General features: G+C 48.0%; 49 protein-coding genes (1 of these 49 running past the window's edge). 15 read left to right on the top strand and 34 right to left on the bottom strand.

Annotated elements, in window-relative coordinates:
* The 10 genes in view from V4534_04545 to hemC are tightly spaced (at most 59 nt apart) and all read right to left on the bottom strand, a layout consistent with a single transcriptional unit that may run on beyond the window.
* Positions 1-1,645, bottom strand: the 5' portion of a protein-coding gene (locus V4534_04545) for an alpha-amylase family glycosyl hydrolase (GenBank protein MES2504130.1). It extends 23 nt beyond the left edge of the window; only the first 1,645 of its 1,668 coding nucleotides appear in the window; it begins with the start codon at positions 1,643-1,645; the stop codon falls past the left edge of the window.
* Entirely contained in the window at positions 1,618-2,232 is a 615-nt protein-coding gene (locus V4534_04540; GenBank protein MES2504129.1) for a lipocalin family protein, read from the bottom strand. The genes V4534_04545 and V4534_04540 overlap by 28 nt, the downstream gene beginning before the upstream one ends.
* 11 nt (positions 2,233-2,243) lie before the next feature.
* Positions 2,244-3,572 (bottom strand): amino acid permease, encoded by a 1,329-nt coding sequence (locus V4534_04535; GenBank protein MES2504128.1) that lies wholly within the window; start codon positions 3,570-3,572, stop codon positions 2,244-2,246.
* Positions 3,569-5,743, bottom strand: a complete 2,175-nt coding sequence (locus V4534_04530) for an Orn/Lys/Arg decarboxylase N-terminal domain-containing protein (protein MES2504127.1) — start codon at positions 5,741-5,743, stop codon at positions 3,569-3,571. Before V4534_04530 ends, V4534_04535 begins: the two co-directional genes overlap by 4 nt.
* Entirely contained in the window at positions 5,740-7,032 is a 1,293-nt protein-coding gene (adiC, locus tag V4534_04525; GenBank protein ID MES2504126.1) for an arginine/agmatine antiporter, read from the bottom strand. The genes V4534_04530 and adiC overlap by 4 nt, the downstream gene beginning before the upstream one ends.
* A 59-nt stretch (positions 7,033-7,091) precedes the next feature.
* Positions 7,092-8,150, bottom strand: coding sequence for a hypothetical protein (locus V4534_04520; GenBank protein MES2504125.1), 1,059 nt, complete (start codon positions 8,148-8,150; stop codon positions 7,092-7,094).
* A 48-nt stretch (positions 8,151-8,198) separates the two neighbouring features.
* A complete protein-coding gene (gene hemE / locus V4534_04515; GenBank protein ID MES2504124.1) occupies positions 8,199-9,200 on the bottom strand; it encodes a uroporphyrinogen decarboxylase in 1,002 nt (333 codons plus the stop codon).
* Complete coding sequence (hemB, locus tag V4534_04510) at positions 9,188-10,174, bottom strand: porphobilinogen synthase (protein ID MES2504123.1); 987 nt, start codon at positions 10,172-10,174, stop codon at positions 9,188-9,190. Before hemB ends, hemE begins: the two co-directional genes overlap by 13 nt.
* Positions 10,171-10,815: a uroporphyrinogen-III synthase gene (locus V4534_04505; GenBank protein ID MES2504122.1), complete on the bottom strand. Its 645-nt coding sequence runs from the start codon at positions 10,813-10,815 to the stop codon at positions 10,171-10,173. Before V4534_04505 ends, hemB begins: the two co-directional genes overlap by 4 nt.
* Positions 10,796-11,689, bottom strand: coding sequence for a hydroxymethylbilane synthase (gene hemC, locus V4534_04500; protein MES2504121.1), 894 nt, complete (start codon positions 11,687-11,689; stop codon positions 10,796-10,798). The genes V4534_04505 and hemC overlap by 20 nt, the downstream gene beginning before the upstream one ends.
* A gap of 37 nt (positions 11,690-11,726) precedes the next feature.
* Between hemC and trxA the strand changes: the two genes are divergently transcribed.
* On the top strand, positions 11,727-12,056 hold the full coding sequence (trxA, locus tag V4534_04495) for a thioredoxin (protein ID MES2504120.1): 330 nt from the start codon (positions 11,727-11,729) through the stop codon (positions 12,054-12,056).
* Here trxA and mutT read toward each other — a convergent pair.
* Genes mutT through V4534_04480 form a run of 3 tightly spaced genes read right to left on the bottom strand, consistent with a single transcriptional unit; the run spans position 12,019 to position 14,131 of the window.
* Positions 12,019-12,516, bottom strand: a complete 498-nt coding sequence (mutT, locus tag V4534_04490; GenBank protein MES2504119.1) for an 8-oxo-dGTP diphosphatase MutT — start codon at positions 12,514-12,516, stop codon at positions 12,019-12,021. The genes trxA and mutT overlap by 38 nt on opposite strands.
* Positions 12,497-13,594, bottom strand: coding sequence for a PQQ-binding-like beta-propeller repeat protein (locus V4534_04485; protein MES2504118.1), 1,098 nt, complete (start codon positions 13,592-13,594; stop codon positions 12,497-12,499). The genes mutT and V4534_04485 overlap by 20 nt, the downstream gene beginning before the upstream one ends.
* A 6-nt stretch (positions 13,595-13,600) precedes the next feature.
* Positions 13,601-14,131, bottom strand: coding sequence for a tetratricopeptide repeat protein (locus tag V4534_04480; protein MES2504117.1), 531 nt, complete (start codon positions 14,129-14,131; stop codon positions 13,601-13,603).
* Positions 14,132-14,134: 3 nt separating this feature from the next.
* Here V4534_04480 and V4534_04475 point away from each other — a divergent pair, with 3 nt between their 5' ends.
* Complete coding sequence (locus V4534_04475; protein ID MES2504116.1) at positions 14,135-16,486, top strand: 1-acyl-sn-glycerol-3-phosphate acyltransferase; 2,352 nt, start codon at positions 14,135-14,137, stop codon at positions 16,484-16,486.
* Between the two features lie 45 nt (positions 16,487-16,531).
* A complete protein-coding gene (locus V4534_04470; GenBank protein MES2504115.1) occupies positions 16,532-17,197 on the top strand; it encodes a hypothetical protein in 666 nt (221 codons plus the stop codon).
* Here V4534_04470 and V4534_04465 read toward each other — a convergent pair.
* Positions 17,194-17,589 carry a hypothetical protein gene (locus V4534_04465; GenBank protein ID MES2504114.1) on the bottom strand — a complete coding sequence of 132 codons (396 nt, stop codon included), beginning with the start codon at positions 17,587-17,589 and terminating at the stop codon, positions 17,194-17,196. The two genes, V4534_04470 and V4534_04465, sit on opposite strands and share 4 nt — an antisense overlap.
* A gap of 88 nt (positions 17,590-17,677) precedes the next feature.
* On the opposite strand from V4534_04465, the gene V4534_04460 reads away from it, so the two are divergent.
* From V4534_04460 to uvrA, 4 genes are read left to right on the top strand one after another with little or no spacing between them, the layout of a single operon-like run.
* A complete protein-coding gene (locus V4534_04460) occupies positions 17,678-19,564 on the top strand; it encodes a response regulator (GenBank protein ID MES2504113.1) in 1,887 nt (628 codons plus the stop codon).
* On the top strand, positions 19,548-20,684 hold the full coding sequence (locus tag V4534_04455; protein MES2504112.1) for an FIST N-terminal domain-containing protein: 1,137 nt from the start codon (positions 19,548-19,550) through the stop codon (positions 20,682-20,684). The genes V4534_04460 and V4534_04455 overlap by 17 nt, the downstream gene beginning before the upstream one ends.
* Position 20,685: 1 nt before the next feature.
* A complete protein-coding gene (locus V4534_04450; GenBank protein ID MES2504111.1) occupies positions 20,686-22,056 on the top strand; it encodes an ATP-binding protein in 1,371 nt (456 codons plus the stop codon).
* Positions 22,057-22,070: 14 nt separating this feature from the next.
* Positions 22,071-24,686 carry an excinuclease ABC subunit UvrA gene (gene uvrA, locus V4534_04445; GenBank protein MES2504110.1) on the top strand — a complete coding sequence of 872 codons (2,616 nt, stop codon included), beginning with the start codon at positions 22,071-22,073 and terminating at the stop codon, positions 24,684-24,686.
* 6 nt (positions 24,687-24,692) lie between these two features.
* On the opposite strand, the gene V4534_04440 is transcribed toward uvrA, so the two are convergent.
* Genes V4534_04440 through V4534_04405 form a run of 8 tightly spaced genes read right to left on the bottom strand, consistent with a single transcriptional unit; the run spans position 24,693 to position 34,133 of the window.
* On the bottom strand, positions 24,693-25,784 hold the full coding sequence (locus V4534_04440; protein MES2504109.1) for a PAS domain S-box protein: 1,092 nt from the start codon (positions 25,782-25,784) through the stop codon (positions 24,693-24,695).
* 12 nt (positions 25,785-25,796) lie between these two features.
* Positions 25,797-26,420 carry a DUF4360 domain-containing protein gene (locus tag V4534_04435; protein ID MES2504108.1) on the bottom strand — a complete coding sequence of 208 codons (624 nt, stop codon included), beginning with the start codon at positions 26,418-26,420 and terminating at the stop codon, positions 25,797-25,799.
* A 9-nt stretch (positions 26,421-26,429) separates the two neighbouring features.
* Positions 26,430-26,954, bottom strand: coding sequence for a hypothetical protein (locus tag V4534_04430; GenBank protein MES2504107.1), 525 nt, complete (start codon positions 26,952-26,954; stop codon positions 26,430-26,432).
* Positions 26,955-26,973: 19 nt separating this feature from the next.
* Complete coding sequence (locus V4534_04425; GenBank protein MES2504106.1) at positions 26,974-30,015, bottom strand: efflux RND transporter permease subunit; 3,042 nt, start codon at positions 30,013-30,015, stop codon at positions 26,974-26,976.
* Positions 30,012-30,866, bottom strand: coding sequence for an efflux RND transporter periplasmic adaptor subunit (locus V4534_04420; GenBank protein MES2504105.1), 855 nt, complete (start codon positions 30,864-30,866; stop codon positions 30,012-30,014). The genes V4534_04425 and V4534_04420 overlap by 4 nt, the downstream gene beginning before the upstream one ends.
* Positions 30,863-32,188, bottom strand: a complete 1,326-nt coding sequence (locus V4534_04415) for a TolC family protein (GenBank protein MES2504104.1) — start codon at positions 32,186-32,188, stop codon at positions 30,863-30,865. The genes V4534_04420 and V4534_04415 overlap by 4 nt, the downstream gene beginning before the upstream one ends.
* Positions 32,189-32,247: 59 nt before the next feature.
* Positions 32,248-33,225 (bottom strand): deoxyhypusine synthase family protein, encoded by a 978-nt coding sequence (locus V4534_04410; GenBank protein ID MES2504103.1) that lies wholly within the window; start codon positions 33,223-33,225, stop codon positions 32,248-32,250.
* A complete protein-coding gene (locus V4534_04405) occupies positions 33,120-34,133 on the bottom strand; it encodes an alpha/beta hydrolase (GenBank protein ID MES2504102.1) in 1,014 nt (337 codons plus the stop codon). The genes V4534_04410 and V4534_04405 overlap by 106 nt, the downstream gene beginning before the upstream one ends.
* Before the next feature lie 97 nt (positions 34,134-34,230).
* Between V4534_04405 and V4534_04400 the strand changes: the two genes are divergently transcribed.
* Positions 34,231-34,806 carry a hypothetical protein gene (locus V4534_04400; protein ID MES2504101.1) on the top strand — a complete coding sequence of 192 codons (576 nt, stop codon included), beginning with the start codon at positions 34,231-34,233 and terminating at the stop codon, positions 34,804-34,806.
* Entirely contained in the window at positions 34,800-35,390 is a 591-nt protein-coding gene (locus tag V4534_04395; protein MES2504100.1) for a polyphenol oxidase family protein, read from the top strand. Before V4534_04400 ends, V4534_04395 begins: the two co-directional genes overlap by 7 nt.
* On the opposite strand, the gene V4534_04390 is transcribed toward V4534_04395, so the two are convergent.
* A complete protein-coding gene (locus V4534_04390) occupies positions 35,358-35,786 on the bottom strand; it encodes a hypothetical protein (protein MES2504099.1) in 429 nt (142 codons plus the stop codon). The two genes, V4534_04395 and V4534_04390, sit on opposite strands and share 33 nt — an antisense overlap.
* 26 nt (positions 35,787-35,812) lie before the next feature.
* Here V4534_04390 and dnaE point away from each other — a divergent pair, with 26 nt between their 5' ends.
* Both dnaE and V4534_04380 read left to right on the top strand, forming a co-directional pair.
* Complete coding sequence (gene dnaE / locus V4534_04385; GenBank protein ID MES2504098.1) at positions 35,813-39,328, top strand: DNA polymerase III subunit alpha; 3,516 nt, start codon at positions 35,813-35,815, stop codon at positions 39,326-39,328.
* An 87-nt stretch (positions 39,329-39,415) separates the two neighbouring features.
* Positions 39,416-39,802, top strand: a complete 387-nt coding sequence (locus V4534_04380; GenBank protein MES2504097.1) for a hypothetical protein — start codon at positions 39,416-39,418, stop codon at positions 39,800-39,802.
* 863 nt (positions 39,803-40,665) lie between these two features.
* Here V4534_04380 and V4534_04375 read toward each other — a convergent pair.
* On the bottom strand, positions 40,666-41,097 hold the full coding sequence (locus V4534_04375) for a hypothetical protein (protein MES2504096.1): 432 nt from the start codon (positions 41,095-41,097) through the stop codon (positions 40,666-40,668).
* A gap of 424 nt (positions 41,098-41,521) precedes the next feature.
* On the opposite strand from V4534_04375, the gene V4534_04370 reads away from it, so the two are divergent.
* Positions 41,522-41,806 carry a hypothetical protein gene (locus V4534_04370; GenBank protein ID MES2504095.1) on the top strand — a complete coding sequence of 95 codons (285 nt, stop codon included), beginning with the start codon at positions 41,522-41,524 and terminating at the stop codon, positions 41,804-41,806.
* Positions 41,807-42,388: 582 nt separating this feature from the next.
* Here the strand turns inward: V4534_04370 and V4534_04365 are convergent.
* Positions 42,389-42,556, bottom strand: a complete 168-nt coding sequence (locus V4534_04365; GenBank protein ID MES2504094.1) for a hypothetical protein — start codon at positions 42,554-42,556, stop codon at positions 42,389-42,391.
* A gap of 83 nt (positions 42,557-42,639) precedes the next feature.
* On the opposite strand from V4534_04365, the gene V4534_04360 reads away from it, so the two are divergent.
* The gene (locus V4534_04360; protein MES2504093.1) at positions 42,640-46,446 is read left to right on the top strand and encodes an ankyrin repeat domain-containing protein; all 3,807 of its coding nucleotides are present in this window, start codon (positions 42,640-42,642) and stop codon (positions 46,444-46,446) included.
* Positions 46,447-46,673: 227 nt separating this feature from the next.
* On the opposite strand, the gene V4534_04355 is transcribed toward V4534_04360, so the two are convergent.
* From V4534_04355 to folK, 3 genes are read right to left on the bottom strand one after another with little or no spacing between them, the layout of a single operon-like run.
* Positions 46,674-47,441: an exodeoxyribonuclease III gene (locus tag V4534_04355; GenBank protein ID MES2504092.1), complete on the bottom strand. Its 768-nt coding sequence runs from the start codon at positions 47,439-47,441 to the stop codon at positions 46,674-46,676.
* Between the two features lie 3 nt (positions 47,442-47,444).
* Positions 47,445-48,521 carry a recombinase RecA gene (gene recA, locus V4534_04350; GenBank protein ID MES2504091.1) on the bottom strand — a complete coding sequence of 359 codons (1,077 nt, stop codon included), beginning with the start codon at positions 48,519-48,521 and terminating at the stop codon, positions 47,445-47,447.
* Entirely contained in the window at positions 48,518-48,922 is a 405-nt protein-coding gene (gene folK, locus V4534_04345) for a 2-amino-4-hydroxy-6-hydroxymethyldihydropteridine diphosphokinase (GenBank protein MES2504090.1), read from the bottom strand. The genes recA and folK overlap by 4 nt, the downstream gene beginning before the upstream one ends.
* 27 nt (positions 48,923-48,949) lie before the next feature.
* Here folK and V4534_04340 point away from each other — a divergent pair, with 27 nt between their 5' ends.
* Positions 48,950-50,092, top strand: a complete 1,143-nt coding sequence (locus V4534_04340) for a phospholipase (protein ID MES2504089.1) — start codon at positions 48,950-48,952, stop codon at positions 50,090-50,092.
* On the opposite strand, the gene rnhA is transcribed toward V4534_04340, so the two are convergent.
* From rnhA to V4534_04315, 5 genes are read right to left on the bottom strand one after another with little or no spacing between them, the layout of a single operon-like run.
* The gene (gene rnhA, locus V4534_04335; protein MES2504088.1) at positions 50,076-50,531 is read right to left on the bottom strand and encodes a ribonuclease HI; all 456 of its coding nucleotides are present in this window, start codon (positions 50,529-50,531) and stop codon (positions 50,076-50,078) included. The two genes, V4534_04340 and rnhA, sit on opposite strands and share 17 nt — an antisense overlap.
* Complete coding sequence (locus tag V4534_04330; GenBank protein MES2504087.1) at positions 50,515-51,399, bottom strand: metal ABC transporter substrate-binding protein; 885 nt, start codon at positions 51,397-51,399, stop codon at positions 50,515-50,517. Before V4534_04330 ends, rnhA begins: the two co-directional genes overlap by 17 nt.
* Positions 51,396-52,499, bottom strand: a complete 1,104-nt coding sequence (locus V4534_04325) for a hypothetical protein (GenBank protein MES2504086.1) — start codon at positions 52,497-52,499, stop codon at positions 51,396-51,398. Before V4534_04325 ends, V4534_04330 begins: the two co-directional genes overlap by 4 nt.
* A gap of 53 nt (positions 52,500-52,552) precedes the next feature.
* The gene (locus V4534_04320) at positions 52,553-53,422 is read right to left on the bottom strand and encodes an NYN domain-containing protein (protein ID MES2504085.1); all 870 of its coding nucleotides are present in this window, start codon (positions 53,420-53,422) and stop codon (positions 52,553-52,555) included.
* Between the two features lie 6 nt (positions 53,423-53,428).
* Positions 53,429-54,148 carry a SurA N-terminal domain-containing protein gene (locus V4534_04315; protein MES2504084.1) on the bottom strand — a complete coding sequence of 240 codons (720 nt, stop codon included), beginning with the start codon at positions 54,146-54,148 and terminating at the stop codon, positions 53,429-53,431.
* 42 nt (positions 54,149-54,190) lie between these two features.
* Between V4534_04315 and V4534_04310 the strand changes: the two genes are divergently transcribed.
* On the top strand, positions 54,191-56,623 hold the full coding sequence (locus tag V4534_04310) for a DUF3516 domain-containing protein (protein ID MES2504083.1): 2,433 nt from the start codon (positions 54,191-54,193) through the stop codon (positions 56,621-56,623).
* On the opposite strand, the gene V4534_04305 is transcribed toward V4534_04310, so the two are convergent.
* Complete coding sequence (locus V4534_04305) at positions 56,620-57,339, bottom strand: hypothetical protein (GenBank protein ID MES2504082.1); 720 nt, start codon at positions 57,337-57,339, stop codon at positions 56,620-56,622. The two genes, V4534_04310 and V4534_04305, sit on opposite strands and share 4 nt — an antisense overlap.
* Positions 57,340-57,671: the final 332 nt, after the last annotated feature.

The following is a 57,671-nucleotide window of genomic DNA, read 5'->3' as shown; positions in this document are numbered from 1 at the left end:
TTGTGGTGATTACTGCTTGCATCGGACCTAGTTCGGTTAGGTTGGTGGTCTGGGGGTGGGTGCTTGCTAGGATATTTTCGGGAGTGATTTGGGTGTTTAGCGAGATCCAATTGGCAGGGCTAAAGTTCATCGCTACCCAAATTGTTTGATCTTTATACTCTCTTTTGAATATCAGCAGATTTTTGATGCCGGTTTTATAGAGTGTTTGTTTGCCTTTTGCCAACGCCACATGTTGCTTGCGTAGAGAGATCAACTTTTTGTAAAAATTCAGCAAGGATTTTGCATCTTGTTCTTGTTCTTCCACACTCACGGCGCCTTCTTTGTCGAAGGTGATCCACGGTTCTACCTTGGAGAACCCTGCATACGCAGTATTGTCCCAATGCATCGGGGTGCGACAGCCGTCTCTGCCAATCTGGGCGAAATAGGCTGGCTTCCACATGATTCTGGGCAATGGGTCTTTGCCTAAAGCTTGTGGAACGTAGGCGTCTTTAAGGCCGATTTCTTCGCCATAGTATAAGACCGGGAAGCCTTTGCTGGTTAAGGTAAAGAGGGCGGCTAAACGCGTTTCGGCGGCTGTGTGAGTGGTCGAGAATCTTTGATGATCGTGGTTATTGAAGGTCACCACCATCGGAATATCTCTAGGCATGAGTGCTTCGTGCTCTGTGATAATATTCTCCAGCCCTTCGGCTGAAAATTTGTTCGATATAAAGTCGCGGTGCAATGATAGATGAAGCCCGGTGCCCTTGGTTTGATTGGATACGGAGCGAGCCGCGTAGATCGCCTGCTCGCCGTCGTCCACATCAACTTCGCCGAGAAGTAGAGCGTTATGATTGTCGGCGATGGTTCGCAGTTTTCGATAAAAATTGGCTAAGTCTGGGTGATTTTTGTCGTACAGATGCTCTTGGCCCATGTATGCATAGACGCTACTTTGAAACCATTTCGACCAGGAGTTGGTGGCGGGGTTATCCCTGAGGCCAGCATCTTTCATGTAGTAGTTGGCGAGATCTAGTCTGAAGCCGCTGACGCCTCTTTCCAGCCAGAAGTGCATAATTTTTTCGATTTCTTTTTGGACTTCTGGGTTGCGCAGGTTCAGATCGGGCTGCTCTTTAAAGAAAGAATGCTGGTAATATTGATTGCTCGATTCGTCATACACCCAAGAGGATTCGTCTAAACGAGAGCGCCAATTGTTTGGGGGTTGATTTCCTTTGCCATCTGACCAGATGTACCAGTTTCGTTTGGGATTTGATTTCGAAGATTTGGAAGCCAGAAACCAAGGATGCTGGTCCGAAGTATGATTAATGACCAAATCCATCATGATTTTGATGCCGCGCTTATTGGCTTGTAAGGTTAGCTGCTGGAAATCCTGATGTGTCCCAAGGGCTGGGTGGATGCTGAAATACCCTTTGACGTCGTAGCCAAAGTCGTAATCTGGCGATTTATGAATTGGGGATAGCCATAAAGCATCAACGCCCAGGCTTTGCAGATAGTCTAATCTAGAGATAAGGCCAGGGATGTCGCCAATGCCATCGTTGTTGGAATCTTGAAAACTTCGCAGGTAAACTTGGTAGACCACTTTGCCTTCCCACCAAGCATTTGCATATAAGCTGACACTAAAGATTAAGAACAGAAAGGATTTGATATACATAGCTCTGCACTATGTAAGCCGCTCTTTTCACTTTGGCAAGTTTCGCCCTGCGCCACCGCGGGCTGCGTATTTTGGAGAACAATTAGGTGCGAAAGATCGAAATGCCGCGCTTTTAGTTCAGCAATAATCTTGTCGTATACTGGCTTTTCTAAGGTGGGGGTTCGGCTTAAGATTTTCAGTTGGCGCTTTCCAGGTTCGCTGACCACAGCAAATTGGTAGTTGGGGTCTAGATCTATGATCCAGTGTTCGTTGGCATCCAGACCTACCCAGTTCAGCCATTTAGGCCCGAGTTGAATTTTAAGCTTTGAGTTATTGGGCGGGTTTTCGATGGCTATTTTGGAAACCGACTGCTTGCGAGAGCCGTTGGCTTTGCGACAAAAGTGCCGCACTTGCATGGCACCATTTTTCCATAGGTACTCGGCTTTGCTTTCAACGCAGTTGGTTTCAGCCGAATCCGGAAGTCTGGCGATTTCATGCCAGGTACCTGCATACCTTTGTAGGTCCACAAAAGGCACTGGCGTGAGTTCGTGGCTATTGCTGTAGGCGACGTGCGCACTTAACAGAAGAAAAATAATTCTCGCTTTCATCTCAAATATTCTTATCTTCTCATGACGGGTTTGGCCCCCCGCTTACGTCCTAGGCTAAAGAGAGGATATAGGGGGATGCTGACAAATAGGATTATCATCGCGGTTCGAACCAATGCGGCATCTGAACCAGCGACAACCGACAGGCAGTACAGACTGGCGATTGCTAGCGTAATGGACAACCCGACTCGTTGCCAACGCGTGCTATCAACATTCCAGGTATAGCTTAAAAAGGCAACCCCGGAGTAAAGATAGGGCAAAACCGTCAAAATGACAGCGATATTAATGATCTTATCGAACTCTCTGGTCAAGCTGGATGAGTGAATGCCCAACACGATCAAAGTCATTAAGATCCCAGAAAGCACAAAGTTCCAAACCGGGATGCCCCGACCATCCTTCTTGCTATAGATCTTTAGAAATAGTCCGTCTTTGGAGGCTGCATAAGCGGATTGATTGACGATTAAAGTCCAACCGACCAACGACGAAAATGCTTTAAAAATAGCGCATACGGCCATGATCATCGCGCCTGCGGGACCAATCATTTTAAAAGCGGCATCCGAAAATGGCGCCGACGAATTAGAAAGATCTTCAGCCGTCATGAGCCCCATCAACAGGCTGGAAGTTCCAATATATAATACCGCTGACATACAAAAGCCGATCAACGTAGCCAAAGGGATATTGCGTTTGGGGTTATCAATCACATCGGATGCCACAGACGCGCTTTCAATGCCCATAAAGGCCCACAGCGCAAATGTGCCGCTCTTGGTGAGCGCGTGGGTAAAAGAAAGCTGATGCGGATTCCAGTTAGCGCTAAATAGAGATGGGTCAAACCATATCCATCCAAAAATTAAAAGCAGCAAAATGGGAACCAACGCCAGCAAAGTTCCTGAACTGGTGAATAAGCCCACCCACCTGGGTCCTCCCAAGTTTATTATGACAGCGAGCCAGACTAGACCAGTCGTAAAATATAAATCCAACTGCATGCTCTTTAAAGCTGGGATGAACTCCGTAAAATATCCAGTCACCGTTGTGGCAATGGCAATATTGCCAACGACATTGGCGGTCCAATAGACATAGTTGGTCTGAAAACCCGAGTAATCGCCTAATGAGTCTCTTGCGTATCCATACGGCCCACCCGCAACAGGCTGAATCGATCCCAAAAGAGCGAACATCAGCCCAATGGCACCAGCGCCTACCGTTGCCATCAACCAGCCCCAGATGGAGATACTGCCAATGCTGGCCATGCTCACAGGCAGCAAAAAAATGCCTGTTCCCACCATGTTGACCAGGACCAGCAGGCTGGCCATGAGCAGATTCATTTTTTTGGGCTGGGCATCGGTCATTTGAGAACCAATAAGTGATAAACGCCGTTTTCAGGCTCGATCCCGTGAGTATCGTGGGCAAAGCCTGGGAATTCTTTGTCCCATGCCTCGAGTGCCAGCAGGTACTTCATGAAAGGCTCGTCAGCACTGCCAATATTTTCGCCCGGCATAATTAACGGAATCCCTGGTGGGTAAGGCACCAACCCGGTCGCCGCCGTCCTGCCCGCCGCTTGGTTTAATGGAATGCGCTGAATGGCATTAGCAAGAAGACGTTGATAGGCATCCGCCGGGATCATGGTCGGCGTCGGCAGTTTTGAAAATGCTTTGGCTTGAAGATCCAAGGTGCCATTTTTCACCATATGATCCTGCATACGCTTGCCTAAGTCTTTGAGACCGAGGCCCGGATAAAAATTTGCAATGGCAGGGATCGCTTCGGTGAGTGGCAGATTCGCATCGAAATCTTGTTTAAATGCGAGCAGCTGGTGCAGCAGTGTGCTCCATTTCGCATTGGTCACTCCAATCGAGAAAAGAAACAAAATGGAGTAATCGTTGGTTTTCTCAACTTCAATGCCCTTGGCATCAAGATAGGCAGTCAAAAGACCTGCCGGAAAATTGCCGGGCGTGGTCACCACTTGCACTTTGATGGGATCAAGCATGCAATAGTCGTCTTCTAGGTGGAACCCATGCCATTCGTCGTTAGGATGCAAGACCCAACAAGACGGGTCACATGCCAGGCGATCAGGCGACACTTGTTCGAAGGGTGTTTGTTCGATTTCGGTAGGATTCCAGGTTTGGAAAAACCAATCGTTGCTATCGGCATGCTCGCGCCAAAGTTTGGTGACCAGCTGTCTAAAAGCGATGGCGTCCCTAATCGCTTCATCCATCAAAGCTTCACCACCGGGCCCGTCCATCATAGATGTCGTGACATCGTTCGATGCAATTATGGTGTATAAAGGGGAAGTGGACGCGTGCATCATAAACGATTCGTTGAAGCGCGCATGGTCAATGCTGTTGCGGCCGTCTTTTATATGGATAAACGACGCCTGAGAAAGCGCGGCGAGCAGTTTGTGCGTGGAATGTGTCGCAAAGAGGGTGGGGCCTTGCAGCGAGCCGTTTTCCGAACCCTTTCGCATAGCATGACGCCCTCGATAGAGCGGATGAAACCTGGCGTAAGCATACCAAGCTTCGTCAAAATGGATTCTGTCGACTGAATCACCAATAAGCTCTAAAACACGATCCACGTTATAGGTCAGCCCGTCATAAGTGGAGTTGGTGATAACGCAATGAACCGGCGTGCCATTGGCATGAATCGCTTCTGAAACCAAATGCTCGGGCGGAATTGGCCCGATAATGCCGTATTGGTTTCTCGTAGGCATTAAATACTGTGGAATCGCGCCAGTCAGAGTTAGCCCGTGTTCGGTGGATTTATGGCAGTTGCGATCCACCAGAGCCAGTTGGCCTCTACAAACCGAAGCCATCCAGATGATGCGATTCGAAGTGGAGGTACCGTTGGTTACGCAATAGGTTCGATCCGCGCCGAACACCCTAGCAGCATATTTTTCACCTTCACCGATCGGTCCGGAGTGATCAAGCAGTGATCCCAGTTCACCTACACTAATCGACAAGTCGGATCTAAATAGATTCTCACCAAAGTAATCGAAAAATAACCGGCCAGCAGGTGCCTTTTGAAACGCTGTGCCACCGGTATGCCCTGGTGTGTGCCACGAGTATTCATGGATGTGATCAAATTCAAGCAGCGCCTTGGCCATCGGTCCTAAAATATTGCTCGAATATAAGTGAATGCTCGCTTCAATACGCCCAGCAATAAACGGCAAGCTGTCTTCGAATAGCCAAATTAATTCGCTAACAATAGTTAAGATTTCTTTGGACAAATTCGCTGAGTCTTCTCGCTCGATCAAAAGAAATATCGGGATTTTGCCGTTTCTCTTGCGAATGACTTGGATAAGCTCCAAGGCGCCAGGCAGTGTCCAGCTGACCAAAACGCCATGAAGGCTCGCGTCGGTGGAGAAGATGCTGGCGCTGTCATCGGATCCCTTGACCATGTCAATATCGCGCATGAGCAGCTCTTCTTCTAGAGCCATCAGCGCTCGTGCAGCGCCGCCGCCTTCTTCAATCGCTTCATGAGCAAGCAGGACGCGATGTCTTATCACCGCAGAAGTTCTTTCAATCATACTTTTTCTCCTTTGGTGGTTAAGGCGTACATGGCGGTGCTCGCGAGCAGGATAACGGCTAGCCAAGCGGGCTCACCGCCTTTGGTGCCGATGACTGCCCAACTACAAAATGCGATGCTAACGACACTGATAAAGATGATGACGCCTAGGGCCTGATTTGCTCTGCTCGCAATGGCAATCAAAGCGCTTGCGACATAAATATAAGCAACCAGGGTTAATAAAACTGCTATCGACGAAATGGTGCCAAACTCTTTGCTGGCTGAAGGAGAAACGGTCAAAATGACGCAAAGGGTCATCAAAACAGCGACAATAATCAGCCCCATCACTGGCGTGCCTTTGGCATTCGCGCGACCGAATATTTTGGGAAACAGTCCGTCATCTGATGCCGCTTTTGCGGAGAGCCCTGTGGCCATGATCCAACCGCCCAAAGAGCCTAAACACCCTGCTGCCGCGCAAAAAGATACAATACCGCCGCCGATTTCGCCCATCGCCAACTTTGCTGCATCTGCGAATGGTGCCGCTGATTTGATGAGTTCCGGCCCCGGGATAACGCCCATGATCGCGGTACAGGAAAGCAGGTAACAAACCGCCGCCAGTGCCACGCCGCCGATGGTGGCAATGGGCACATTTTTCTTCGGGTTTTCTACTACGCCAGCCGCAACCGACGCCGTTTCAACCCCAATAAAGGACCAAAGGGTCACGTTTAAAACGGACTGAATTGCGGGAAACGTCCCTAAGTGCTGAACATTCCAAGATGTCATGTAGGTATCGAGGCTAAATCTAAACCAGCCAAAGATAGCCACGCCAACAATGACGATCAGCGCCAGCACGGTGGTCACTGATTGAACTCTTGAGGTAATTTTAGGGCCTAAGATATTAATATAAGTAAAGAGCCAAATCATGCCGATGCAGGCAATAGCGCCGCCCATTGGCGTTCCTAAAGTCGAAAAAAAGAAGCTGAGATAGCCAACACCAACGACCGTCAAAGCAACGTTGCCGATCCAGTTGCCCACCCAATAGAGCAAGTTGGTTTGATAACCAATAAACGGCCCGAAAGCGCGTTTGGCATAAGCGTAAGAGCCGCCAGCGCTGTCATCGATGGAAGACATACGCGCATAAACCATGGATAAACAAAGCGCCCCAATTATGGTGACGATCCACCCGTAAATAGCGATTCCACCTGTTGCGGCTAAATTCGCCGGCAACATGAAAACGCCTGAACCCATGATATTTCCAGCAACCATTAGGGTGGCTGGAACGACACCGACTTTATGTTGATTTTCGACCATGGCCAAAGACTACCTCAGGCCTTTTGGAGAAATCTAAATTTTTCGAATTTGTTTGCGTGTTAGCCTTTCATCAAATCCATGATTTTATCAAAACCCTTGGTCATGAATAGATTTACCGATTGCTGATCGCCCGGATCAGGCGCTACATTTAATGAACGAAGCATCTGAAACGCATTGGCACGCGCTTGTTCCCTATCTTTGGCTATACCGAGCGTGCTGACAAAGTCCATTGATTGGTTGACCATGTCGAGATCTCTGGCTGGCGGTACTTGATATTTGGACTGTAAATGCTCCAACGCGAGACCGTACAGCAGACTGGCATGTTCGCTGCGCTCTACACCTAGGGTGCGATTGATGAATTTTCTGCCGAAAGTGGCTAAAGATTTTAGGCCCATGCCCGCTTTGGCAACAGCGCCAGCGGCTGAAATCCCAACACCAATCGGTGCACCGATGATGGAAGCTGAAACGCCGGCGCCGATAGTTTGTACATCAGTGGCAACGCTGCTTCTTTGAAGTTTGGCAAAGCGTTTTTGAAGTTGCACTTGGGCGTATTCTAAAGTGTTGGCGAGCAGAAGATTGACACCGCGGCTTTGATTCTCCTGCCAAAACTGCTTTGGAGCGACTCCTCGGGCAATGTCTAATGCGGCATGTGGCTGTTTGGTTAAAATCTTCATGCGAGCTTGATTGAGGGCGGTAAAATCTTCGCTCGTTTCTTTTAGCTCGTTATTTTCTTTTCGCTTGGCAAAGAAAGTGGCGACCAGGCCGAGTACTGGGATATTGTGCAAAATACTGGCACCGTGCGAGGCGGCGAGATCTTGTACTTTTTCGCCAGCCTCAGCTGCAGCTTCTTTGGGATCTATCGTGAGACGCTTTAACTGTTTGGCAGCGACTTGGGTTCTGAAATTGCCGCGCCGCCTTGGAACCGCTTCCGCGCTTTCTAAATCCATAGGCTCGAGGAATTTTTCTTCAGTTGCGATCTTTTGGGCAGCTTTGGAATCGTCTTGGTCACTGGCAAAGCTGGCGGCCGGCGATTTAGGGCTTGATGGCGCGGTAGCTGGTTCTGCCGGTTCTTCGATTTCTTCTTCTAACGGGAGCTCTTCTTCAATGGGTTCAGGCATACCCAAGGATACAACGGACGAATGAGCCACAGCAATCGTTGGGTGACATTACGCGTTTAGGTAGTCCGTTAACCTGCGGACGTTATCTTCAGGTGTTTGCTGCAAGATCCCATGACCGAGGTTGAAGATAAAGCCTGTCTTAGGCGCCTGTGCCAGAACGAAATCGATTTGATGTTTGAGCTCATCCCAGGGTGCCAGCAGAGTGAGAGGATCTAAATTGCCTTGGATGGGTTTATGAGTGCCCAAAATTTCATGCGCTTGCCCCAGTGGCATGCGCCAGTCAATGCTATAGGCATCAGCATCTAACTTCGCAATTAGATGGTTAAATCCTGCAGTGCCAGTGGAAAAATAAATGACAGGCTTGCCTGAGCGTTTTGCGGTCCTAATAACCTTTTGAGTGTGTGGAAATACAAAACGCTCATAATCTATCGCACTGAGCGATCCGGCCCAGCTATCGAAGACTTGCAGTACATCTACGCCCGCATCAGCTTGAAGCAGCAAATACTGCCCGACTAATTCAGCCAGCGTGCTCATGAGACGATGCCACGCTTCCGGCTCTGAATACATGAACGTTTTGGCTAAGCGATGATCTTTGCTGGAGCCGCCTTCGATGGCGTAACAGGCGAGTGTAAACGGCGATCCTGAAAAGCCAATCAAAGGCACTTTGATTTCAGGCTTTACCAGTTTGATAGCGTCCAGCGTAAAGCCGACGGTTTCTTCAATGGGCCTTAAAGTGAGATTTTGCACCTGCGCACGGGTGCGAATGGGATTATCCAAAACCGGACCTTCGCCGTGAACGAAATCGAGACCGAGCCCTAACGTTTCCAAGATCGGCAAAATATCAGAAAATATGATCGCTGCATCGAGTTTAAACGCCGCCAAAGGCTGAAGCGTGACCTCACATGCGAGCTCAGGCGTTTTGACCAACTCGAGCAAAGTATGCTTGGCGCGCAAAGCTCTATACGAAGCCATATAACGGCCGGCTTGACGCATCAGCCAAATGGGCGTTTTGGAAACTGGCTTGTTTTGAAGAGCGTTTAGGAAATCCATTGGGCCACATCTTTTGCAAAGTAGGTAATAATTTGATTCGCACCCGCTCGCTTAATAGCGGTCAGGCTTTCAAGCGCGGTGCTTTGTAAATCGGTCCAGCCTAACTGCGCGCTGGCATGAAGCATCGCGTATTCACCGCTGACTTGGTAGGCGGTGATGGGTACGTCGAAGTTAGCCTTGGCGCTTTGAATAATATCTAAATAAAAGCCGGCCGGTTTGACGATTAGGATATCCGCGCCTTCGGCAATGTCGATGGCCATTTCTTTAATGGCCTCGCGAGCATTGGGCGGATCCATCTGGTAGGTTTTTCTATTGCCGAACTGCGGCGCACATTCAGCCGCTTCCCTAAAAGGGCTATATAGGCTGCTGGCATACTTAACCGAATAGCTCATGATGGGCGTATAGATAAACTTTGCCTCGTTAAGACCTGCTCGAATGGCTTGCACCATCCCGTCGATGCAGCCAGAGGGTGCAATCATATCTGAGCCTGCACTCGCATGAACAACCGCTGCTTTGGCTAAATATTCTAAAGTTGGTTCGTTTAAAAAATGGCCGTTCGATGGGTCTATGAGCGTGCAGTGACCGTGGTCAGAATAATCGCATAGGCAGAGATCTGAAATAACGAGCAAATCGGGACATGCTTTTTTAATGACCTGAATTGCGGATGCAGCAATGCCCGACGCGCTCAAATTATCGCTGCCATGAGCGTCTTTTTTTTCTGGAATTCCAAAGAGCATGACGGCTTTAATGCCAAGTTGCTCGACATGCTTGACTTCGTCTACCAAGGACTGAAGGCTATGCTGGAGTTGACCAGGCATGGAGCCAATAGGCTTCTTATCATTCCCATGGCGCACAAAGATGGGATAGATGAAATCGCTGACTGACAGGCGCGTCTCTTGAAGCAGTTCGCGCATATTCGGCGTGCGTCTTAACCTTCTTGGACGATTAATGGGGTAGGCAGGGAAATTGTTCATGCGAAATATTCCTCAAGAATTTGGACGAGACCACTGGGGCTGGGCTCTTTAGCGCAGATAACCTTTTGAAAGCCGCTCGCCAAAGCAGCCTTATAAGTTGTCGTGCCAATGCAGGCAACGGGTACGGTCAGGAAGTTTGGCGCGCGCTCTAGAAAAAATTTCACCGTAGACGGACTAGTGAAAGTAACGGCATCGATGGAATGCTTTGACAAGTCGATATCGCTTTGGGCTGCCTGCGTGGTGTAGCTCAAAATGCGCTTAACGGCGTGGCCAGACGCTTTTAGGGCTTGTTGCAAGCTATCATCCGCTAAATTGCTTTGCGGCAGCAAAATACGCTGTGGTGGCATGCTCTCGAACATGCCGGCCAAAGAGGCTGAATTGGGGGCTCGCTGTGCATCAATGCGGGCGATCTGCAGTGATTGAGGCAGGTTGATTTGTGCAAAGGCTTGCGCGTTATTTTGGCTGGTCAGCAATAACCAGTCAAAGGCTTGTAAGTTAATATCAGGCAAAGGCTCGAATGTTATTTCGATACAAGGATATGAAAACGCGGTGGCGCCCGCCTCTTCTATGCAGGATACCAGAGTTTGGCTCTGCGAGAGGCTTCGGGTGACAACGATGCATTTACTCGCCAATGAGCTCATGAGCTCCTTGCGCTAAAGCCTGCTTGGCTAATTCATGGCCAAGTTCGATGGGATCATTGCCAGCGAGCGTCAGGCGAATTTCGCGTGTGCCTTGCGGATTTAGTACTTGGCCTTCTAGGTAAATGGTTTGGTCTTCAACATAGGCCAAGGCTGAAATGGGAAGCGAGCAACCACCGCCTAGCCCTTGTAAAAAGGCGCGCTCTGCCTGAGTGCATTTACCAGTATCTTCATGATGAAGCGGCTTTAGAAGCGTTAAAAACTCGGTTTCGTTGCGGCATTGAACGGCGAGAGCACCTTGGGCGGGCGCAGGTAACATTCGAGCTGAATCGATTTCTTCGGAGATATGCTTTTGAAGATCTAAGCGCTCGAGGCCAGCGTGTGCTAGGACGATGGCGTCTAACGAGGCGGCTTTTTTAAGGCGTGTGTCAACGTTGCCTCTGATGGATACGATGTCTAGATCAGGTCTTAGAGCTAAAAGTTGTGCTTTGCGTCTGGCGCTGCTGGTGCCAACTTTGCCGCCCATGGGCAGCGTGGCTAAGGTGTGGCCAAAGATACTGATGAGGGCGTCTGTGGGCGTTGCGCGTTCGAGGATGGCGCCGAGGCAAAGACCAGGCGGGTTTTGGACCGGCAAATCTTTTTGGCTGTGTACGGCAAGGTCGATTGTGCCTTCTGTAAGGGCTTGTTCAAGTTCTGCCGTAAAGACACCTTTCCCACCAATTTCGGGTAAGGGACTTTTTTGGTCCAAATCGCCTGATGTTTCAAATATGTGTGTGACAAATTGAATTTCAGGCCAGGCTTTTTCGAGAGCTGTTTGGACAATGTGTAATTGCGCACGGGACAGCTTGGATCCACGTGCTCCGATTCGAATAGGCATTGATTTTTGCTAATAGATGAACTCATACTACGTGTCTATGGCACAAAACGTCCTTCATATCACAGATTCTAATTTTGAAACAGAAGTTCAGGCATCCAGCGAGCCTTTTTTATTGGATTTCTGGGCGACATGGTGTGGACCATGTTTGGCAATTGCACCGCATGTTGAAGCGTTGGCGAATGAATACGCCGGCAAAGTACGCGTGGGCAAGCTCGACGTGGACCAAAACAATGAAATCGCTTCACGTTTTGGAATTCGCTCCATTCCTACTTTAATTCTGTTCAAAAACGGTGAGCCGGTAGACCAAGTGATCGGCGGTGTCGCTAAGGCTACCCTTGAGAATATGTTGAAGAAGCACTTGGCTTAATACGCCGCACCACCATCGCGGGCTTAAATGATAAATCGCTGTCTTCAAGCTCGCTTTCTTCGGGGATTCGATCCGCCACCAACTCTTGCACAAAGAGCATATCTGCAGGTGGGAAAGGCCGCAGGCCTAATTTATCGCCGGCGACCCATTCTAGGCTTTTCACATCTAGGGCCGTGGGGGTTCCTTCGGTGATTTTGCATCGATAGATGCATAGGTGGACTTCTTTGTTACTGTACGAGTAGGTGGTTTGAAAACAGCAAGAGCCCACATCCACTTCAATGCCAAGTTCTTCTTGAAGCTCACGCTTTAAAGCTTGTTCATCGGACTCTCCAGCTTCGACTTTGCCGCCAGGAAATTCCCAGGTCAAACCCATGTGCTTGCCAGGCCAGCGCTCGGTGATTAAGACCTGTTTGCCTTGCCTGATTAAGGCTGCGACAACTCTAAGTTTTCTTTCGTCCATATTTGTAAAGATAACCCGCCGTGCTGACGGCAAACAAGGTTGCATCAGAAGAAAAATCAAAGTCTGCCGCAAAGCCAAGACCCGATCCTAAATTTGAAAGTGGACGGCCAGATGCCGCATTCAGAACATATAACGCAGCGCTGTCTGAGCCTAGGTAAACTGCGCCATTTTTAACGATTAAACGATTCGGACTGCCTTTTTTGAAATCAAATTTCCACAGGATCTTTTGGCTCGCCAAATCGATGGCGTAAACATATCTAGGGCCCGCAGCAATTAGCGATTTATCGCTCAGTGCCAAACGTGTGATATTGGGTAAATGGGGCACGGACCAACGGATGGCACCAGTGGTAGCATCTAGTGCAAACACACCTTGATTAAAGGATGCAACGGCAATTTGATTCGAGCCGATCGCAACTGGATCAGCGACGATACCTGGATAAGGTTTTTTGGTGTCACCTAAATTGAGGCTAAATAATGCGGCACCGCTGGCCAAGTCTAAGAACTCGAGTTTGCCACTGTCGCTGCCTAAAACAAGTTTGTCGCCTGCTATCAAGGGATTGGATTTCATCGACAGGCCTAAAGTGTTGGCGGTATGCCGCTTTTCCCAGAGCAGCTCGCCTGTTTCTAAATCCAATGCATGCAGGGTGCCAACACCGCTGACCACGTAGGCTTTGTTGCCATTGGTTACGATGGGATTGGTAAGTTCGCTGCCCAGTTTCTGCTGCCACACTGGATTCCAGGTATCAATGTCAAACTTAATCACGCTGCCCTGGTTGGTTCCAACCAATAGAATGTCTTCTAGCAGGGTAGGGGTGGTTAGTAAGCTGCCTGGTAAAGCAATGCGTTTTAAAACTTTGCCGCTGATGGGGGAGACGATATGCAGGTAACCGTCAGAGCCGCCGATATAGAGAACCTGACGTTTTTCATCTAATAGAGGCCCGGCGGTTTCGTGGCGATTCCAGCTAATACAGCCAGTGTCCGGCTCTGCAAAGAGAGAGGACACGCAGTAGTTCTTAGCAACGATTTGCTTGGGCGCTTGCTCGAGCGCGAGGATTTGCAATGTAAGGAGTAAAAACACGCGTTTTTATTTCGCTTTCAAAAAGCCAAGGCTGGCTAGTTCGGCTTGAATATTTTTGGATTTTTCGCTCTGACCCAAGACATCGTAGCTGGTTTTAAGTCCAACCAGCGCTAAAGGCCTTAGGGCATCTTTAGGAGAAAGTTTAGTCAGTAGCATTTCGTAAATTTTTGCTGCTGCGCCTGCATCGCCTAATTGGAGAGAAATCTTCGCTGAGGCCAGGCTTGCAAGTCTGGAAACCTTGGAATCGTCCTTAACGGCGATTTGATTGAGAGCGGCCTGAGCGGTTTTTAAGCTTTCAGGGTCGTCCTTTTTGATCGCTGCCAGTGCCCGATAATAGCTTTCCGATGCAACCTCGTTCTTTTTCTCAGCGAGATGAATCCAAACAGGAATGCCGCATACGATAACAGCAAAAAGGACAGCGACAGTAGCGAGAATGCTTTGGTTCTTTTTAATCCACATCCGATTCATCTGGGCAAAATCGCATGAGTTCCTCTTTTCAGCAAGTCCCCAATATGTCAGTTTTACGGATATATACATATTATGCTAAGTAAAATCCGATATTCTGACGATCAAGCGGTGCGCGTCAAAGACTTGGGCGCTGAAGGTGTAGTTGCCTACGTACATCGTTCCAAAAGCATTTTGCTGCACTGGGTCCTGCAAAGATCGATTTCTCAATTTGGTCTGCCTCCGGTAGTTTTTTCGGCGTTTAAATCTTCTTCCAAAGCGGCTCAATTAATTCGATCGCTCCGCAGTGGCCTCGGTGCGTTGGAGCTGTTTCTCAGAAAGCCCAACAGCGCTTGGTCCATGAAAAAAAGTCGTAAGCGAGACTATGTTCGGACTTTGATTCGCCTGCAAAAAAGCATTGAAAAGCCTATATTTTTGGTGCCCCATGCTTTGGTTTTAGGCGCTCGTTCCAGTAAACTCAGGCCCTCGGCCGTTGATCGGATTTTCGGCACCAGAGGCGAGCCGGGTTTTCTGCGCCTTTTGCTTAGGTTGATGGTGTTTAGGCGCTCTGCCAAATGGGTAATTGCTGAGCCTTTAAATTTAAAACTGTTTCTTGAAGCGAATGCTGGCGCACCAGATGAAATTTTGGTTCGAAAGGTGAGAGGCGTTTTGCTCAAGCGCCTCAAAGTTTTGGAAAGAACTTATTATGGGCCAGCTGCGAAAGGCACGGCTCGCATTGGTGCGGATACAATCCGCGATAATGATTTGCAGAGTTTCATGGCCGGCATTGAAACCCAAACTGGTTTGCCCAAAGTTAAGCTGCAAAAAAAAGCGCAGCAATATTATTCAGAGATAGCGGCTCGCTTTGATATCGATATGATCCACTTGATGGATAAAGTTCTAAGTTTGGTTTGGAACCGAATTTACGATGGTATCGTTTGGAAAGCGTCGGATATTGATAAAATCAAACAAGCTTCGCTGAGAGGGCCGGTGATTTTGGTGCCTGCGCATCGAAGCCACATGGACTATGTGGTTTTAAGCCAGATTCTATATTGGGAAGGCCTGATGCTCCCCCATGTGGCTGCAGGCGATAATTTGTCGTTTTTTCCTCTGGGAGCGATATTTAGACAAGGCGGCGCTTATTTTATCCGGCGCAGTTTTAAGGGCGATCCTTTGTACCCTCAAGTGGTCAGGGCTTATATTAAAAGGCTCCTGAGAGAGCGGTTTACGCAAGAATTTTTTATCGAAGGCGCGAGAAGCCGTAGCGGTAAAACCATGCCGCCTAAGCTTGGTTTGCTGTCTATTATGGTGGACTGTTTAAGCAAGCATAAGCTTTCTGAAGCAACGTTTATCCCCGTCTCCATCTCTTATGAAAAGCTGGTAGAAGCGGGCGAATATCGCCTAGAGCTTGAAGGTGCAGATAAACGACGAGAGGGGCGCAGAGATCTGCTCAGCTCACTTAAAATCCTACGCAAACGTTATGGGCGTGTGTTTGTGAATCTAGACGAGCCTATTTCCTTTGTGGAGCATTTTGATGTTCATCAAGGCGAAGGCTTGGTGAAAATCCTAGCGCAGCGCATTATCTCGGGTATCAACCGTTGCACGGTGGTAACGCCTGTGTCTTTGGTTGCGGCGGCATTGCTTGGCGCTAAACGTCGCATTTTGTCCCGTGCTCAACTGGAGTGGTCAGTTAAAAAAATAGCGCTGCATGTAGGAGTTCCTAAGCCAAGCTTGGAGCCTGTTTTAGAAGGCTTGCTGCAAGATGGATTGATTGTGGCTGAGCAAGCGGGCAGGCGGAGCTATTATCGAGTCCCTGAAAAGAATGCGCTATCTTTGGATTATTATAAAAATAATCTCATTCACCACTTTGTGGCGGATGCCATTTTGGCCACGGCTTTTATCGTATCTTGCGGTACAAATCAGCGCAAAGTGGTTAAAAAATCGGTCTTACAGAAAAAGGCTTATGCACTTACTCAGATTTTTAGGTTTGAGTTCACTTCTCCGGCTGGAGTGCCCTTTGAAGAGCTCTTCGAAAAGCGGATGGCTTCTGTGGTTGAAGCTAAAATCATGACCCGGGTGCAAGATCATATTCGTATGATTGATTCTCGGGAGAATGAGGAGCAGCTTTTGTTCGCCTCCAATTTGCTGGCTAATTTTATCGATGCGTATTGGATATGTTCCAAAAAGCTCGAATCGGCAGTTCTTAAATCTCCAAGTCGCAAGGCTTTGGTTTCGGCGCTTTTGGATTTTCTTAAGGAAGCTGTATTAAGCGGTGTGACGGACTACCCTGAGATCGCGAGTAAATCTCTCGTAGATAACGCTTTGCTCTTATTTGAAGATATGGGTTTGCTGGTTTTCGAAGGCGGTAAAGCCAGGTTGAAGGCAGATAAAAAAGACGATCTGCGGCGCATAAATCAGCTTTTGCAAGAATGCCACTACGAAAGATAGGCAGATGAATTGACTTAGAAACGGACCCCATGTTTCAATCAGAACATGAAAAGTTCAAATTCAGGCTGGACACGCAACGATCTTTTAACCAACGACATGCCTCTGTCAAAGATCTCAGGGTTATTTCGATCGGAAGAACATCCGCCTGAAACTTCTATGCCGAAGTTCATCAGCGCTACCAAAGAGAAATATGATTATGAAGAAGTATTTGGCGATTATTGCCCGGTATTTTCCTATATCAAATGTCCGGTAGACAAGGCTTTTGAATACGCGGCCAACCCATTTAGCCTGGAAGAATGGACCTACACGCTCAGAGATCTAAAACTGGTTGAAGGCGATCTATATGTTGGCCGTGAGGCGCTGGCTCCTGATACCAGCATCTATGTGCGTACCGAAAGCTATGCAGACAGCAAAGTGGTGGATTATCTATGCGCCTGGGATCAGCCTAATGAGCTATGGATGCGGTATTACTGCCGTTTTATCGATGCCATGCCAACTTTCAATAAACCCGGCTGTGTGTTGATGTGGGTTAACTGCCGGCATCCGTATTACATAAGAGGAAACGACCTGCCGGAACATATTAAAAAGGCGCAAGCCCGCAAAGACAGGCCTTGGGTAGGTGATGTCTGGAATCTGTTCAAAGCTGGCCATCAGGTTGAGGCCGATAATATGAAAGCCATCTTGGAAAGCCGCTTTGGTAAGCTTCTTTAAATAAACTGCTTCAGCCAGGTGATGGCTTCTTCTTCGCTTCCAAACAGCTTCACAGGTGTTGGAGGCTTGTTGAAGCCAATAAAGAAGTTGCTGATAACGCGGCCGATCATCGATCGCGTCACCCCACCGCAGGCAGCCAGCAGTGTGCCTGCGCGTTCGCTCACGTAATAATCTCTGGCATCTTGATCCATGGAGTGAAGCGCTGTGAAATCGACCAAAATCGGTCTTTTCTTTTCTCCGCTGATGCGCTTGATGATGTCTTCGGAAGCCAAAGCGTCCGCCAGCGTTTCATCAGCATTTTTTAAGAAGACTTTTCGAAGGATGCCATCTTCCCCAAGCCATAGGCGCGCGGTGCGAGTGGTTACTTCGTTCGAATTTTGCTGAATATCCATGAATATCACCCCTGTTTAAAATATTTTAATATAAAAGTTGTTTCGCGATCAAATGAACAGTCATGTTAAACTGAATTTTAGGAGTTTAATGGTGAGTGAAGAGCTTTCGGTAACTCTAAATCCTGATGAAGCAGAGCGTCTAACGGAAGAGATCCTAGACGTTATTTTGAGTTTATCCGCTTTGGATTTTAGCAAGAAAGTTCAGGTCGGCTACGAAGACTCAGGTTTCAATGCAGTTGCCGTTGGGCTCAACATGCTTGGCCAAGAGCTTGAAAGATCCGTTATTTCTAAGCAAGCATTAGAGGATGAAGTTCTTAAGCGAACCCAAGAACTCACGATCAGAGAGCAAAAATATCGCCATATTTTTGAAACCACTTCGGTTTCGATTTGGGAGCAAGATATTTCTAAGCTGGTTTCTGCGATTGAAGATTTAAAAAAATCAGGTGTAACTGATATTAGGGCCTTTTTGGTTAAGCACCCCGAATGGATGGGGGAGACTATGTCTTTGGTGACAATGGTCGATGTGAACGGCACCTCGGTCAGCTTATTCGGCGCAGAAGACAAAAATGATTTGATGGCTAACTTTGGGAAGTTGCTCACTGAGGAAACGCTCTTTAATTTTCAGGATGTCGTTGTTGGGCTGGCGGGTGGCTTGCTTTCTTTTGATTTTGAGAGTGTGGCCAGGACCTTTAAGGGTGTTCCACTGAATATTATGATTCAGATTCGCGTGCCGCCTAAAGATGCTATTTTGTCCAACGCTTTGGTCAGTATTGTGAACTTGACCAGCCAGCGAGAGCTCGAGCAACAACTTAGGCAGTCCCAAAAAATGGAAGCCATTGGTCGTTTGGCCGGTGGGGTTGCTCATGATTTCAACAATCTACTCACAGTAATCTTGAATTATGGCCAGATGCTCATGGATGATTTGACACCGATGGACCCAATGCGCAAACGGGTCGAGGCCATCTTGGAATCCGGTGAGCGCGCTGCTTCGTTAACTCAGCAGTTATTGGCTTTCAGCCGTAAGCAAATTATCGCACCGAAATTAATGGATCTTAACGCCGTGCTGGTACGCATGGAGCGCATGTTGCAAAGACTGCTCGGAGAAGATGTTGAACTAATCAACCACGCAAACAACCCTGTGTGGCAAATAAAGGCCGATGCTGGTCAGGTTGAGCAAATCGTCATGAATTTGGCGGTCAACGCTAGAGATGCAATGCCAAGTGGCGGTAAGCTAATTTTAGAAACGCACAACGTCACGTTGGACTCAAGTCACCAAAAAGAACATTCGGGTGTTGAGCCTGGCCAATACGTGATGTTTGCCATTAGCGACAATGGCTGCGGCATGACCGAAGCGGTTTCGGCTCGCATCTTTGAGCCTTTCTTTACCACCAAAGGTTTAGGGCAAGGAACTGGCCTTGGACTGTCCACGGTGTATGGGAACGTCAAACAAAACAACGGTTTTATCTCTGTTTATAGTGAAGTGGGTCACGGCACCACGTTCAAATTATATTTCCCTAAAGTCATAGAAGAAGGAACCATTGAAAGCCCAATTCCATCTGAAGTGGCCAAGCCAGAAGGCGGCAAAGAAACGATCCTGGTGGTGGAAGATGAAGAACGCGTTCGCGGTGTAGCGATCAATCTCTTAAGCAAACATGGCTATCATGTGCTCGAAGCCCGAAATGGCGGCGAAGCCTTACTTATTTGTGAGCAAGAAAAGGGACACATCGATTTAATGCTGACCGATGTGATCATGCCAAACATGAATGGCAGGCAACTGGCGGAAAGACTTAAAAAAATCAAGCCCGACATGAAAGTAATCTTTATGTCTGGCTATACAGACAATGTGATTGCGGAAAACGGCGTGTTAGAAAGTGGTTCAGCATTTATTCAAAAACCTTTCTCCGCCATCAAATTGCTGAAACTAATTAGAGAAAGACTAGATATGTCGGAGGACACAAATGAAACTATCGGTTAAGCGTTACCACGAAAAACAATGGGACGGCCCACTACCATCTGAAATGGACTCTTCAAACACTCTGGTTTTAGTTTTTGCAGCGCCTTGCTACAAAAAGGATCCGGCTGCGATCGCCGAAATATACGCCAACTTCCCGAACTCAGTTGTTGCTGGGTGCTCCACCGCGGGTGAGATATTTGGGTCGCAGTTGTCGGATGAAAGTATTTCTGTAGCCATCGCTCAGTTTGAAAGCACCCGGCTCAGATCCACGTCATTTCATATTGCCATGAATGAACAGTCTTTTCAGGCAGGCGAGGGACTGGCGCGTGAGCTCCTGGAAGACGACTTGAAGGCTGTATTTATTTTGTCCGACGGCCTGTGCGTCAACGGCAGCGAACTCGTCCGCGGTATAAGTTCCGTATTGCCCAGTGAAATAGTCATAGGAGGCGGCTTGGCAGGCGATGGGTCAGCTTTTAAAGAAACCTGGGTCCTTCATGATAAAAAGCCGAGTCCCAGCTACGTTTCTATTGTGGGTTTTTACGGTCAAAACATTTTGGTGCGGGCAAGCTCTTTAGGCGGTTGGGATGTATTTGGCCCTGAAAGACTGGTAACCAAATCTGAGGGCAATGTTCTGTATGAATTAGACGGAAAGCCCGCCTTAACATTGTACAAAGAATACTTGGGCGAGCGCTCAGCAGAGCTTCCTGCTTCTGCCTTACTGTTCCCATTATCGTTGCGCTCGGAAGAGCAAGGCCGAAAAGGTTTGGTGCGAACAGTTCTGGCGGTTGACGAAGAAAAAAATTCGATGACTTTTGCAGGCGATATCCCTGAGGGCTCTTATGCGCAGTTGATGAAGGCAAATTTTGATCGATTGGTGAGCGGCGCGGCGGGTGCTGCTGAAATGGTCTCTAAAGGTGCGTCGCAAAGCTCCGAATTGCTGGCAATTGCAATCAGTTGCGTTGGTAGAAGGCTCGTTTTAGGCGCCCATACCGAAGATGAAACGGAAGCGGTGGTTGGCGTGCTACCACCCCAAGCAAAGCAAGTTGGCTTTTATTCTTACGGAGAAATTTCGCCCACTGGGACTGGCAAATGCGATTTGCACAACCAGACCATGACGATCACCACAATTGCCGAAAAGTAATATGAATAGTGTTTTAAAACGTTATCTTAAAAAGTCCGGTCTGGATGAGCAGGCTCCGCCGCCGACTCCCGAGTCGTGGCAGTCCTTTTTGGGATCAATTTCTCAAATTCTGGACCAATCGGACACCGATCGACGCTTGATGGAACATTCGTTGGAAAAGTCATCTGGCGAGATGATGGCTTTGTATCAGGACTTGAAGAAAAATTCTGAAGTTTTACTCTTGAAAGAGGGCCAACTTAGACAATCTCAAAAAATGGAAGCCATTGGCTCTTTGGCTGGAGGCGTAGCGCACGATTTCAATAACTTATTGGCGGTCATCGTTTGTTATGCCGATCTCAGCTGTGATGTTTTGAATCCTGATGATCCATTACATAAAAATATTCAGGCAATTTTGCATGCGGCAAAACGTGGCAGCGATTTAACCAGGCAGCTACTAACTTTTAGTCGTCAGCAAGTTTTGCAACCAAAAGTGATCGAAATCAGCCAAGTGATTGAAGGTATGAAAGGGCTGTTGACCAGGCTGATCGGCGAAACCATTGAGCTGACATTCGATGTGCCTGCCGATCTTTACGCTATCAAAGCGGATCCCGGGCAACTTGAACAAGTTATTATGAATCTGGTTGTGAACGCCAGAGATGCCATGGAACTGCGTGGAAAGATTCATATCGAAGTTTTCAACGGCATTTTAGATGAGCATTCCGCGCTCAAACATCTTGGCGCCAATAAGTGCAGTCCTAGCACAGGCATTTTTATTGAAGTTACCGATACGGGCAGCGGCATGACTGAAGACGTGAAAGCGCGAATCTTCGAGCCATTCTTCAGCACCAAAGAAAAAGGCAAAGGGACGGGATTGGGTCTTGCCACGGTTCTTGGGATTATCGAACAAAGCCACGGAGGCATTTTCGTCGATAGCGTGCCCGGTAAGGGTAGCACCTTTAGAGTGTTTTTGCCCAAAACGGATGAGGCAGTAACAGCCGAAGCCGAAAGCGGCAAATTAGATGATCTGCGCGGTAAAGAAACCATTTTGGTCGTGGAAGATGAAGCAGATTTGCTGGATATAGTTTCCAAAACGCTGCGGTCACATGGATACAATATTCTGCCTGCGAGTTCAGCCAAATTAGCGATGGAATTAACACTTGATAGGCCAGTGGACCTATTGCTGACTGATGTGGTGATGCCAGAAATTGGTGGCGCCGAGTTGGCAGATACGATGCATAAACAATGGCACAATTTGAAAGTATTATTTATGTCTGGATATACAGACGATGCTGTTTTGAAGCATGGTGTCCAGTCTTCCGAAGTTGCTTTTCTGCAAAAGCCGTTCTCTGCCCGAGGCCTCTTGCAAAAAGTTAGGGAAACTTTGAATACATAAGGTAGAGTATACTCATGAGCTCAAAATGGATTCGCGTAAAAGGTGCGAGAGTACATAATTTAAAGAATATTAATGTTGATATACCTAGGGATCAGCTGGTGGTATTGACCGGTCTGTCTGGATCCGGAAAAAGCTCGTTGGCCTTTGATACAATTTATGCCGAAGGCCAACGGCGTTATGTGGAATCACTGTCGAGTTACGCCAGGCAGTTTTTGGAGATGCAGGACAAACCTGATGTCGATCAAATCGAAGGTTTATCGCCCGCCATCAGTATCGAGCAAAAGACAACGAGTAAGAATCCCCGCTCAACCGTCGCAACGGTCACTGAAATTTATGACTACCTAAGACTTCTCTATGCCCGAATCGGTAAGCCCCATTGCTATCAATGCGGCAAACCCATTCAAGGGCGCAGCAGCACCCAAATGGTTGACGAACTATTTGAAGAGCCAGCGGGCACCAAAATTCAGGTGCTGGCACCAATTGTTCGGGCACGCAAAGGCGAGTACCGTAAGGAGCTGGAAGAATTGCGAAAAGCCGGCTTCGTACGGGTGCGTATCGATGGCGAAGTGAAGCTCTTAGACGAAGACATCCGCTTGAATCCGAGAGTCAAGCATACCATTGAAGTGGTGGTGGATAGGCTGACCATTTCGCCGGAAAACCGCCCAAGAATCGCCGAAAGCATCGAGCTGTCGCTTAAAAAATCCAAGGGTTTGGTGGTGATTCTCCTTGGCAATCAAGAGCGATTGCTTAGCGAACATTCAGCTTGCACCGATTGCGGTATTTCTTATCCTGAGATTGAACCTCGCCTGTTCTCATTCAATGCGCCACAAGGTGCCTGTCCCGTGTGCGCGGGCTTGGGGATGCTATATGAGCGTGAGGAAGAAGATGAAGAGGCTGTCGGCGAGATATGTCCTTCATGCCAAGGCAAACGCCTGCGCACAGAGTCCTTGTTTGTGCTGGTTGGCAATTTGTCGATTGCTGATTTAACAGAAAAATCCATTCAGCAAGCTTTTGATTTTTTGAAAGCTATTACCTTAGGCGAGCGAGATTCGTTTATCGCAAAGCCCGTTCTCAAAGAAATTTTATCTAGGCTCGATTTTCTATTAGAAGTTGGCTTGGAGTATCTGACGTTAAACCGCGCCGCCGGCAGTTTGTCAGGTGGTGAGGCCCAGCGTATTCGACTGGCCACTCAAATAGGCTCCGCTTTAGTCGGCGTTTTATATGTGCTGGATGAGCCGAGCATTGGCCTACATCAGCGGGACAATGAGCGATTGCTCAAAACGCTGAAACGCCTTCGCGATTTAGGTAACTCCGTGTTGGTGGTTGAGCACGATGAAGAGACCATCATGGAAGCCGATCACGTGCTGGATATGGGTCCAGGCGCTGGCCGCTTGGGAGGTGAAGTTGTTTCTGAAGGGACCCCACAAGATATCTTAAAAGATAAAAAATCTCTCACCGGCCAATATTTGTCACGCAAGTTGAAAATAGAAATCCCTGCGAAAAGACGCATGGGCAACGGTAAGTTTATCGAATTAAGCGGCGCTACAGGTAACAATCTCAAAAACGTTCATCTGAAACTGCCTCTTGGGATGCTCACCTGCGTGACAGGTGTTTCAGGCTCCGGCAAGAGCAGTTTAATTGTAGATACTTTGCGCAAAGTCTTAAACAAAGCGTTCTTCGGCACCAAAGATCCTGCGCTGCCTTACAAAGCCATCAAAGGATTCGAAAATGTCGATAAACTGATTGATATTGACCAATCCCCAATTGGGCGAACACCGCGTAGTAACCCGGTGACCTATACCGGCGTGTTCGATGACATCAGACAACTGTTTGCCAGTTTGCCCGAAGCGAAGATGCGCAACTACGAAGGCGGGCGCTTTTCTTTCAACGTCAAAGGCGGCCGCTGCGAAATTTGCGCTGGTGCTGGCGTTATCAAGATTGAAATGAACTTTCTGCCTGATGTGTACGTGACCTGCGATGTTTGCAAGGGTAAGCGTTTCAACACTGAAACTTTGATGGTGGCTTACAAAGGCAAAAACATTTCCGAAGTGCTGGATTTGACGGTGGATGATGCGTTTGAATTCTTCGCAGCCATTCCAGCCATTGCCAGAAAGTTAGATACATTGCGCAAAGTTGGGTTGGGCTACATCCACCTTGGCCAGCAAGCGACGACGCTTTCAGGCGGTGAAGCACAGCGTATTAAATTGAGCAAAGAGTTAGCAAGGCGTTCGACCGGCAAAACGCTTTATATTTTGGATGAGCCCACCACGGGTTTGCATTTTCATGATGTGAAGCATCTATTGGAAGTGCTTAACTACTTATGCGACCAAGGGAACACCGTTTTAATCATTGAGCATAACTTAGATGTGATTAAGGTAGCTGACTGGATTTTCGATATGGGTCCTGAAGGCGGGGACCGTGGTGGCGTGATGATTGCGGAAGGCTCGCCTGAGACAGTAGCCAGAAATAAAATAAGTCATACTGGTAGGTTCTTGAAGCAAATATTCGAGCGCGAGCAACGAACACTTGATGAACGCGAGACGGTTTCGAGGGCGCCGATTAAAACCATTGACCAAATCAGGGGCCGCAAGGCGATTTTGGATCGCCAGCCAAAGCGGAAGAAGCGTTAGTTCACACTACTTCGCTATTTTCACTATCCCCGGGTACAGCTTTTCAGCACATCCTGGGCAAAGGCTATGCGAAAACTCCGCTTCCGAATGGCTACCGATGTAAACTTCTATCTGATTCCAATACCCACCGTCATCGCGCACCATTTTGCAGGACGCGCAGATTGGCAAAAGGCCACTGAGCTTTTTCACATGCGCCAAAGCATCCTGCAGCTGACTGATGAGCATTTCGCGTTGGCTTTCTGATGCTTTTCTTTCAGTTACATCGTTAATGGTACCCATCAGTCGAACAATGGTTCCGGCTTCATTTCGATGCGTGCTTCCTTGAGAGCTTATCCAGCGAATGCTTTGATCGTCCACACGGATAATGCGGCATTCAACCAGAAAGCTGTCTACGGCGGAGTTGCTGAGCTTCTCTCTCACCATTTCTTTGTCTTCGGGAACCACATGGTCAATGAATATTTCTAAACCCCAGTCCGTTTGCAGGCTTTGATAGCCAAAAATCTGGTCATATCGGAGCGAGCGCCAGGCTGTTTGATTGACGAGGTCAAATTCCCACACTCCCATATTGGACGCATCTAGAACAACGTTTAATCGCTCTTCTCGGATTTTCACATCCTGGGTTCGGAGGATAATCTGCGCCTCCATCTGTTTGCCTTTTTGGCGCAGTCGTTCGGCGGTGGCATGCTCTCTGATGATATCGGTGACATCTTTGACCTGATTGATAATGAATCGAACTTCGTGATGCTCATCAAAAACAGGTGTGTTGACGGGCTGCCAATGCCTTTCTTCAAACTCAGCGTTGGAATCGCAGGTGTTTTTGATGTCATACTTGATGGTTGCCATGACATCTTGCACTTTTTCGCGTAGCACGCGCTCAAGAGAGTTTTTCAATGCTTGATGCCCCTTCGCGTCAACATCGTCGGGATCGTCTGGGAACACGTCGAAAACTTTGCGCCCAACGATCTCCTCGCGTTTGGTAAGCGTTGTCTTTAGGTAGACATCACTGGCGGCAACAATGGTTAGATCCGCCCGCATGATCATGATGGGCTGAGGAAGCGCTTTGAATATTTGCTCATAGTCTAACAGAGAAAGTTCCATGAGCTAGCTATATCAAAATGCAACCAACGAGGCGATTCCTGCTAAAATACCAGCTATGACAAGCGGAATCTGCCGAGCGCTGTTGCATACTTGGACTTTCGGACCGGGGCTCAAAGTGGCACCTATGTCAATCGAATCTAAGCTCACTTGCGCATCCCGATCTGTCGAGTTGCTGAACAGCGTGTGTTCAAGCGCAATTTTTAAAATGCGAAACCCAATGCAAAATGTGTCTAATTGGTCGGTATAGATATCCGTTCCAATATCGCCACCTTTAAATGTGTTCCACCTGGTAGATTGCTGTCCGTCTGAAAAGGAGTAAGTCATGGTCCGGCCTGAAATCGCGAAATCAGGCAAATCATGAAAGCCTCTATAGTCGACCGCCAACAGGGTGCTGTTGGCTATCGTTAACGGGATGCTAATTTCACAACTGGTTCGATTTGATCCACGATAGGGGTTTGCAGCAATGGTATAACCCGAAAACAACATGCTCAGACTATTGGCATTGGGCGAGTGGGCGTAGGACACCATGTCTAAGTGGCATCCAGGACCTGAGAAGACTGGCGTGCCTAATTTGACGTCTTGAGCTAAGAGACTGAGTGCTACCAATGACCATGCAGCGACGAATGAAATTTTCATTCAAGATGTTTAGCTCACCAGATCATGCGCACAAGTTGCTTCGGTTTTTTTTCGCGTCTCCCACAAAGGAAACAGCCAGCTTGCTGAAATGCAGGTAAATGAAAGTGAAACAATGGTACTGACGCGCGTGGTCGTTAGCGACATAATCTGCTGAAGCGGCGATCCCGGTGTTATCGGAATGGTTGTCGGTTCGGCATTCGCTAATGCGTCATTGCAGTTAGCACATCCCAGACAACAATTATGGCGTTTCGCTAACGCTGATAGTCCAATGCCCAGAGCGGGTATGGCAATGGACGCAGATAAGAGCGCGACAGAAGTGTAGAGCGCTGCAAGAAATGTCTCGTCTGCAGCTGTCGCCAAGTAGCATGATAAAGGCGTCTTGCTTCGTATCTCCGCATTGGCAAGGCATGCGCTCAAATCAGCGTCAGTCTGGTTAAAAGCCTGAAGGGCGCACAGGCGAACCTGCGTTTGATTGACGAGGGCTGCTTGCCCTAAGTTTGCCCATAAAAGTACGAACAAGAATAGATGCGGCATTTAGCATCGTAACAGCGCCTTAATGCTGATTATGCCGCCTGGATTCAAATAGGCTGAACAAACAAGGCACAACCAATAGCGTCAGCAAGGTAGACATCAGCAAGCCGCCAATAACCGCGATGCCCATGGACGACTTCGCTTCGCCACCTTCACCATGGCCGATCGCCACCGGTAACATCCCAAAGCCTGCCGCAAAGGTCGTCATGAGAATTGGCCTTAACCGAATTGGCGCCGCTTCCATCAGCGCCTCGTTAACGGATTTACCACCTTCCATATGATGTAAGGTGAAATCGATCAGCAAAATACCGTTTTTGGTCACGATACCCATCAGCAAAATCAAACCAATCATGGTGTAAACGGAGATAAACTGTCCGAAGATCAGCAAAGCCCCAAACGCCCCGGTGAATGACAGCGGCAATGCCATCATGATCACAAAGGGTGCCAGGTACCGCTCGTACTGAGCACACAAAATAAAATACATGAGCAGGATAGCAAGCATCACGGCCTTGAGCATGGATGCGACCGATTCTTTCATGATATCTGCTTCACCTTCCAACACCAAAGTGACTCCAGCCGGGATATTTTTGTCCACGTAGTCCTGGATTTTTGCGATGGCAACGTTCAGGTCGGAGTTGGTATAGTTGGCAAGCACGGTGATTTGTTGCTGCCCATTGAAACGTTCAATACTGGCCGGTGCGCTTCCTTGTTCTAAAGAAACCACAGACGACAGACTCGCACGCCCACCCAGCGGGTTATTGATGCTAATCGCAGAAATATCTGATGGACTTTGCTTGTCGCTGGCTTTGAGTTTCACCCGAATATCATAGCGATCGCCATTGTCCACGAACTGGCCCGTTTTCTCACCCTCAAACAGTGTCCTGGCATTCATGGCAATAGACGCTGGATTCATGCCCAAATCAACCGCGCGGTAGAGCCCGAGGTTCAAGTTGTATTCCTGCTGCGGCTTCGCTTTGGTGCTGGTGACGTCTACGGCGCCTTTCAAGTCTTTCTTCAAAAAACCAACAACTTTGTCTGTAAATTGCGTCAGTAATTCGCGGTTATCCCCGAGAAAGACAAGCTGGATGGTTTGCGTCGCGCCGCCATTGCCACCCAGTTGAACCACGCTAAACTCCGTTGCTTTGTCTTTAAAGAATGGCTGTAGGTCAACTCGAACGCGGTCCATGAGTTCATGCTGAGAGTAAGTACGGTCTTCTTTGGGAACCAAAATCACACTGAGCTTGGCAGAGTTTGGCTTCTTGTCTGTGCCTGCACCAATTTGGCTCACCACGCTTTTAACGCCGGGGTATTGCTTCAGGAACTTAGAGATTTCCAAGGCGTGTCTTTTGGTGACATCCAGATTGACGTTTTCAGCCAAGGTGAAATCGACACCAAATTGGCTTTTGTCTTCTTTGGGAAAGAAAGACATGGGAACGAAGTTTAACAGGAGTAAGCTGAAGATAAATGTTGCCAGCCCCATGAGCACGGTTTTAATGCGATGATGCAGTGCCCAAGAGAGCAACGAGGTGTACTTGGCGTCTATCTTATCTAAAAAGCGCGTGAGTCGGTCGTTACGAGGCTCGTGACCCTCGGCTTTGAGCAAGCGGCTTGAAAGCATGGGCGTGAGCGTGAATGCGACAAAGAGCGATATCAAAACGGCAAAGGCCACGGTCAAGCCGAACTGATAGAAGAATCGTCCGACAATACCGCTCATAAAGGCCACGGGCACGAATACGGCGCAGATGGTCAGTGTCGTTGCGAATACCGCCATACCGATTTCGCTGGTGGCATCTTTGGCAGCTGTTTTGGCGTCTTTGCCCATTTTGAGATGGCGATAGATGTTTTCGATCACCACAATGGCATCGTCGATCAACAACCCGATCGACAGACTTAAAGCCAGAGTCGACATCATGTTGAGCGTAAAATTCATAAATCGCAAAAATGCGAACGTACCGATTACAGCGGTTGGCAGAGCGAGTGCACTAATCAGAGTTGCTCGCTTGTCTCTCAAAAATACGTAAACGATGAAAATTGCTAGTATCGCGCCGACCAATAAGTCTAATTTAACCGCGCCGATGGAGCCTCGGATGTATTTAGAATCATCGGTGACCACCTGCAGGCTTAAGTCTCCAGGTAGTTGGGCTGCAAGCTTCTTGATGGTCTTTTGCAAATCGTCAGCAATGGTTGTGGTGTTGGCGCCAGATTGCTTGAATACGGATAGCAAGATGGTGCGGTTTTGGTTTTCAAAGGCAGCTGTCTGCTCTTCTGCGATGGTATCTTGCACATCGGCGACGTCACCAATTCTGGCAAAATTGCGTTGCGCGCTGATGATGGGAAGAAGGCTTAAATCATTTGGCGTTTTGATTTCTTTGAGCACGCGTAAGGGGAAGTAGCTTTCGCTTGTTTCGATCTTGCCGGCCGGCACATCCAAGTTTTGTGCTTTAAGCGAGTTAACAATGTCGCTTGCGGATAGGCCTAAGGCGGAGAGGCGGTTTCGATCGATTAGAACGTGCATTTCACGCTTTCGATCCCCGCTGATATCGACTTTGGCAACGCCATCTACACGTTGTAGCCGTGCCCTGATAACGTCATCGGCGATTTTAGATAGCTCGCCCAGGGGCATTTTTTTAGCTGATAAGGCAACGTTGATGATGGGCGTACTACCCATTTCAAAGCGCTGAATAATGGGCGTTTCGATATCGGTTGGTAGGGAGCCTAGCGCGCTGAAGACTTTATCGCGCGTATCTTGGGCTGCATCTTCCGAGTTTTTCTCCAGTTTGAACTGCAGAACGAGAAGTCCAGCGCTAGGGAAAGCGGTTGAGCGAAGTTTATCGAGGCCTGAGATTCCGTTAACCGCCCGCTCCAACGGCTCGAGAATTTGTGCTTCTACTGATTGCGGCGCAGCACCAGGCCAGGTGACCAGCACGGATACCACCGGAAAATCGACGTTGGGATACAGTTCGATGGGCAGCTCAGGTAAGCTAAACAGACCGAAGACAATAATTAAAACGTTTAAGATGGTCGCAAAGACCGGTCGTTTAATAGATATATCGCTTAAAATCATCGGATAACGCCTTCGACGAAGAAGCCTGGTACGACGCGGGCATCAGGTTTATCTAATATTGCTGTGACGGTGAAATTTCGTGTTCTGTCGGAAATCACCGGGACAAAACGAGTAACCTTGGCAGGAAGCGTGATTTTTAGAGCGGGGAACTCGATTTCAATCGGTGCGCCAATGGCGATTTTACTCAGCATGCTTTCGGGGGCTTCTAGGCGGATTTCCAATGCAGCAGTTTCGTAAATTTCATAGACCGCGCTGCCGCCTTCACCACCGATGGATGACTCGCCCAAAGACTTCATTTGTCTTGCAATGACACCATCGAATGGTGCGATGAGCTTGGCGTCGTTTAACGCCTTTTGAGCCATGCGGGCGTCAACGTCAGCCAACTTGGCAGTGATTTCGGCGTTGTCGTAGTTCGTACGCAGATTTTCAAACTGCACTTTGGAAGTGATTTTTTTATCGTAAAGGCTTTGCTCGATTTTAAAATCTCGCTCTGCCATCTTCTTTTGGTTTTGAGCTTGCTCGGCACGCAGTTTCGCTGCTTCTGCTCTCAAGGCAATATCTTTTGAGTCGAGCTCAGCCAAAACCTGGCCTTTTTTAAACGACATGCCTGGCTGGCCAGTCAATGACTTGATGGTGCCAGCGGTTTGGAATGCCAGAAGCATCTTGCCTGGCGAATATACTTGGCCCATCAAGCGTATTTCGTCTTTTTGCTCAGCCGCTTGAAGAGGCTCCTTTTGAACCTGCGCTGGAATAGCTGGCGCTTTTTCGGGCAAAGCCGCTTTTTTTTCAGAGCAACCGGCAAGGGCCAGTGTGATTATAATGATCAAGGAAGAAGTGCTGCGATGTTTCATAAAATACTCGTTGGACGCTTGGCGCCTTCTGCTTGTTCAAGGGCCATATGTTTAATATCGACGTTAATGAGTGCTTCAGCCCAGGACATTTTGGCGTTGTTCATCTCGAGTTCGGACTGGAGCAGGTCGGTTACGGTGATGCCGCCAAGTTTGAAGCGTTCGTTGTTGCCTTCATAAGCTTGGTTTGCTTGTTCGATTGTTATCTTTTGAACAGCGAGTGCCTCTTTGGCTGCCTGGAACTCAAGAGCCTTTTTGCGTTGGTCAATGATGGCTAAACGAGAGGTCTCGACCATTTCGAGATTCGCTTTCGCCAGCATTAAGGAGCTTGCACGCATGTCAATGAATCGTGCCCCGCCGTCCCATACATTCCAAGTGAGCGTGAGCCCGAAACTATAATATTGCGGCGGAACAAATGCGCCGGCATCGGCGAAGTTTTTGTCAAAACGCCCAAACGCATTTAAGACAGGTAGGAAAGATGCCATGCTTAAAACGTTGGTTCGAGAGCTTGCTTCTTGTTGATATCGGGCAATCCGAATATCCAGACGCTGCAAGTTTGACGGTTCCGTTGTTTGGCTGCCATCAAGCTCAGGCAGCTTGGGAACAACAAAAGTTGCATTGTCTTGCGACATACCTGGGATGGGTGGCATTTCGATTGAATCTTCAAGATCCATGCCAAGCAGGTTTTGAAGTTGCGCCAGCGTGGATTCATATTGGGCTTTTAAATTGGCCGCCGCGACTTTGGCTTCGCCTGAACGCATTCGCACACGCAGCAAGTCGGTTTCACTGAGCCTGCCTGCTTCAAAGATGGCGCTGGTTTCTTCATCACGCCTATCGCTCAACTTAACGCGCTCAATGGCAATTTGATTAAATGCGGCAAGCTGCTGAACCAAACGATAAGTGGTGGCTGCCGCAAATGCGATATCGACTCTCGCCTTTTCATGAGTCAGAGCGGCAGCTTGACTGGACGAGTAATCGGCGCGAATCTTTTGGATAAGCCCAACCAGAGGGGTTAAAGGCTGAGTCGCTTGAATGTAGCCCGCAGACAGCTGTTCGGGCCGGATGACGATGGAGCCCATCCCGGGGATATCATTCTTAAAAGCGGAATCATACTGAGTTAAACCCCACCCAAGGGCCAACTGGGGGCTCATCATGGCAACATCACGCCAAATAGATGTTCTCGCCAAGGTGGAACCGATTCCTGCAATTTTAATCTGTCGAGAATTCGTTAGCGCGGCCTGCACGGCGTCATCCAGAGTGAGCTCTGTGGCCGAGGCGCCCAGCGATAAGAAAAGTGCAAATCCAGTGAAAAGACGAGCCAGCATTGACCTGTCTTAACCTGCCGGCTTGGTATTTGTAAAGAAATTGCGGTCTGCTTTTTAGCCTAGGCCAGAATATAACTAAAAATCAACGGCGCAACAATCGTGGCGTCTGATTCAATGATGAACTTCGGGGAATCGCCATCCAGCTTGCCCCAGGAGATTTTTTCATTGGGGACAGCACCGCTATAAGATCCGTAGGAGGTGGTGCTATCGCTGATTTGACAGAAATAGCTCCATAATTTGACATCTAAGCCAAGATCTTGGCTTAACAAGGGTACGACGCAAATTGGGAAGTCGCCTGCGATGCCGCCGCCGATTTGGAAGAAGCCGATGCTGTTTGTTTGGGTGGACTCTTGATACCAACCAATAAGCTTATGCATTTGATGCATGCCGCTTTTAAGGGTGTCTAGGCTTTTGAGATTACCTTGGATATAGTTGGAGACAAAGATGTTGCCCAAAGTCGAATCTTCGATGCCTGGAGTGAAGATTGGTAGGTTTTTTTTAGCTGCAGCCAATAGCCAAGAGTTTTTTGGGTCGATTTGGTAGGAGCTTTCTAAGTCGCCTGATAGCAGCATTTCATACATGAATTCGTAGGCGAACTTAGGCGTTTTTGCGCCGTCAGCTTGCTGCCAGTATTTCAAAATCACATGCTCGATGGCTCTAAGCGCTTCTTCTTCCGGGATGCAGGTGTCCGTGACGCGGTTTAAGCCTCTGTCAGCGAGCGCCATCTCTTGCTCGGCTGTGAGTGCGCGCCAGTTTTGGATGTGCTCGTAGGAGTTGTGCGCGACCAGGTTAAAGACGTCTTCTTCGAGATTTGCGCCGGTGCAGCAAATCGCGTGGACTTTGTCTTGACGAATCATTTCAGCAAGCGAAATGCCCAGTTCGGCTGTGCTCATGGCGCCGGCAAGCGTCACCAGCATTTTATTGCCTAATTTTAGCTGTTCGCAGTAGCTCTCAGCCGCCTCGACGCATGTTCGTGCGTTGAAGTGTCGGTAGTGTTCCTGCATGAACTGTTTAACGCTTGCATAAGATGTGGCCATAAAAATTTCTCGATTCTAAGTTGGATAAGTTCGGGGTGCTCGATCGGAGCACAATGCGTGCCGTCTGGAATAAACAATAGCTCACTATTGTCAATCGCGTGATGCATTTCCAAAGATACCCAATGAGGTGAGAAAGTGTCTTTACCCCCGCAAATAATTAAAGCCGGCTTATCAATCTTATCTAAAATATGACGGCCACTGTGCTCCGAATAAGCTTTCAGTGTTTGCATGAAAACATGCGCCTGCATGCCGCTAAGATGCTCAAAATAGGGTGTAAAATCTTCTTTTTTGATCAGATGCCGATTCACTTCGGAAAGCATTGCAAAGCGATAGGGAATATCCGTGTTCATCAGGATAGACCATAGAGGCTGCAACAGTGTTTTATGTTGCTGAGTCTTTTGATAAACCGCTGGAAAAATCGATTTCATGGCCCGGTTCATGAGGGTAGGGGACGCATCTCTTCTCGCCGGTCCATGCCATGTCTCTAGCGGATGCTCGTAGCTGCCACATAGCAATACCATCGCTTCGAAACGATGGGGTTGCAAATTGAAAGTTTCCAGTGCGACTTGCACACCCATGGAATGCCCACAGAGAATGGCCCTTTGGATCCCTAAGTCGTCTAGAATCGTGATACTGTCCGCAGCCAATTGTTCAATATTAATGGAGTTCAAATCTTCCGGCACATCCGAATGCCCATGCCCTCGGTAATGCCAATGAATAATTGGGTGTTGGTGCTGAAAGTAGTCGATAAAATATTTCCACGCAAAACCATCACAGCCTAGGCCGTCGTTCAAAATCAAAGGAATCCGACCCATGGCAGACGGTTGCTGAATTACTCGGACGAATAATTGCGTTCCGTCTTTCGCTGTCACTTTGCTTTGAAGCTCTAAACTGCATTTGCGTTTCAAGATGAACCCCTATTCGTGTTTTAACCTACTATTGTCAAGCAAGTATATTGCTCCCTGCACTTGATTTTGGCCCACTAAAAGGTGAAGTTTAGAACTTATGGCACTTCCATTATGGGTCGGTTTCCAAAGTTCTCATGATCTTAAATCTTGGTATGGCACCGAAGAGCAAGATTGGGTGCAGCTAGGAGAAGTGCTGGCCGTATCCGCGCTCCCTGGCCCCATGGTGTTTTCCGTTCCCAGGAATCAGCTTGATCACACTTGGCAAAGGCTACAAGAAGAGAAATCGCAAGCTATGTTCGGATCGGCGCGCTCGTTTACTTTTTCTCTAAAACGCGATGACTCCACCCAAATGCCAGTTTATGAAATGGGCACGGCTTCGCTTAAAATCATGACCATTTTTTCGGAGTTCACCGACTGTGTCGCTGAAGTTTGCAAGGGCGTTGGTCTGAAATTTATATCACTCAGAAATTGGGACCAACCAGGCTCTTTTGAGATGCAGGCTTCTATGCCGCAGTGTGGAAATTTAGGCGAGGCGCTTAGAGTATTCGGCCTTCTTCGCGGGGGCATTGAAGTCCTATCTTGTGTGCGCGGCTTTCAGCTGATTGATTTACGTTTAGGCGATATGCAAATCAGCGGCAACTTGCTGTCGGAGCTTGAAAGACGCTTATGCTAACCAAGTTTCAAAATCGATTCGAACTGTTGCCGGAAAATGCTTATTTAGCCAAACAGGTTCATGGAACGCATGCCCTGCGTGTCCACGCGAGCGATTCTCAGGCCATGATTGCCGGCACTGAGGCAGATGCTCTTTGGACAACGGATGCGGATGTTTTATTAGCTGTCAAAACCGCTGATTGCGGCCCGGTGCTTTTGTGGCACAAAGATGGGCAGTGCGCAGTAGCGATTCATGCGGGCTGGAAAGGTGTTGTTGCCAATATTGTTGGTAAGACGCTTTCAGAAGTGAGGCGCGAAACGGGCCTGTCTATGGCAGATTTTCATGCTCAAATCGGCCCTTGCTTGAGCTTTGATCGATTCGAGATTGGCCCTGAAGTGGCTAGCCAAGTTTCGGAAAAGTTTCTGAAGTCTGGCGTGGGGGACCGTTCGTATTTGGATTTAAAAGGGCTGATTAGATCTCAACTAGAAGAAGCTGGCGTGGTCAACATCGAAGTCTCAGAAAACTGCACCCTTTCGGAGCCGAAGTCTTACTTTTCAAATAGACGCGGCGATTTAGGTCGTCAGTATTCTTTGGTAAGTCTGTAAAGTTCGCTCTATCATGGGATCTACGTAAATCATGCCCAGCACGAGTAGGACAGTAATGAACAGAATAACTGCGGTCCAAATCTTTTTAGCCCGTGTGTGAATGCTGCGATTTTGCCATAAAAGCGGCAACGCAAAGGGCCCGACTACGGCAGAGAGTCCTAAAACATATTGAATGGATTCGGTATGGCGCGTACCTTTTTGCATATCTCTGACCGAATGCCAAATTAGACTGAAATAAGCTAAAACCACGAAAATGGTGGTGAACCATGAAAGGTCCCACATGCATAAGAGGATCAAGCCCAAAGCCGCGCTCATTAAAGCGAGCCCGCCCGGCTTATCACCTTGGCTCAGGTTGCCTAAGCCAGGGAAAATTATGGATAAAATAATTGCTGCCATAAATCGACCGTACCAGTTTGCAATAGATGCCTAAGTTTGGCAAGCTGAACTCCTTCATGTCAGTCAACGATTTCGCACATTTGCATTTGCATACTCAGTATTCGTTTCTAGATGGTGCGATCCGTATTAAAGATTTGGTCAAAAAAGTGAGCGAGCTTGGCATGAAACAAGTCGCTGTGACTGACCACGGCAACATGTTTGGTGCTTTAGATTTCTACAATCAAGCGCGTGCTGCTGGGATCAAACCGATCATGGGTATGGAAGCCTATGTAACGGGCAAGGCAAAATACACCGATAAAGTTCGTGAGAACTTCCATTTGGTGCTGCTGGCTGAGAGCGATATCGGCTACGACAACCTACGAAAATTATCTTCCAAAGCCTTCTGCGAAGGTAAGTATTTTTACCCTCGAGTCGACAAAGATCTGCTTTACGAGCATCGCGAAGGCATTATTGCCTCCACCGCCTGCTTGGGCGGTGAAGTAGGCAAAAAGTGTGCCAAAGAAGACTTGGATGGCGCGCGGGAAGCCGTTCGCGAGTTCAAGCGGATTTACGGGCCGGACCACTTTTTCTTGGAAGTCCAGCCCAATGGCATCGATATTCAAAATCGCGTGAATGCCCATTTGGCCGAAATGGCAACCAGCGAGGGCCTTAGGCTCATCGCCACCAACGACTGCCATTATGTGAACCGGGAAGAGCATGATGCCCAAAATATTTTGATGGCCATCCGCCAACAAAAAGCCTGGGACGATCCAACCCTTCACAAGCACGAGACTGATGCGTTCTACATCCGTTCTGGCCAGGAAATGTGGGATTTATTGAAGTCCGATTTCGCCAAAGCGTTCGAAACCGCCTGTGAAGTAGGCGCTCGCTGCAAAGTAGACATGAAACTGGGCAAAACTTTTTTGCCGAGCTTTCCAATTCCTCAAGGCCATCAAGATGAAGCCGATTTTTTAAGGCATTTAGCGGTTCAAGGGTTATTGCGCCGTTTTAAAGAGTTCCCGTATCCAGTCGATCAAGATCAATATTTGGCCAGGCTTAATCTTGAGTTGGATGTTATTATCCGCATGGGATTTTCTGGCTACTTTCTCATTGTTCAGGACTTTATTAACTGGGCTAAAGATGGTCGTATTCGTGTGGGTCCCGGCCGAGGTTCAGGTGCTGGAAGTTTGGTGGCTTATGCTGTGCGCATTACGGACATAGATCCGATTCCTTATAATTTGCTCTTTGAACGCTTTTTGAATCCAGAGCGAGTTTCCATGCCCGACTTCGACATCGATTTCATGCAAGAGCGCCGCGGCGAAGTGATTCAATATGTAACCGATCGCTATGGCAAAGACCACGTCGGTCAGATTGCGACGTATTCGGGCCTCAATCCCAAAAGCGCGGTGAAAGACGTTGCCAGAACGCTGGGTATTCCATTTTCGGAAATCAACGAACTGACCAAACCGATGCCGCTCCTCATTGACGGTCAAAAACCTGATTTAGATGAAGCGCTTGAATATGCGCCGAAGCTTAAAGAGAAAGCGCGCCAAGATCCGGTTTACCAGCGTATTTTGGATACTGCTCGAGTCTTGGAAGGCTTGTACCGCCAGGTAGGTATGCATGCCGCCGGCATTGTCATTGGCGATAAACCGCTGGTTGAGTACGTGCCGATTTTCCAAGGTCAGCATGGCGAATTTATTACTCAGTTCGACAAAGACAAAGTCGAATATGCAGGTCTCGTTAAGTTCGACTTTTTGGGGCTTAAGACACTCGATGTTATCACCCATGCCGAGGATCTGGTTAACGAGCGATTAAGACGAGAAGGCAAGCCTGAATTAAACGTTGAGCTTTTATCGCCCAACGCGCCTGAGTCCAAAAAAGTCTACGAACTAATTGCCTCTGGTGACACGCTGGGCGTGTTCCAGGTAGAATCCGGCGGTTTTCAAGATTTGTGTCGAAGGCTAAAGCCTGACTGTTTCGAAGATATTATTGCTGCAGGCGCTCTCTATCGACCAGGACCGATGCAGTCCGGGATGGTAGATGATTTCGTTGATAGAAAGCACGGCCGTAAAAAAGTTATCTATCCGCATCCATCGTTGGAAGCGATTCTAAAACCAACTTACGGAACTTTCGTTTACCAAGAGCAAGTCTTATTGGCCGCTCAGGTTTTAGCCGGCTATAGTTTAGGCACCGCAGATTTACTCAGACGCGCGATGGGTAAGAAGAAATTCGAGGAGATGCAAAAGCAGCGCGCAGATTTCATCTCTGGTGCTCAGAAAAACGGCGTGGATGGTGACCAAGCGGCTGGTATTTTCGATTCGATCGAGAAGTTCGCTGGTTACGGCTTCAACAAGAGCCATGCTGCTGCCTATGCGATGATTACTTATCAGACAGCCTATTTGAAATGCTACTTCCCGGTTGAGTTCATGGCAGCGCTGCTCACCACCTCTTCTGATTCCACAGGCGATGTGGTGAAGTATATCCAAGAAGCTAGAAGCTCCGGTATCGAAGTTTTGCCGCCTGATATTAACGCCTCGTCGAGAAAATTCACTGTCGATGAAGGCCGCATTCGATTCGGCTTGGAAGCGATCAAAGGTTTGGGCGATGCCGCGTTGGAGGTGATTTTAGAAACGCGCCAAAAAGATGGCCCGTTCAAAAATCTCTTTCAAATGTGCGAGCAAGTGCCTCTACAAAAGATTAACAAGAAGGTTTTAGAAGCCCTGACCAAATCGGGCGGCTTCGATGGCTTCGGCAGGCCCAGAAAGCAGCTATTTTTAGCCGTGGAAAAAGCGATTGCCTCCGCACAGAAATCCCAAAAAGACAAAGAGCGTGGTCAGACATCTTTGTTCGGCGCCTTAGAAACCGAAAGCACCGAAGTCTACGAGTCATGCAAAGAATGGCCTGAGAAAGAAAAGCTCAACTTCGAGCGCGAAACTTTAGGCTTTTATTTGTCGGGCCATCCTTTAGATCGGTACCAATCTGAAGCCAAACGCCTAGGAGTGTTAGCTACAGCGCAACTCACCAGTGCGAAGCATTTAGAGTCCGTTCAAGTCATGGGCATCGTGGCCGAGCTAAAAGAACGCGTCCTCAAAAGCGGCGAGGGCCGCTGGGCCGTGGTGACTTTAGAAGATAACTTCGGGCGCGTGGAAGTCTTGGCGTTCAATAAATCCTACGCAGAGCATGAAGCCTTGCTTAAAAGTAAAGAGCCTCTCTTAATTAAGGGTCGAATCTTAATCGATGATATCGACGATGACGGCCACGTTGGCATGCCCAAGATGCGCCTTGAAAGCGTGACCATGCTTTCTAAGGCTCAGGAAGAAAAGACACGCTTTGTAGATATAACGCTTACTTCCGATGCATCCGACTTGCTTAAAGCGGTACAAACTTTGTGCGAGCAACATCGCGGTCAAAAGCCGATGAGGCTTATTTTTGAGCACCCGGAAGGGTTCAATACCTATATGATATGCGGCGACCATATCCGCGTGGAAGCGTCGGATACCTTTTTGGCTCAACTGGAAAATCTCAGTGGCGTGAAGAAGGCTGTTCGGACGAGTGTTTAGAAGCGGATTAGGCGCCGGGGTCTAGTTGTTGTGGCCACCATGTATCTTCAAGCGAACTATAAAAAACATTGCTTAGTTTTTTGTCTGATGATCGTTACTCCGTTTGCCTCTGCCTCTTATGATGCCGAAACCAAGAAGGAGTTGGTCGCAACCTCGTTGATAGGTTTATGCGGAATTGGCCTAACAATCGCAGGCGCTATACTTCGTACACAAGAAACGGACGACTTTATCTATTGCGATTCGCAGTCGAATTACACCCAACTGATTAATCTAGGGAAAGGTGCAAACATTTGTAAATCGAATACCACTTCGGATTTCAAAGGCCCTTTGAAACAAAAAGGCATAGACAAAGGTAGTTTCTGGATTTTAATTGTTGGTCCGAGTATGGCTGGATCGGGCCTAATCATGACGGTGATAAGTTTATATGCCGGTAGGCAAACAACTACTAGCCAGCCTGCGGTACAGCATATCTAATACCTATGGCGGCGATATGGTCTTACCGCCCTTTCAGGGCTCTTTCGTGGGCAGGCTCGTTTGTACCCAGGTCAGAGAGAGCGAAGCGAACGTCGGCCTATGTAAGAACGCCCCCTCCACCAGCATCTAGCGATAAGTCCGCTCCAAGCAATAAATTTTGGGGATTGCGCAAGCGCCCTTAGCTTTATATCGACCAGGCATGTTTCATCAACTGGCTTTGATCATTGTTTTGTTGTTGTCCGTTCACGCACAAGCAGCCACCACGCGGAAACCATTGGACTGGAAGATCTGGGCTGGGGTTATTGCGAGTTCATCGGTTGGCGTTTGTATGTATACTCTTGCTCAGGTTATGGGATTCGAAAGGGGCCAAAGAGAAGAGTGCGACGGCTCTTTTCTGCATTGTTGTTTGCATTTGCAAGGTAACTCTACTGTGTTGATGTCGAATTGTACCAACTTCGAAAGTACTTGCCCGTTGGAATCTGTACCGCGCAGATTTTGTGGCGATAAAACCCGCTTGCTTGAAATACAGGGAGTTCGCCTTAATAAATATACGTCCCCGCGGAGTTGGTGGTTGCCAGTGTTTGCGACTGGGGTGACCCTTGCCTATGCGCCCCCTGCCATCGTCATAATTTACGATATAGGAAGAAGTTGGGTAAATCGCTAGCGACCCATAAAACTAATCCCTTTAATCTAAGGCATACAGTGGTTCTTTTAAGTTCCTCAATTTGTCCTGTAAGTCTCTTAACCTGAGCGCCGTTGCTTGTCTTATCGCTCCATGGGGTAGCTGATAGACCAAGATCTGCAATCTTTTAATCTCGTCCACGACCGGAATCTGACAATCCATAGTTTCAAGCGCCGGCTCGTTACACCTTATTTCTAGCATTTTTTACCGCAGCCACCACCCGATTGAAAGAGAGCATAGGACTATCAGCCCATATCGCTGAACCTACCTCCGATAGAGTTCGACACACCTCTTCGTAAGTATTGTCCGAAAAGAGAGAATTCGCCGGAAGTGGGTCAAATTGTTCATCATGTAAAAGATCTAAAGCCGAGCCAACGAAAAAAGCATTTGTAAGCCGCGCTGCCATATTATATGCGTGTGCCTGTTCTGGAAGGGACTGTCCTATCGAGGCCGTTACAGCTAGCACTTTGGGAACATGGGCCAGTTGAGTCTGTTGCTCCAACGCCAAATGGCTCCACTCAGGACGAAGAACGCTCCCTGAGGTTGTTGCAATTTCTGCGAGGACCTTACTCAGGTTTATTCTTGCTATTAGGCAAGCTTGCACTCCTTCCATAAATTTTGCCTTGTCAATTTGTTTGCCTCTTATGATGCTGAAACCAGGAAACTGATAGCGGCAACCTCGTCTATAGCTTTGTGCGGAATTGGCCTACACTCACAGGCGCTATATTTTGTACGCAAGAGACGGCCGAGGTTTCTAGTACCTGTGGTGGCCCTGCGGCCTTACCGCCCCTTTCAGGGCTCCAAATGGGTGGGGGCGTTTGTACCCAGGCCGGCGTGAGCGAAGCTCACTCTGACCTGGGCTAGAGGACTTATCGCCCTTCGGGCAAAAAAGTTAATGCAGTTTATATTTAGGTTTTGAGCCTGCAAGGCTCAAAGAATATAGCCCAGGTCAGAGTGAGCTTCGCTCACGCCGGCCTGGGTAGGCGCCTTCCCCCTCGTAAGGAGCCCTGAAGGGGCGATGCGTTCTTAAAGGGATTATGTCCCTTGGTGTAGCTGTTGTAGCTACCATGTATTTGCCAGCGAACTTTAAAAAATATTTGTGCTTTTCGGTTTTAGCATTGATGTTAACCTCGCCATCGGTATCTCGCGCTGAGACTGATTACGGAAGGATAACGATGATGACCGCAGGCGGATATATGGCAGCAAGATTAGCGGGCTATTCACACAATGCCATCCTGTTTCCACTGATAACGGCGCTAGGTGTTACTACTTTGGTTACCAACACCGTGTTTGGAGTGATACAACTGTTGGGGCGACCCTAGATAGGTGAGCCATACTAATCGCTCGGCGGTACAGCATATCTAGGATCTATGGCGGCCTGGGTAGGCACCGTCCCCCTCCTAAAGAGCCCTGAAGGGGCGATATAAGATCCCCGTTGAAGATGAGCGCCTGGCACCTTTGCACAGGTGTGGTTGCTGGGGATTGCAGGGGCGTTTTTTCTTTAATACCGACGGACTACGTTTAATAAGCTGATTGTAGTTCTGGCTTTATTTTTAGCTGTTCGGACGAGTGCTCACGCCGGCCTGGGTAAGAACGTGCCCCTCCCATGGAGCCTCGAAGGAGCGATATGTCCGCTTAAGACTGACTAATACGGCACTGGCTTCCTGGTCATAAATGGCTCCGTATGAGGTGGCTTGACAGGTCTTTGGGAGTACTGCTTTAAATACTCGGTCATAGTCATATGAGGTTCAGTGAATTTGGTTTCAGCGGGTAATGATTTAGCTTTCTCCATTGCCGTGCGTCCTGATGCATCTTTTGAAAGAGGTTGAGCACCGCCCTTAATAGCTGTTTCAACCAAAGCAAAGGCACGCGAATCTAACCCATGGTGCAGGATTGGATTTAAATCAAGTCCTGCTTTGCAAAGTAGAGATCTGGCTGAGCAAAGTGGGCTGCAGGCGGAGCAGACGTGGAATCGAAAGAGCTTCGATCTGGAATCCAGCTTCTCGGTGAACTTCGTCTGGTTGGATAACGTCTAGCCGCGCTACCGGCGCACCAATCGGGCTGTCTCTCATGGGATGATTCTCCGTTCCTACCACTATACCAGAAGGCTTCCAGCCTATTGCCAGTTTCTATTCCTAAAGTAGGACACAACTCTGTGCGTTATTTATTAATATTTTTATGTCTAGCTCTTAATGCTTCTACCGTACCAAGCACTGAACCGGCTTCAGAGGCTGAAGAATCGCGTTTTCCATATTACATTGCTTTTATCACTGGCGCGGTTGGGCAGGCGTTAAGCATTGTCACTGCCACGATAGGCCATCAAGCTATCCGGTCGCGAGTGCCTAGGATTGAATCGTCAGCTTGCTACACTTTCGTAGCGCAACCGTTGCTCATTTATCAACTCTCCGAAACGCTCAGCCCTCTATGGCAAACACCACAAGAAGCTTTGGAGTCAGTTGTTCTAGGAAGCTTGAACAATACCCAAAGCACTAACGAAGGGCACCTACGAGGAAAACAATTAGTCTCATATTCCTACTATATTTGGCATTTCGGAACGGCAATAAAACGATTCTTTCAATGGAACGTCTTTAACCAACTGTCTGGTGTCATGGTGCAGACGGAGAATAATCCTATGAGAGAGGATCCAACTGCTCCGACGGCAGCTGAGCCTAACGTTGTCCCACCAGACGAAATTCGCCCAGAACATCAAGCTGCTCAGCTGCAAAAATGGGATTTGGTCAAAGCATTAGTTGATAAGGGAGTTGATCCGAGCCAGACTTTTTCATACTCTGTTGTAATGGATAGAGTAGGTCGCCATCATGAAGTGGCAGCTGAGAGGTTAGAGGGCAATGAGGCACCCCAATCAACAAGCCAGGATTTGAGTGATTCTACTGTTGAGCACGTAGTTGCGGTAGAACCATCGGTGCATGACCTGTTGACCAAGCCGGGAAAGTTATCAGAGCATTTGACGCCTTTAATTTTAGCCCCAGAAGTTTTGTTAGAAAGATTGCAGAGAATCTACCTTTCAAAAGATGCTTCACATGAATCGTTGTCTACCTTAAATCTGAAGCAGTTAACGGAAATCCACCAAACCTTCAAAAAGGTATATGATAGACAGGCTAGTAGCTCTAAATTGCGTTTAGTTAAAAATCTTTTGTTGAAGCCTGACTTTAGGTCTGTTGAAGGTTGTCTTTCATCGTTGATGCGCTCGGTACAGGTAGTCAAAGAGTCTAAAATTAACCCCCAAGTCTTTCGCGCATTTGAATCCTTTGACTTCGATTTGGTCAGAGAATTGCTAAATAGTGGCGCCGATCCGAACCAGACTTTTCCGTCGACTCATCCGGACTATCCTGGTTTATCACTGCTTCAGATTGCTATTCAGCGAACAGACAGGGGTTTGATCCAAGATTTGCTGGATAAAGGTGCCAATCCGAACCAAACTTTTCCGTCCACCCATCGTGACTATCCCGGTTTATCGCTGGTTCAAGCGGCTGCTACGGCAGGTAAATGGGATTTGGTTGAAGCATTGTTGGCTAAAGGCGCCGACTATCTCGGTTTATCGCTGCTCCAAGTTGCTGCTCAGTGGTCAAATTGGGATTTGGTCAGCGAGTTGCTGGATAAAGGCGCTGATCCGAACCAGACTTTTCCATCAACAAGTAAAAAATTTTCAAATCTATCGCTGCTTCAAGCCGCAGCTTTGATTGACAAATTGGATTTGGTTATAGATTTGCTGGAAAAAGGCGCCAATCCGAACCAAAATTTTCCATCCACCCTTAGTGCTTATCTCGATTTATCACTGCTTCAAGTTGCTACCCAGTCGTCAAACTGGGATTTGGTCAAAGCATTGCTGGATAATGGCGCCGACCTAAACCAGCCTTTTCCATCCACCCATAGAGCCTATCCTGGTTTATCGCTGCTTCAGGTTGCTGCCCAGCAGTCTAACTGGGATTTGGTCAAATTATTAATTGATAAAGGCGCCGACCTGAACCAAGCTTTTCCATCCACCCATATATATTATCCTGGTTTATCACTGCTCGAGGTTGTTGTTGAGCTAAAAGAATTCAATTTGGTCAAGGTATTGGTTGATAAAGGCGCCGATCCGAACCACACTTTTCCATCCACCCATAGATACTATCCTGGTTTATCACTGCTTCAGGTTGCTGCTCAATCATCCAAATGGGATTTAGCCATACATTTGGTAGATAAGGTCGCCAATCCGAACCAAACTTTTCCGTCCACCCATCGTGACTATCCCGGTTTATCGCTGGTTCAAATTGCTGCTCAATTGTTAGATTGGGATTTGGTCGGAGTATTGGCTGGTAAAGGTGTCGATCTGAACCAAGCTTTTCCGTCCACCCATAGATACTATCCTGGTTTATCACTGCTTCAAGTTGCTACTATTCGCGCACGCCGGGATTTGGTCAAAATATTGGTTGAAAAAGGCGCTAAGCTTTCTTTGTGGCCTTTTATTAGAACTAACGAGCAAAGTTTTATTGCGCCTGAACCCTTGGAACTGAAGCCTCTGACAACGGAGGAAAGAGCTAAAGTTGGAATGGGTGAAAAGGATTTTGGTATCCGTGAAAGTGTTCACGCTTTAGTTTCAAATATTTTCCCAGACTCCGATGAGGTCATTACGTTACCTGATGTACCTAACATGAGCTTCACCATCCAACAATTTTTCGCTGGAGCGGCCGTAAATGATTGGTATACGGGTGGCGTTTGGCCATTCTTGCAAAGTGTTAGTGATAGAATGCCAATCCCCGGTGCCCCAAATCGAGATACTGCACCGGAGGAGTTTAATCGTTTCTATGATGTAATGTTTAATCGATTGCAGCGTATCATGGTGCTATTACATGATGAAAAAATTGAGCACAGTTTAAAACAAGCCGCTTTAATTAATTTATTCGAAGGAACCCTTTATTGTGGTACTAGGCGCTTTCAAGAGACTGGCATTGCATTGGCATTATTGGATCCTGAAACGGGCAACAACTTGTCTGGCGCTCATTCTAAAGTCCAAAATTTGCTTTATGAGCAGCGAGTACATGCATTTCAGAAGGCTTTACCTGACGGCAATGTGCATACTTATAACGCTTATATGAAGGAATTGGGAGAATCCTATGGTGTTGCTTTGCCCGGCGCTAATTATCCTGACCCCTTGGGTGGTAGTGTAGATTCAGCACAGTTTAAAAAAGACTTTGAAGAAAATTATAACTCTCGGACTATCGCCGAGCGCTTATATGCAAGTGCAAGAAATCCGTCAGAGATTGCGCCGAGTGTGATTCCGGAGTTATTGGCGGATATGGCACCTAGGTTTAGTAAGGCGAATGAACTTTCTCTCTTAAAAGCAAAAATTAGGTTTTCTGCTGAAGAGCAAGATAGACTTCGATCGTTAACCGATCGTAGACAACAAGTCAGCCAAGTCAAACAACGGGCCGGAGTTAACAAAAACGAAGATTTTCCTGAATCATTAAAACGGCCTTTGACCAAGTCAGAAGAGGATGAATTGGAATTATTGTTTGCTAGAGATGAAAAATCCGGTGAGGAGCTAGCAAAGATGAAAGAGTTGGCACACCGCTCTCAAGTTGTAGAAGTTTTAGCACTGCAGCTAACAGAGGCAGAAAATAAGGCGCTTTTGGCTTTAGAGAGGCGATCTACTCGTGGTGAGATGACCGACGCAGAATTTGCTCAATATGAAACACTATTAAAAGAGAAAGATGAAGAAATTGAGCAATTTATGGAGGCGGTTCTAGATGGCAGTGGTTTTCCGACGAAGGACGGTGTAATATGTGTCCTTTTAGGGCTTCGGGTGTTTAAACCAAAAGTATATAGTGGAGTCTATGCTGGTTTATCATTTCCTCCCTTGGTCCAGCGGTGGATTGAGCAGCGAAAGTCTGAACTATCTATGGCTGAGCCAGGCAGCGATAGACATAAAGCGATTTCTGAATGGTTAAATTTTAGATAAGCTTGATGCTGGAGGCTAGTAAGGCACTGGCTTCCTACTCATAAATGGCTCTGTGTTTGGTGTGGTAGAAGCATTGAGAGTTAGACATAAAAGTATTAAAAATAACGCACAGGACTGAGCCTATTTGAGGGACAGAAACTGTCAATATGTAGGGACGACGCATATTTACAGCCGCTTTAGGGCTTGTGCCTGGATCCCGGGTCTGCGCCCGGAATGACATTGGTGCGTTAAAGGTCGATGCCGACGGGGCAGTGGTCGGAACCTAAGATATGCGGATGAATGAACGCGCCTTTGACGAGCGACATCGCCGCTTTGGACGCTAGCACGTAGTCGATTCTCCAGCCTACGTTTCTGGTTCTGGCGCCGGCGCGTTGGCTCCACCATGAGTATTGGTTTGGCTCCGACGAAAAATGTCTGAAGGTGTCGGTCCAGCCTAGGGCTAGAACTCTGTCAAATTCGGCGCGCTCTTCTGCGGTGAAGCCGCTGGTGCCTTCGTTTTGCTTGGGTCTGGCGATGTCGATTGAACGGTGGGCGGTGTTGTAATCGCCCATGACGAAAATCTTTTTGCCAGCTTGATTTAAGGCATCGAGCTTTTCGAAAAGTTTTTGATAGAAAGCAATTTTGAACGGGATGCGGCTGTTGTCGTTGTTTTTGCCTTGGCCGTTCGGGAAGTAAATATTGGCTATGATAAATTCGGGGAAATGGGCAATTTGAACTCGGCCTTCGTTGTCGAATTCTTCTACGCCTAAAGAGGTTTCAATGAGGTCTGGTTTTTGTTTGGTGTATAAACCAACACCGCTGTAGCCAGGTTTTTTGGCTGCGGAAAAATGCGAGAAGTAACCAGGTACTTCTCGCACATGAGCAGGGATTTGTTCGGGGAAAGCGCGTACTTCTTGGAGGCCAATGATATCTCCGCCGCAGGTGTTTAGCCATTCGGCGAAGCCGTTTTTGGTCGCGGCTCTGATGCCATTCACGTTCCAAGAATAGATACGCATGCTTTACGCCAAAGCTTCTACAGGGCCAGCACCGTTTGCTTTTGGCTTAGGTGTATTGGCTGTCACGTGTTGAGCGCGGATTTTGGCTTCGATCTCGGCCAACATGGCTGGATTTTCTGCGAAATAAGCGCGTGCATTGTCTCTGCCTTGGCCGATTTTTTGACCGCCATAAGAAAGCCATGAACCGCTCTTGTCGATGATGTTTAGATCAACGCCAAGATCGATGATTTCGCCTTCTTTCAAGATGCCTTGTCCGTACAAGATGTCGAATTCAACTTCTCTAAACGGCGGGGCCACTTTGTTTTTGACGACTTTGACGCGGGTTCTGTTACCGATCATTTGCTCGCCATTTTTGATGGCGCCGATGCGGCGGATATCCAAACGGACTGAAGCGTAGAACTTCAATGCGTTACCACCGGTGGTGGTTTCTGGGCTGCCGAACATCACGCCAATCTTCATACGCAATTGGTTAATAAAGATGATCGTGGTGCCGCTTCTTGAAATCGTACCGGTTAGTTTACGCAAGGCTTGGCTCATCAAACGAGCTTGTAGACCCATATGTGAATCGCCCATTTCGCCTTCGATTTCAGCTTTAGGAACCAAAGCTGCCACGGAGTCGACAACAACCAAGTCCACAGCGCCAGAACGAACGAGCATGTCAGCGATTTCAAGCGCTTGCTCACCGGTGTCAGGTTGAGAGATAAGTAGGTCTTCGGTGCGTACGCCGAGTTTACGTGCGTAGTTCACGTCGAGTGCGTGTTCTGCATCGATAAATGCTGCGGTGCCGCCTTTTTTCTGAACTTCTGCAATTGCGTGCAGTGTCAACGTGGTTTTACCACTGGATTCAGGTCCGTAGATTTCAATAACGCGGCCCTTTGGATAGCCACCGACGCCAAGCGCCATATCCAGGCCTAATGAGCCTGTAGAAATGGTTTCGGTGTCTGCTACCAATGCTTCATCGCTACCGAGACGCATGATGGAGCCTTTGCCGAATTGTTTTTCAATGCTGGAAACTGCAAGTTCAAGCGACTTCATGCGCTCTTTGATTTGGGATTCATCTTTGATATTATTTTTGCTCATACTAAGCCTATATCACCCGCAGGTTTAAGCGCAAAGGGTCGTTTGCGCAATTGTGGGTGAGGCAGCGTTAGATAGGGCGTTTGCAGGGTCCCCAGACTGGTCCAAAGGATGTCTAAGTCAATGGTTCTTGGACCGTTTTTGACCATGCGAACCCGCCCGAGTTTTGTTTCGGCGGCTAATAATAGAAACCATAGGGCGCTGGGGTGCAGGCTGGTTTCTAGTTTAAAGGCAGCGTTTATAAAGGAAAATAAGGTTTGCCCCCCAAAGGCTGGATTGGGATAGTTTGGGCTTTGCGCCAGCATATGAAGCTTTGGGTGCTGCTGAAGTGCTTTGAAAGCTGCATCTATATAATGGGCACCGTTTGGGTGCGAGGTGCCTACGCCAATGAAATAAATCGCCATTTTTGAGGCCTCGAAGATAAGTTAACCATGCTGAAAAATATTCTTAGCCTGGTTATGGCATTCTCGTTGGGCTCACAAGCGGGGGAATTTCGCTTACTGTTTGAAGCCTCTGAACATACATTGGTTGGAGATGAGGTGTCGCTGCCGGACGGCCTTGAAAAGCTGTCTTTGCCTAATGGCCTAAAGCTCAGCTTTGGAGAGATTGTCTCCATGGGTGATTTTTACGGCATTGTCGGCTCACCTATTTCTGAAGGCGCGAATCAAAAAGAAAAAGAAGGCCGCTTTCTATCGGCATTTAATTTGTTTGCGAGTTCCGGGCATGCAGTGGGCGAAGTGAAGCAGATTGTGCACGCGCTGCACGAGAATCTAGATAAGTTGCTGCCTCAAATAGAAGCGGGCTTTCCGGTTGCGGAAGTGTTTGATAAGGGCGGCAAAGAAAGGGTGAAAAATTGGAACTGCTTAACCGGGGGTGGTTGCGGGGTGTTGTGGTGGACCATGCCTGGCAGATTTTTGCAGCTGGCTGAAAAAAATTATGATCATTTCGGTCATGACTCAGTAACGACCTATCAAATAGGCCATCGTTTAGCTGTGAATCACGCTGTTCAAGCTGGTAAAACCAGTGACCAGGCTGGGCTCGAACTTGCCCTCGCCATGGAAGCTTTCGCTTGCCACTTTTTGAGCGATCGCTTTGCTTCGGGCCACATTCGCGTACCCCGCATTGAGTTGGCCAACGAGGTGTATCCATCGACCGTAGGTTCGTTGTTAGCTGGTTTTATGCATAATGAAGATGGCGCCGATGGCCTTCATGTGCACAATGAACGAGGCGATAAATGGGTCGCTTTTGGTGACGGGCGACATCTTGAGCCGGCTAATCGAATGAACAAACGCATCATGGAAGAGGCACTGCAAACCTCGGTGAACGAAATTAATATGGCTTATCGCGCACAGGAAGTGGTGAGTTCAGCTAAAGCGCTGCGCCTGATTCCGCATGCAGATGACCAGGGCCTGGCTGGGCGTGTAGACATTGCGCCTTTGTTTTATTGGAACGAAAAGACCGCGCAGATGATGCGGCGCGTAAATTTGGCAGATACCAGAGATTATCGCTGGACCGCGGATTGGACTGGGGTGACGACTTTGGCTGAGCTGCAGCTTCTTAAAGGCCGTTGGTAAGAAACTTCGTCGCTTGAGTGCGAGCGGCTTCATCGACGCGCTCGTTTTCAGGATGACCAGCATGACCTTTAACCCAGTGCCACGTAATGTCGTGATCTTTGGCGGCTTCAACGAGCTTTTGCCAGAATTCTTGGTTTTCCACCGGCTTTTTGGCCGCTGTTTTCCAATTGTTTTTAAGCCAGTTGTGCACCCAGAGCTTCATGCCTTTGATGACATATTGACTGTCAGAGTAGAGCTCTACTTGGCAGGGGCGCTTTAGGGCTTTGAGGCCTTCAGTGGCAGCTTGTAGTTCCATTTGGTTGTTGGTCGAATGCGTAAGGCCGCCGGAGACGAGCTTTTCTTTGTTGCCCATGACCAAAAGTGCAGCCCAGCCCCCGGGGCCAGGATTTTTCAGACAGGAGCCGTCTGCGTAAATTTGTACTTTAGGCAGCAAGTTTATCCAGAATGTATGTGATTAAAGAAAAGTAATCCATTGCTTCAGGAATCGCACCCACGTCAATAGGAACTTGAACAATCTTAACGCCAGTGCGCTTGGCGATGTATTCAGGCGCCGTCTTGTCGTAATAAAGTTCCATCAAAATGGTCTTAACGCCGGCATCTTTAATCAGCGCCATGATTTCATCTCGGTGTTTAGGAGTCGGCGGGATGCCTGGCTTTACTTCGATTTGTTCCAAGACATCAAAGCCAAATCGCCTCGCAAAATAGCTCCAGCTGCGATGGTAGGTCACCAGCTTTTTCTGAGCGATGCTTTTGGCTTTTTTCTCCCAAATAACCAAAGCTTTGTCGATTTTGCTTTCGAAGATTTTGAGATTGGCTTCGTAGAAAGCTTTGTTCGGTAAATCGACCGCGACTAAGCCATTGCAGATATTCTTGGCCATCTTTTTGACCAGGACTGGATCTAGCCAGATGTGAGGGTTTCCGTAAGGATGTACATCGCCGTATTCACGGGAGAGAATAGCTGGCGTTTCCAAAGTTGAAACCCCGGCTGAGGCAAACACGCGGCCCGGCTTTCCTCTTTGAACATTTGGGTTGCCAGCGCTGTCGACAATTTTTTGGCCCCAAAGTTCTAAATCGAGACCCACTTCGATGAACATTTTCGCTTCACGCAATTTCTTCATGAAGGTCGGCTTAGGTTGCACAAAGTGAGCATCCTGGCCTGGATCCGCTAAGCTCTGCACAGACACTTTGTCGCCACCGATTTCTTCGGTGATGTTTTTCAAAACGGGCAGGGTGGTTACGATTTTGATGGGTGCTGCCCAAAGATTAAGTGACAGGCCCAAAAGAATAAAAGACTTTAAGTAAATCATCGGTTCACCCAGTATGGCTCGACAGGATGGGAGCCTAGAACAAAGTTTAGCTCAAACAAAAACTGATTTTGGTTTTTGCCAATATCATATTCGTAACCAGCTCGCAGACGCAGAAATTCGGTGGTGTAGTAGGTTAGATAAACGCCAGCAGCTTGAAGTAACTCGTTTTTGACGCCCTGCGCGTAACTGTAACGAACGCTAGGATAGAACCACTGGTTAAGTTGATATTGACTCCAGACAAAAAAACCTAGAGGCCAGCGATTGTTTAAGCCTTTAAAGCCATTGGCCACAAACAGCTCTCCGCCCAATAAAAAAGATTTCTTATCGCCTAAATGATAAGGTCGCCACTTATAGTTAATATCTGTGCCGTAAAGTTGTATGGGATTGGGGTTCGCTGGATTGTGTTCCACGTAAGCCGAAAGCCCGACTTCCAGGTCGTGCTCTGCCGCCAAATCCCAAAACCAGGACAGGTGACCAAGCCCCGCAGGGTATTTAGGGTTGGGAACGTTGATAAATGCCAAACCGCCGCCGTTTATCAGATTGAGATTCAAGCGAAGCGAGTTGTTTTCACCTGGGGTTGGAATGAAAAACTCGCCAGAAAAACCAACACGCGAGAAGGCATGGTCGTCTAAGAAAGCTTTAATCACCAAGGGCTGATTAATCTGTGGCAGGTCATGTAAATGGATCTGATTAAAGCGTCCAAAAGGTTGCAAATAGCGGCCGGCCTTAAGCGTTAAGCCCCAAGGTGCGTCGTCCAAAATCGGAAGCTTTTTGAGAACGGCATAGCCTTCCTCAACGTCAACATGGAAATGGCCATCGTGCCCTTCGACTGCGATAATGATAACGCCATCTGCCCAAGGATCGATGCTGCCGCGCACGTCTAGTTCTACTTCTCGCAGCTGGAAAATGCTGCCACAATTTTGCCCGGCGCAAGTTAGCATGTTGCCAAATGCCGTGATGCCAGGATTAAAGAGGTTGGGACGCTGCTGAGGCGAATTGATTTTATCTTCTAATTGCTCAACGCGATCGATTAGTGGGTCTGTTGATTGCCCAAAAGCAGAAAGGGACACAAGTCCCAGTAGTAATATAGCTTTAACCATAAGAGAGGGTGGTTATAGCCTTTTTTGATGTTTTGGGAAGCGGGACTGGCAGTTTAAACTGCCTCAGTGCTTCTGTCCGACAATCTAATGGCCAACGCACCATCAGGCGCATTGTATGTTTCTACAAACCCTTCAGCCAAAAGCTTATCCAGCACGCGCCTACGTACATCTGGCGTTGTATCCAAATGTGTTGAGCGCCAACGTGTCAGAAAATACCCCAGGCCAACATAGCCACCACTGAACTTGCTTTGCGCTTGTTCCAGCTCAGCTAAAAACGCATCCATGCCTTCATCACCCGTGATTTCTGCAATAGGCGTCATTGGCTCGTCCAAATGCAGATCTTCGCCGTAAATATCTTCGTCGGTCACTTCTCTTTCAAAGGATGAAATGCCGTTCAGCATATCAATATGATCGAAAGCAACTTGCCGAATGCGTTTGCTGACGCCTGTGCCGCCCCAGCTGGCGATATAAGCTTGTTTGCCAAGGGCGCGCACGGCCTCTAACGCCGGCGCATAGTCGGCATCGCCAGATAGCAGCACCAGCACGTCATACGAATCTGTGGCAGCCAGCTTAATCATGTGGGCAACCATGGTTGTATCCACTTCTTTTTCAACCAGGTAGCGATTTTCAGTGCTGCATTCTGCGCAGCTTAACGAGCCAGATTTGCGTTTAAAAGTATTAACGAAAAATCCAGGCTGGGTTTCCAGCATCTCTAAAAAGCCTGAAAGCTTATGTTGGGTGTCGCTTTGAGCGGAACCAACTTCATCGATGGCGGTGTAGTAGTACGCGCCCCACAGTGAGGTGCCCTTGGCTTTGGTCACCAGCCATTCAGAGAGTTTCGCAAAGTCGATGCGTCGACCTCGGGCCGCTTCGCGCCAGCCAGAGTAAAAATTCTTTCCATCAAAAAAGAGTGCTACTCTCATATCGACTCACTTTCTCTCAATATAGGCGGATGCCCGTAATTCTGTCACATAACGCTTATAGGCGTTTTCGATTTCTTGTTCGTAGCGCTGCTTATCAACTTTCTCAAGAGGGATTTCGACTCTTTTCGTGACCTTAAAAACACGAAATCCTTGAGGTGACTCGAGTGGCCTCGATGTTTCGCCTTCTTTCAAAGAAAATACCACTTTCGCAATATCGGGAAGTAAATCATCTTTAGATACAGTCCCAATGCTTTTGAAATCAATTTTTTTAGCTCGAATGGCAGCTTCGGCATCTTTTTTGCTGGCGAAGATTGCTTGTTCGGCTTCTACCTGAAAGCTAGTTTGAGTGGTGGGCGTAATACGGCTTTTTATTTTATTTTGGATAATTCTTGATTTAATTATCTGTTGGCGCATTTGGGCACGATAGCTGGCTATTGTCATGCCTTGAGATTTGAGTGCTTCCTCAAAAGCGAGTGGCGTGAGTCTATTTTGTTTGCGAACATTTTCGCTCGCTTGAGACAGCTCTGATTCAGAAGGCAGGAGGCCGAGTTTTTTAGCTTCCTGCTCGATCAGCTCGGCATCGATTAAATCGTCGAGTGTTTGATTTTTCTTCAAATCGCTTTGCAGAATGGGCTCGCCTTTAACAATTGCCACCACTCGGTCAATGACTTCAGCGTGCAAACAGCTTAAGAGGGTAATTGAGAATAAAGCAAAACGGCAAAACATGAGAGCCCTGGCTACGCTAGTTTTGAAGGAAGGGGAAGTAGGGTGGATCGATTCTTTAATAAAATCAGCGCCAAAAATCTGGAGCTTTATCCCGCGCAAGAAGAAGCCATATTAGAGATTATGGCGGGCAATCATGTCATTTTAAATACGCCCACAGGCTCCGGGAAATCCATGGTCGCACTGGCCATGCACATGAAAGCCTTAGAAGAAGGCAAGCGTTCTTTCTACACCTGCCCGATCAAAGCCCTGGTGAGCGAAAAGTTTTTTTCCTTATGTGAAGAATTAGGCGCCGAAAATGTCGGCATGATGACCGGCGATGCTTCCGTTAACCAAGATGCACCCATTATATGTTGCACAGCTGAGATCTTATCAAATCTCGCCCTACGCATGAGCGCCGATGCAGATGTTGACTATGTCATCATGGATGAGTTTCATTATTACTCGGACAAGGAACGAGGTATTGCTTGGCAAATCCCCTTGCTGACCATGTCTAAATCGACTTTTTTGCTGATGTCCGCAACTTTAGGCGATACCAGCTTTGTCAAAAGCGTTTTGGAAGATCTGACCGGCAAAACCGCAGCCGTCGTCTCTAGCAATGACCGCCCGGTGCCACTGGACTACACCTATTCTGAATCGCCCATGCACGAAACTTTGGCTGGTCTCGTTTCATCGGGGAAATACCCGGTTTATGTTGTGAATTTCACGCAACGTGAATGCGGCGAGCAAGCGCAAAACGCCATGAGCGTGAACATCTCCACCAAAGAAGAGAAAAAGAAAATCGAAACCTATTTCGAAGGCTTTCGCTTTGATACGCCCTTCGGCAAAGAAATTCGTCGATTTCTATCGCACGGTATCGGCCTCCACCATGCTGGCCTCTTGCCTAAATATCGCCTGTTGGTTGAAAAGCTCGCTCAAACGGGCCTGTTAAAAATCATCATGGGCACTGACACTTTGGGTGTGGGTGTCAACATCCCCATTCGAACGGTGCTATTTACCAAGCTCTGCAAATTCGACGGCGAAAAAGTTGGTATTCTAAGCGTCCGTGATTTCAAGCAGATTGCTGGCAGAGCAGGGCGCAAAGGTTTTGATGAGGCCGGCAGCGTGGTTTGCCAGGCACCCGAACATGTTATCGAAAACAAACGCCAAGAAAGCCGCTTTGGGGCAGATCCCAAGCTCAAGAAAAAGATCGTCAAAAAGCCAGCGCCCACCATGAACTACATCCACTGGGACGACAAAACTTTTAAGCGCCTGATCGACCAACCCCCAGAGCCATTGGTCTCACAGTTTAGAGTCACCCACGGCATGATTATGATTCTGTTGCAGGCGCACACCGGCAACGCGAACCCCGGCTATAAAGAACTCGTCCGTCTAATCGACAAAAATCATGAGACACCCAAAGCCAAGTCCAAGCAACGCAAAACAGCCGCTCAGCTTCTGAAATCCCTAGTCCACGCTGGCCTGGTTTCCAAAGTCCGCAACAGAACCTCCGGCCTGAGACTCATGGTCAACGAAACGCTTCAAAAAGATTTCTCACTGCACCACACGCTCGCACTGTATCTGGTTCACGCACTCAGCCTGCTTGAGCCCGAAGATCCTGAGTATGCCCTGAACGTCTTAAGCTTGGTAGAATCCATCGTTGAAAGCCCCAAAGTAATCTTGATGCGGCAAGTCGATAAACTTAAAAACCTGAAAATGGCCGAGATGCGCGCCGAAGGTTTAGAATACGAAGAGCGCATGGCTGAGCTGGAAAAAGTCGAGCATCCAAAACCCCTGCGTGAGTTTATCTACGACACCTTCAATGCCTTTGAAGATAAGCATCCCTGGGTGGGCGATGCGAATATTGCGCCCAAATCCATCGCCCGAGAGATGCTGGAGAGCTTTTGTTCCTTCAACGAGTATATTAAAGACTACGGCCTAGAACGCAGCGAAGGTATCTTGCTGCGCTATCTATCACTAACATACAAAACCCTAACCCAAAGCGTCCCGGAGCAATATCAGACCGAGCCAGTCTTAGAGCTACGCGCTGCCCTTAAAACTCTCATCACCCAAACAGACTCCAGCTTGCTCGCTGAATGGACCGAACTTCTCAATCCAAAACAAGCCGAAGTCATCAACATTCAAAGGCCGTTATGGATATTTGATGAAAAGGCCTTCACCAGCGAAATACGTGCGCTCATGCAGCGCCTGGTTAAAGCTTTGGCAGATAAAAACTACGAAGAAGCAAAACTAATCGCCGATTTCGATTATGAAGGCGCCCTAAAAGACTTCTACACCACCCATGAACGCATTGCGTGGACACCTGCCAGCAGGCTACCCATACACACACGTATTAAACGCGAAGAAGAATATCAGTTTAGAATTAATCAAACCCTATGCGATTCAAGCGATGACAACGATTGGTATATCGAAGCCACTGCTCAAGGAAGCACAGATTCTCTGCGACCTATGCTTACGATCGACAGATTAGGATCTTAGTATTGTGCTGCGCAGAGGATATTTGCCGCGGTGCTGCAAACTGTGGATGCGGCCTGAACTAAACCGAGATTCTTTGCTGCAGGTAAATTGATAATATTGGTGGCCTGGTTTGAATAAGATGGTGATGAAAAATAGTTGCAAGAAAAATCTGATGGTAACGCTGTTGATACGGTTGCTTTGGAGTCGTTGAAGCCAAACCACATGTAGGTATTCGTAGGAACGGCACCTTTATCGGAAGATCTAACCAGATTGCTTTTGGTACAATCGACCGGGTTGTAAGCGTTTGAAGCTTGACCTGATGGGACGTTAGCGAGGTTATTCCAGAAGATATTATTTCGAACTACAGCTTCTGCAGAATAGTTTCCGTTTTCAGGCAATAAAACGATGGCTTTCCAGGTTAGTTTGTTAAAGTTAGTGCCTAACTTAGCTGCTTGATTGCTGCATTCTTGATCAAGGCTCGCATAGGATGTGTTTGGGCTTACTGCATTAGTCCCGAATGGAGCCGCGCCAACAGCGTAACTTTGACCGCTATTGTCCGCCATGAAATAGAGTGGGTTGCCTTGGCAAAGTTGGGCTTCGCATATCCCACTGGACACATTGCAGAAAGGGGTGGCTATGGCGGTGCAGTCGGCATTGCTTTTACAAGGTGGTGTTTCGTTTGAGGAACTGCAAGACATGACGGCTAACAGAAGTAGGGCTGGTATGATTTTAAACATCTTTGTTTATCTCCTTTAGGAAGAGTAACAAAATCTATGAGTGGCGATCAACCAAAGGTAGCTGAAATAGATAGGAGGCTTTCTTCGTTGGCCCTTTCAAATGATAGGAAAAACTCTTAGCTGCCTAATGATCGTGATTTTACTATTTGCTGCGCCCACATGGGCCCAGCGCAGGCAGGAAAATTCGCCAGCTGGCGTGCTGATTTTGGCAGCTGGCTGTATGGTCGGGAGTATTTATGCCTTTTCCCAGAAGGCTGAGGTAACCGGGTTCCTTTTAATGTTTGCGAGCCCGGTAGTTGCTGTCGGGGGAATGTTGGCGATATCCTATCAGA

This window comes from Myxococcota bacterium, from assembly GCA_040387835.1.
Taxonomy (GTDB): Bacteria; Myxococcota; UBA727; order UBA727; family JABDBI01; genus JAZKCZ01.
This window is presented reverse-complemented; position numbering and strand designations above follow the sequence as displayed.

Bases quoted from the DNA above. Each gene is read 5' to 3' on its own strand.
- V4534_04540 (MES2504129.1), bottom strand. From the start codon at position 2,232: ATGAAAGCGAGAATTATTTTTCTTCTGTTAAGTGCGCACGTCGCCTAC.
- V4534_04535 (MES2504128.1), bottom strand. From the start codon at position 3,572: ATGACCGATGCCCAGCCCAAAAAAATGAATCTGCTCATGGCCAGCCTG.
- V4534_04530 (MES2504127.1), bottom strand. From the start codon at position 5,743: ATGATTGAAAGAACTTCTGCGGTGATAAGACATCGCGTCCTGCTTGCT.
- adiC (MES2504126.1), bottom strand. From the start codon at position 7,032: ATGGTCGAAAATCAACATAAAGTCGGTGTCGTTCCAGCCACCCTAATG.
- V4534_04520 (MES2504125.1), bottom strand. From the start codon at position 8,150: ATGCCTGAACCCATTGAAGAAGAGCTCCCGTTAGAAGAAGAAATCGAA.
- hemE (MES2504124.1), bottom strand. From the start codon at position 9,200: ATGGATTTCCTAAACGCTCTTCAAAACAAGCCAGTTTCCAAAACGCCC.
- hemB (MES2504123.1), bottom strand. From the start codon at position 10,174: ATGAACAATTTCCCTGCCTACCCCATTAATCGTCCAAGAAGGTTAAGA.
- V4534_04505 (MES2504122.1), bottom strand. From the start codon at position 10,815: ATGAGCTCATTGGCGAGTAAATGCATCGTTGTCACCCGAAGCCTCTCG.
- hemC (MES2504121.1), bottom strand. From the start codon at position 11,689: ATGCCTATTCGAATCGGAGCACGTGGATCCAAGCTGTCCCGTGCGCAA.
- trxA (MES2504120.1), top strand. From the start codon at position 11,727: ATGGCACAAAACGTCCTTCATATCACAGATTCTAATTTTGAAACAGAA.
- mutT (MES2504119.1), bottom strand. From the start codon at position 12,516: ATGGACGAAAGAAAACTTAGAGTTGTCGCAGCCTTAATCAGGCAAGGC.
- V4534_04480 (MES2504117.1), bottom strand. From the start codon at position 14,131: ATGTATATATCCGTAAAACTGACATATTGGGGACTTGCTGAAAAGAGG.
- V4534_04475 (MES2504116.1), top strand. From the start codon at position 14,135: ATGCTAAGTAAAATCCGATATTCTGACGATCAAGCGGTGCGCGTCAAA.
- V4534_04470 (MES2504115.1), top strand. From the start codon at position 16,532: ATGAAAAGTTCAAATTCAGGCTGGACACGCAACGATCTTTTAACCAAC.
- V4534_04465 (MES2504114.1), bottom strand. From the start codon at position 17,589: ATGGATATTCAGCAAAATTCGAACGAAGTAACCACTCGCACCGCGCGC.
- V4534_04460 (MES2504113.1), top strand. From the start codon at position 17,678: ATGGTGAGTGAAGAGCTTTCGGTAACTCTAAATCCTGATGAAGCAGAG.
- V4534_04455 (MES2504112.1), top strand. From the start codon at position 19,548: ATGAAACTATCGGTTAAGCGTTACCACGAAAAACAATGGGACGGCCCA.
- V4534_04450 (MES2504111.1), top strand. From the start codon at position 20,686: ATGAATAGTGTTTTAAAACGTTATCTTAAAAAGTCCGGTCTGGATGAG.
- uvrA (MES2504110.1), top strand. From the start codon at position 22,071: ATGAGCTCAAAATGGATTCGCGTAAAAGGTGCGAGAGTACATAATTTA.
- V4534_04440 (MES2504109.1), bottom strand. From the start codon at position 25,784: ATGGAACTTTCTCTGTTAGACTATGAGCAAATATTCAAAGCGCTTCCT.
- V4534_04435 (MES2504108.1), bottom strand. From the start codon at position 26,420: ATGAAAATTTCATTCGTCGCTGCATGGTCATTGGTAGCACTCAGTCTC.
- V4534_04430 (MES2504107.1), bottom strand. From the start codon at position 26,954: ATGCCGCATCTATTCTTGTTCGTACTTTTATGGGCAAACTTAGGGCAA.
- V4534_04425 (MES2504106.1), bottom strand. From the start codon at position 30,015: ATGATTTTAAGCGATATATCTATTAAACGACCGGTCTTTGCGACCATC.
- V4534_04420 (MES2504105.1), bottom strand. From the start codon at position 30,866: ATGAAACATCGCAGCACTTCTTCCTTGATCATTATAATCACACTGGCC.
- V4534_04415 (MES2504104.1), bottom strand. From the start codon at position 32,188: ATGCTGGCTCGTCTTTTCACTGGATTTGCACTTTTCTTATCGCTGGGC.
- V4534_04410 (MES2504103.1), bottom strand. From the start codon at position 33,225: ATGGCCACATCTTATGCAAGCGTTAAACAGTTCATGCAGGAACACTAC.
- V4534_04400 (MES2504101.1), top strand. From the start codon at position 34,231: ATGGCACTTCCATTATGGGTCGGTTTCCAAAGTTCTCATGATCTTAAA.
- V4534_04395 (MES2504100.1), top strand. From the start codon at position 34,800: ATGCTAACCAAGTTTCAAAATCGATTCGAACTGTTGCCGGAAAATGCT.
- V4534_04390 (MES2504099.1), bottom strand. From the start codon at position 35,786: ATGGCAGCAATTATTTTATCCATAATTTTCCCTGGCTTAGGCAACCTG.
- dnaE (MES2504098.1), top strand. From the start codon at position 35,813: ATGCCTAAGTTTGGCAAGCTGAACTCCTTCATGTCAGTCAACGATTTC.
- V4534_04380 (MES2504097.1), top strand. From the start codon at position 39,416: ATGATCGTTACTCCGTTTGCCTCTGCCTCTTATGATGCCGAAACCAAG.
- V4534_04375 (MES2504096.1), bottom strand. From the start codon at position 41,097: ATGGAAGGAGTGCAAGCTTGCCTAATAGCAAGAATAAACCTGAGTAAG.
- V4534_04370 (MES2504095.1), top strand. From the start codon at position 41,522: ATGTCCCTTGGTGTAGCTGTTGTAGCTACCATGTATTTGCCAGCGAAC.
- V4534_04365 (MES2504094.1), bottom strand. From the start codon at position 42,556: ATGAGAGACAGCCCGATTGGTGCGCCGGTAGCGCGGCTAGACGTTATC.
- V4534_04355 (MES2504092.1), bottom strand. From the start codon at position 47,441: ATGCGTATCTATTCTTGGAACGTGAATGGCATCAGAGCCGCGACCAAA.
- recA (MES2504091.1), bottom strand. From the start codon at position 48,521: ATGAGCAAAAATAATATCAAAGATGAATCCCAAATCAAAGAGCGCATG.
- folK (MES2504090.1), bottom strand. From the start codon at position 48,922: ATGGCGATTTATTTCATTGGCGTAGGCACCTCGCACCCAAACGGTGCC.
- V4534_04340 (MES2504089.1), top strand. From the start codon at position 48,950: ATGCTGAAAAATATTCTTAGCCTGGTTATGGCATTCTCGTTGGGCTCA.
- V4534_04330 (MES2504087.1), bottom strand. From the start codon at position 51,399: ATGATTTACTTAAAGTCTTTTATTCTTTTGGGCCTGTCACTTAATCTT.
- V4534_04325 (MES2504086.1), bottom strand. From the start codon at position 52,499: ATGGTTAAAGCTATATTACTACTGGGACTTGTGTCCCTTTCTGCTTTT.
- V4534_04320 (MES2504085.1), bottom strand. From the start codon at position 53,422: ATGAGAGTAGCACTCTTTTTTGATGGAAAGAATTTTTACTCTGGCTGG.
- V4534_04315 (MES2504084.1), bottom strand. From the start codon at position 54,148: ATGTTTTGCCGTTTTGCTTTATTCTCAATTACCCTCTTAAGCTGTTTG.
- V4534_04305 (MES2504082.1), bottom strand. From the start codon at position 57,339: ATGTTTAAAATCATACCAGCCCTACTTCTGTTAGCCGTCATGTCTTGC.